The sequence below is a fragment of the Peribacillus alkalitolerans genome (assembly GCF_010882125.1).
Taxonomy (GTDB): domain Bacteria; phylum Bacillota; class Bacilli; order Bacillales; family DSM-1321; genus Bacillus_BN; species Bacillus_BN alkalitolerans.
In genome coordinates this window covers 115,201-172,871 of sequence record NZ_JAAGVZ010000006.1, presented here as the reverse complement: position 1 = coordinate 172,871, position 57,671 = coordinate 115,201, and the positions used below count along the sequence as shown (strand labels likewise).

Below are 57,671 nucleotides of genomic sequence, written 5' to 3'. Positions count from 1 at the left end.
CGCCTGTCAACCCGATGACTCTACCCATTTTTAAACCTCTAGTTTAATGATATTCTTTTTCACCATTTCCATAAACCAATTGCGAATAACAAAATGCCCGGTAAAAATGACAATTTTGTAAGCCAGACTTTGGATGATAGTAGTTTTCCGCATTTCAAACCAGTGACAATAAATAATAAACTCATGACAGCAATAGAAGTTGCAAGTATGAAAGGGGAAAAATCTAACATGGCTGCTCCTATTCCTGCACCAAATGCATCTAATGAAAGTGCAAAGCCTAAAACCAATGCTTCAATTCCGTTGATGGTTCCAGATCGGTCAAAGTCCGCAGTTAACGGCTTACGTAAGATATTAATAGCGACGCCAAGGGACTTTATCTCGAATGTGAATATGATTTTTTCATCTGGCATTTCTTCTTCTAGTTTTTCTGGCCTGAAAAATTGAAACAGGATCCAAAATCCAAGAACCATCAAAATCGATCCACCAACTCGTTCGGCTATGTGTGGAGACAATACACTCCCTAGAAATTGTCCTATGAACATTGCAAGAAGCAAGCTTATGGCAGAACAACACGAAATAATTAGAATGGACTTAAAAGGAATTTGTACTTTACGTAATCCATATGTGAATCCAACACTAAAGCTATCTAAGCTGACAGCAAAGGTTAGTGCCATTAGAGATAGAATATTTACCATGAACAAGCTCCTTCCTAACGATGACTACGATAGTATATGGAAGGAGCCCATCCAATGTTAATGAAACCTAAAATTAGTAAAATAAATAGAATCTAGCTAGATTAATCCACTTGGCTCGGAAGCGGTTGGCAGATAGGACAAATATGAGTGCCCCTCCCACCGACCTTCAATTTCTCTAAAGGACTGCCACAGTTCGTACAATTCTCGCCTTTTCTACCATATACGAGTAATTGCTGTTGGAACATCCCGATTTGCCCTTGTGAATTTATGTAGGATCGAATCGTGCTTCCACCTTTTTTTACAGCTTCACCCAAAGTCTCTTTTATCTCATGGACCAATTTTTCATATTCAAGATGTGACAATGATGAGGCTAATCGCTCAGGATGAATCCTTGCCCGAAACAATGCTTCATCCACATAAATATTACCAATTCCCACTACTTTTGTTTGATCTAACAATGTAGTTTTAATCGATCTTTTTGTATTTTGTAAGGCTTCTTTTAAATACTGTGTTGTAAATTCCTCTGTTAAAGGCTCAGGACCTAAATGCAAAAGAGGTAGTCTATTATATTCCTCTCCTTTTAGGAAAAGGTGCATCGTTCCGAATTTCCTAACGTCCTTATATCTTAGCTCTGTACCGTCATCAAATGAGAAAATAACATGCGTATGTTTTTCCACTGGCTCTTCTTTTGGAAAAACACCGTATTTCCCTTCCATTCTTAAATGGGAAATCAATGCGAATTTAGTTGTATAGATGATGAGGAATTTCCCTCTACGTCCAATGTCAATTAGCTTCTCGCCGACCAGGGCATCTTGGAATTGTTCAACATCTATTGGCTCTTTGATCAGCTTTGGCCAATAAACATCTACTTTTGCTATCGTTTTTCCGACAACCAGCTCTTCCAACGTTTTTCGAACTGTTTCTACCTCAGGAAGCTCAGGCATAGCTTTTACCCTCCATTCCTATTTGATTTATTTTGCATCGTACCAAGATGATCCGTAAGCATAGTCCACCTTCAAAGGCACTTTTAGTTCAAGTGCGCTTTCCATTTCTTCTGGAACGATTTTCTTTAACATTTCAATTTCTTCTTCTGGTGCTTCAAAAATCAATTCATCATGCACGGTTAATAGTAATCTTGCTTTTAATCCTTCATTCTTTAACCGATCATTCATTCCAATCATGGCTTGTTTGATGATATCAGCCGCACTACCTTGGATAGGGGTGTTCATTGCTGTGCGTTCGGCAAAACTTCTTATATTGAAATTTCTACTTGTTATTTCTGGTAAGTATCTTCTTCTATGCAATAATGTAGAGACATATCCTTTTTGCTTTGCATCTTGGATAATGTCTGTCATATACTCTTTAACTCCAGGGAAGCTCTCTAAATATCTCTCAATGAATGTGCCCGCTTCTTTACGTGTTATCCCTAAACTTTGGGAAAGTCCATAGTCACTGATTCCATACACAATCCCGAAATTAACTGCCTTTGCTTGCCTTCTCATGTTGGATGTCACTTCATCCTTTTCAACATGGAATACGTCCATGGCAGTTTTTGTATGGATATCCATATCGGTTTGGAAGGCTTCAATTAAACCCTTGTCTTCCGCTATATGTGCCAAGACCCGTAACTCAATCTGCGAATAATCCGCAGCAAAAATGAGCCATCCTTCTTCTGAAGGTACAAAAGCTTGACGAATTTTTCGACCTTCTTCTAATCGAATCGGGATGTTTTGCAGATTCGGATCGATAGAGCTCAGACGACCCGTTTGAGTTAATGCTTGATTGAACCTAGTATGAACCTTGCCTGTTTCACGGTCAATTACCTTTAGTAATCCTTCAATATAGGTGGATTGTAATTTCCCGATTTGTCGATAATCCAGAATTTGACGGACTATTTCATGCTTATCCTCTAATTGTTCCAATACATCTGCTGAAGTGGAATAACCCGTTTTTGTTTTCTTTACGACCGGAAGCTTCAACTTATCAAATAAAATGACCCCAAGCTGCTTAGGGGAATTAATATTGAAATTCTCTCCTGCTAAGTCATGGATTCTTTCTTCCATTTCCTTTAGACGTTTAGTCATCATTTTCCCCATATCCTGAAGATAATGGACATCTACTTTTACCCCTTGATGTTCCATTTCCGCAAGAATAAGGGATAGCGGCATTTCTAGATCTTTTAATAAGCCATACTGATTGTTTTCTAATAGTGAAGCACTCATTACTTCTTCAAGTCTGTATAAGGCATCTGCTTTTCTACCAAGGAATTCACCCAGTTGATTTTCTTCAGGTACTGATTGTTTCGCACCTTTGCCGTAAAAGCTTTCATCTGAAGGAATTTGGAGATTTAGTTGATGTTTCGCAACTGCAGCAACATCATCACCTGATTCAGAAGGATTCAATATATAAGAAGCTATATAGGTATCAAAATCGATTCCTTGAAGGTCCATTCCATGCCTCTTTAATGCAACCCATGACTTCTTCGCATCGTAAACCGCTTTTTTCCTTGAAGGATCTTCAATCCATTTCTTAAACAATTCGGATTCTAAGGCCACTTCTGTCGGAATATAATAAATTCCATTTTCATTGGCAATCGAAAAGCCTATTATGTCTTCACGATGATAACTTTCACCTAACATTTCAATGTAGAATGCATTTTCATTCGCGAAGAATCCTTCTTCAACTGATGTAACGAATTGAACTTTGATATCCTCCATTTGTTCGGATAAGTCACTATCATCGGTGTAATCCAATTTATCAAGCAACGAGTTGAATCCTAGTTCTTTATAGAGTGGAGCAACCTTGGCTGGTTCAAATCCACTATAAGAGATTGCATCCAAACTGATATCAACCGGTGCTTCACGAGTAATGGTCGCTAATTGCTTACTCAATACCGCCATTTCTTTATTTTCCTCAAGCTTCTCCTTCAACTTATTGCCTGAGACTTCAGGAATGTTCTCTAATAGAGCCTCTAAAGTCCCAAATTGGTGAAGAAGCTTTAGAGCCGTTTTCTCCCCGACTCCTGGGACTCCTGGAATATTATCAGATGAATCCCCCATTAACCCTTTCATATCTATGATTTGTTCAGGGCTGATCCCGTATTTTTCTTGAATGTGCTCTGGAGTATATACTTCTATATCTGTGATCCCTTTACGCGTAATACATACGGTCGTTTTTGGGGAAGAAAGCTGCGTCAAGTCTTTGTCACCAGAAATGACCTTTACTTCAAATCCTTCTTTTTCAGCTTCCAAAGATAAAGTACCGATAATGTCATCCGCTTCATAGTTTTCCAATTCATATCTCGAGATTCCATATGCGTCCAATAGCTCTCTGATGAAAGGGAATTGTTCTGAAAGCTCTGGTGGTGTTTTCTGTCTTCCACCTTTATACTCTTTAAAAGTGGCATGGCGAAAAGTAGTTTTACCTGCATCGAACGCCACTAAAACGTGACTCGGTTTTTCATCTTCTAAGATTTTCGTCAGCATCATGGTAAATCCGTAAATCGCATTCGTATGTATTCCTTTATCATTGTTCAAAAGTGGCAAAGCAAAAAAAGCACGGTATGCGATACTATTCCCATCTATTAAAACGACTTTTTTTGTCAATCTGAACCCTCCTTAAAAACTTGCTGTATAGGGCAAGCCTCCTTCTAGTTATATCTATTTTATCATGTCTATTAGAAGAAAGAAAAATTGATGGGCTTTACACACCATTCTTACTTAAATAAGGCTCTTTTCGCATATAGTGTTGTTTTTAGCGATAGGCACTTGCTTTCCGAGCCTCCTCGGTGTTACCGCCTGTTGGGTCTCTCACTTCCATCTTTTCACCCAGGACATTGAATAAGCTTCCATTCGAGGAGTCAAGTGCCCTCCGCTACAATCAACTCAGATAGTTAAAGTTACATTCCACCAATACAGTAATAAACTTTTTGAAAACAGCCTTAAATAAAAAAGGTACTCAAGCTGATCATTATGGCATGACCTTCTTGAGCACCTTTGTAAGTTAGAACTTATTGACCACCCATTAGTAATTTCGCATAAGGTGAATCGGATGGTAAAACTAATACAGTTTCCCCATTGATTGTTTTTTTGTAGGATTCTAGTGTTCGATATAGGTTATAGAAGTCTGCGTCTTTTGAAAAGGATTGGTTGTAGACACGGGCAGCCTCTCCTTCCCCTTGGGCACGAATCACTTGTGCGTCTGCCTGGGCCTTTGAGATAATTTCCTTTACTTGACGATCCGTCTCGGCAACAATACGATTTTTCTCTGCATCCCCCATAGACAGATATTCTTGGGCTTTTGATTCTCGTTCAGAAATCATTCGCTTAAATACAGATTGTTCGTTTTCAGCTGGAAGGTCAGTGCGTTTCATTCGTACATCTGTTACGACAATTCCATAATTATCTTTAGAAAGCATTTCATTGACAAGCTCCGTCACACGGTCGTTGACACTGCCTCGTGATGATTTTTCATCATTGATGATTTCATCATAATTTAATTGGCCAAGTTCGGAACGTACAACAGAATAAATGAACTCTTCCATCTTAGATTCCGCTTTTTCAACCGTTCTAGCATTTGATATCATCTTTTTGGGATCTTCGATGCGCCAAACCGAGTAATTATCAATCAGCATTCGTTTTTTATCTTTGGTGTTAATTTCCGCTTCGGAAACATCATAAGTCATTTGGTACTTCGGCAGTGTGGTTACGCTTTGGATAAATGGAATTTTTGATTTCAAACCTGGGGTGCTATCAATCCTGACTACCTCGCCGAATTGGCGTACTACTTTATATTCGCCTTCTTTTACGATATATATATTTCGAATAATGAATAGTAAGACAAGGATTAAAACAAGGAAGAATACCCCTAACCTCATATATCCTTTCCACTGAAAGCCATTTGATTTAGCGTTCTTGATATCAATAACAGTTTCTTTGTTACCAGTTTCGTTATTCATTGGAGTTCTTCCCCTCCTCTTGAACTTTTGGCTGTTCCTTCTCCAATGGTCGGATAGGGAAATATTTCATGGTATTGCCATCATCATTCATAATATAAATTTCAGTTTTCGGTAGAACTTGTTCTAAAGTTTCAATGACTAAACGGTCTTTTGTGACCTCAGGACTCTTTTTGTACTCCTCATATAACTTATTGAATACTGCGACATCCCCACGTGCCTGTTCAATACGGGCAGCTTTGTCACCGTTCGCTTTGGAAATGATCGCGTCCTTTTCCCCTTGCGCTTCGTTCATTTGTTTATTTTCATACTTCCTTGCTTCGTTGATTTTTGTATTCATCGTCTCCCGGGCATCCGTCACATCTGTGAATGCCTTACGTACATCCTTATTAGGCAATTCTACATCTTGTAATTTGACTGCAAGAACGGAAATCCCAACATCGTACTTAGCGATTAATTCTGAAAGCATTTCACGAACATCGGCCTCGATTTCTGCTTTTCCTGAAGTCAAAGCGTCATCGATTTTTGCACTTCCAATCGTACTGCGTAGGGCAGATGATGTTGCGTTGTATAAGATTTTTTCAGGGGCATCAGAATTATATAAAAATTTAGGAGGATCTGTTATTTTCCATTGGACCACTAAATCAGCCAATACGATATTCTCGTCACCCGTTATCATTTTGGTATCCCTTGGAAACTCCTTGATTTCTCCATCTTTTTCTTGTTGATACCCAAATTGTAGAGAGAACGTCTCTTTCGAAAGCTTTTCTACAGATTGTATGGGCCAAGGTAGTTTGAAATGTAATCCTGGGTCAGTGATTGTATCCTGCACATCCCCAAACGTCATTACAACAGCTTGGTCAGATTCATCAACTGTATACCAAGTTGTAATGGCCACATTGATAATAAGTAAAGATAATAAAACAAGTCCTGTAATAATATAAATTCTTTTTAGACTTACCATCCTGTTTCTCCCTTCCAGATCGAAGTTTGGATAAGCATACTTTTGCGACAGTACCGCAAACCTACCCATATTCTATTTTTCGCATCCCTTTCATTATCATTCAGTGGATGCACTTAATGATTCCTTTAATGTTTACGTAGAATTCCATAAAAAGTTTCGATATTTTTTACTATTATGAAAAGTAAAGCATGCGTCGCTTAGAAGAATTGTAGGGAATTAATCCAGTTTTCAATGAGAAATGAGGGGAAGGGAATGACGATAAAAAACTAACTATGTATCATACAAGAGAAAAGCGAAAAGGCAAGGACGGGGTCGTGTCCTTGCCTTTTCTAGGCTCCTTGGATGAAGGGGTCTTCACTACACATTGTATTTGATGGTTATTAAGCAAAGATGAAAAATGTGTAAATAATTTGTTAAGATTACCCTTAGTTTCCTTGGATTGATTTTTGCAACTTAACAATGAAAGTAGTGCCTCCCCCAGGGGTACTATTCACTGATATATCACCTTTATGGGCTTCAAGTAAATGCTTTACAATGGCAAGCCCTAGACCAGTCCCTCCAGAGTTTCTACTTCTGGCTTTATCCACTCTGTAAAATCTCTCAAAAATCCTTGGAAGTTCTTCTTCCTGAATGCCCATTCCTGTATCCTTCACTTCAACATTTACTGTTTCAGCCTCTTCATAGACAAGAACTTCCACTTCTCCGCCTGAAGGAGTATACGCAATGGCATTACTGATTAAGTTAATAAATATTTGTTTCAGTCGCAAAGTATCTCCTTCGATAATCACAGGTGAAGGATGAGGAATAATAGAAAACTTTATGCCTTTCTCCTCTGCTTTTCGTTCAAAAATCAAACTCGTTTCCTCAAGAAGGTTGATTAGATCAAGTTTTGTGAAATCAATCAAGAATCCTTGCTGCTCAATTTTAGAGAGGTCTAATAGGTCTTGAATAAGAGATTGTAAACGGTCGCTTTCCTTTAGAATAATTGTAAGGAAATGTTTGAGTGTTTCTTTATCCTCCATGGCACCGTCAAGCAGGGTTTCAGAAAATCCCTTAATAGAAGTAATAGGGGTTTTTAGTTCATGAGAAACATTTGCTACAAAATCCTTTCTCATTTGCTCAAGCTTTTTTATTTCGGTAATGTCATGGAATACAAGAACAACTCCTTTCCATTCATCATTATTCCCGATGATAGGAGCGCCGTAGACTTCAAAATGTCTTCTTTCTAGCTTCACTGGCAGTATAAATTGTTTTTTGACGGTTTTTTCAGTCATGAAAATATCTTCAATCAAACGAATCACTTCCTTAAAAGGAATGACTTCATAATATAGTCGATAAAGAAATTCATGACTTTCTATTTTAAAGATTTGCTTGTATGATTTATTGAATAAAGTAATATACCCCTGACTATCAATTAAAAGGACGCCAGAACCAATATTTTCAATCAACGTAGCTAATCTGTCTTGTTGCATTTCCCTTGCAGTTTCCATCTCTTGTAGATTCCTAGCAAGTACATTTATTGAGGTACTTAACATGGCAGTCACACTACTATGTTCCTCATATGTTCGTGCGCGAAAATTCCCCTTTGCCAATTCAATTGCAGTGTTGGTAGCAGCCTCAATTGGTTTCGTATACTTTGTCGCAATTCTGCTTCCAATTATCAAAATAATTATCAGAGCGGCACTTAAACTAACAAAGAGAATCCACCACATATGCATGTTAATCTGCTTCATCCCAGCCAATTGACTACTGACCACCGCGTATCCTTCTATTTCTCCAGCCATCTTAATCGGCATCCAAAAATAGTGATAATCATAATTGCCTTTAATCACTTGATAGCCATCTTGATCGGTGGTATTGACAATTTCCTTTATAATTGCCTTATGTTTTGATAATGACAAATCTTCATAATGGTATGTATGATACAAAATTTGATTATCAGGTGAAAGGATTGCAAGACTAGTATCAAAGGATGAGAATATTTCCTTAGCCTTTTTATCTTCAAGGAATGCTTCGACCCCACCATTATCCTGAACATAGTTTACTAGTACATCCAGTTCATGCTTTATCCCATTATTGATAGCATTAAAATAATACGATTTAAAAAGCTGGCCAAGCAAAATGCCCAGTCCCAGCATAACAAATAAAATAAGCAAAACTAGCGTGGCAAAAATCTTAGAACGGAATTTCATTATTCCTCTTTTGGCTCCTCAAATTTATACCCAAGTCCACGGATTGTCTTGATATATTTAGGTTTCTTTGTATCGACTTCTATTTTTTCGCGCAAATGGCTAATGTGCACGTCCACTATTCTAGTATCACCAGCGAAATCATAATTCCAAACAGAACTTAACAATTGATCTCGGGTCAATACTCTACCTTTATAACGGGTTAGATATAATAACAGTTCAAACTCCTTTGGAGTCAATTCAAGCTTTTGTTCTGCAAAGTAAGCTTCATATCGATCAGGATACACAAGTAGCTGACCTATTTTGATTTGCTCATCATCATCTTCGCCCTTTTCGCCTGATGTTTGTTCTGGCGAAATAGATGACCGACGTAATATGGCTTTGACACGGGCCACTACTTCTCTTGGACTAAATGGTTTTGTCATATAATCGTCTGCACCTAGCTCCAAACCTAGTACCTTATCGAATTCATCATCCTTAGCAGTCAGCATGAGAATTGGAACCATGACTTTCTGTTGGCGAATCTGTTTACAAACTTCAATTCCATCTAATTTTGGAAGCATTAAATCTAAAACGATAATATCAGGTTTTTCTTCCAAAGCTCGATTTCTGCCTTCTTCACCGTCACAAGCTGTGATGACATCGTAGCCTGCCTGTTTTAAATTATATTCTAACAAAGTTACGATTGACTGCTCATCATCCACCACTAATACTTTCTTAAGCATAAGTTCCTCCCCAAAAACTGTATTAACCCCCGAAGACCACATCCACTTTCATTATAATAATAATTTTCTCAAACTACAAAGAAAAGCAGAATATCTAATGACATTCTGCTCAAATTAATAGTTATTAAAAATTCTCTAAAGCGTGACCGTCCGTTCCGTCGACTGATTTTGGAGGACAAACCACCATAAAACCATCAAGCACCGTTTGCTCCTCTTCATTTTTTCCGTCAATTTTGATTGTAACAGTATGTTTCGTTACATCCACTTCTGTTACTTCAAAAAGAAATTTAACAGTCCCATAATGGTAAACAGGTTTAACAAAATTGATATCCTGCTTTAAGATATGGCTTCCTGGTCCAGGTAAATATTTAGAAACCGCGGAAGTAATAATACCTAACAACATGATATTCGGTACAATCGGCTTCTTGAAGGATGTCATGGAAGCATAATCATGCTGTATGTATAAAGGATTTGCATCGTTCGTTAACCCTAAATATAATAATAAATCCTTGTCTTCTATCTTTTCTGTGAGGCTAAGCTTCTCACCAGGTTTAATTTCCTCAATGATTCTTCCGAGTTTTCGTTTTTTGCCTAAAAGCATTTTCAACACCTCCGAAAGTATTACAGAACTGGCGGTAAAAAAGTAGCCTGTTGAAATTCGTTCCAGCCACTCGCTTTCCGCGGACGGTTTGGGAGCCACCTTGGCGCATACTAGCGCCTGTGGGATCTTCCTTGACCCGCTTTTTCCGCAGGAGTCTCGCGACTTCCGCTCCAATCAACTCGCCTAAATAAGGCCATTTTTAAAAAAATTCGGGGAAAAGCATCCCCGAATTTATATTTTTTCATATTAAAGGTTATGCGAGTACACTCATAACATTACGAACAGATTCAGCTGATTTTGCAAGTTCTGCTTTTTCAGTTTCTGTAAGTTCGAGTTCAATAACCTTTTCGATTCCGTTTGCACCAAGGATGGTTGGAACGCCAAGGTAAATACCTTCCATTCCATATTCTCCTTCAAGGTAAGCAATAGCTGGCAGTACACGGCGTTGATCTTTAAGAATCGCTTCTGCCATTTCAACTAAAGATGCAGCTGGGGCATAATATGCACTACCATTTCCAAGTAGATTTACGATTTCAGCTCCACCTTTACGAGTACGCTCAACAATCGCATCTAAACGATCTTTTGGAATTAATGTTTCCAATGGGATTCCACCAGCATAAGAATAGCGAACTAAAGGGACCATGTCATCGCCATGACCCCCAAGTACGAAGCCAGTAATGTCTTTTACAGACATTTTTAATTCTTGTGCAACGAATGTACGGAAACGAGCTGAATCCAATACACCTGATTGTCCGATTACACGGTTTTTAGGGAAGCCACTTTCTTTGAAGATTGTGTATGTCATTGCATCAACTGGATTAGTCAAAACGATAATAAAACTGTTTGGAGAATGTTTAGCCACTTCTTGAGCAACTGATTTCATGATTTTCTGGTTAGTTTGAACCAAATCATCGCGGCTCATTCCAGGCTTACGTGCGATACCAGCTGTGATGATTACGATGTCAGAATCCTTGGTGTCTTCATAGCTAGAAGTACCAGTGATATTAGCATCAAATCCTTGAACCGGTCCAGCCTCAAGCATATCTAACGCTTTTCCTTTTGTAGGGTTTTCCATTTGAGGGATATCAACTAGCACTACATCTCCAAGTTCTTTTTGAGCTAATAAAAATGCAGTCGTTGCTCCAGTAAATCCTCCACCGATAACGGAAATTTTTTTGCGTGTTAATGCTGCCATTGTTTTATTCCTCCCTTGTCATCTTCCCAATCATATGTAAGTAGACTGATAAATAGCGATTGCCAATTATCAGTCTACGAAAATCGTATAGGAATTATGCTAAGTTTTTGATTAACTCATCAGCAAATTCAGAGCACTTCACTTCTGTAGCTCCATCCATTAGACGAGCAAAGTCATAAGTTACAACTTTAGAAGAGATTGTCTTTTCAACTGAGTTAATGATCATTTTAGCTGCTTCGTTCCATCCAAGGTGTTCAAGCATCAATACACCTGAAAGTAGAACTGAAGATGGGTTAACTTTATCTAAGCCAGCATACTTCGGTGCAGTACCATGTGTAGCTTCAAAGATTGCGTGTCCTGTTTCATAGTTGATGTTTGCTCCTGGAGCGATACCAATTCCACCAACTTGTGCAGCAAGAGCATCAGAGATGTAATCACCGTTTAAGTTCATTGTAGCTACAACATCAAACTCTTTTGGACGAGTAAGGATTTGTTGTAAGAAGATATCCGCGATGGAATCCTTCACGATAATTTTGCCTTCTGCTTCAGCTGCAGCTTGAGCATTGTTAGCTGCTTCTGAACCTTGATCAGCCTTAATGCGATCATACTGAGCCCAAGTGAATACTTTATCGCCGAATTCTTTTTCAGCTAACTCATAACCCCAAGTTTTGAAAGCACCTTCAGTGAATTTCATGATATTACCTTTATGTACTAAAGTAAGGGATTTGCGACCTTCTTTAATTGCATAATTTATAGCTGCACGTACAAGACGCTCAGTACCTTCTTGGGAAACAGGCTTAATCCCGATTCCAGACGTTTCTGGGAAACGGATTTTTGAAACTCCCATTTCGTTTTGAAGGAAGTCGATTAATTTCTTTACTTCGTCAGAGCCCTTAGCATACTCAATACCAGCATAGATATCTTCAGTATTCTCACGGAAGATTACCATATCAGTATCTTCTGGACGCTTAACAGGAGAAGGAACACCATCAAAGTATCTTACAGGACGTAAGCAAACGAATAAATCCAATTCTTGACGAAGTGCAACGTTCAATGAACGGATTCCTCCACCAACCGGAGTCGTAAGAGGACCTTTGATAGCAATCAAGTACTCATTAATTAAGTCTAAAGTTTCCTGTGGTAGCCATTCACCAGTTTGGTTGAATGCTTTTTCACCAGCCAAAACTTCTTTCCATACAATGCTCTTTTCACCATTATAAGCTTTGTCTACTGCTGCTTCGATAACACGAGAAGCTGCAGCCCAAATATCAGGACCAATTCCATCACCTTCAATAAAAGGGATTACCGGATTATTTGGCACATTCAATACACCATTAGAAACTGTAATTTTTTCACCTTGACTCATACTAAACCCTCCAATTCCAATATCAAAGGTTAGAAGGCACTAATCATTCAAAGCGCCTCTAACCTTTTTTTATCTACATGTATTAATTTACTATATAATTATGTGTTTGGAAAATCCGTAGCCTTATCTTTCATTCACAGGCACATATTTTTGCATGCCAGGACCTGTATATTCTGCACGTGGACGGATCAGACGATTGTTGTCATATTGCTCAAGAATATGTGCCAACCAACCAGAAGTACGGCTAACCGCAAAAATTGGCGTGAATAAGTCATGATCGATTCCTAGGCTATGATAAACCGAAGCAGAATAAAAATCTACGTTTGGAGGAAGTGGTTTCTGGGAAGTCACAAGCTCCTCGATTTTCACTGACATTTCATAATACTGGGATTGCCCAGTCAGTTTTGTCAATTTCTCTGACATTGCTTTTAAGTGTTTAGCGCGTGGGTCCCCGTTACGGTATACGCGGTGACCAAAGCCCATGATTTTTTCTTTATTTTCAAGTTTGCTTTTAACGTAGGACTCTACATTTTCAACAGACCCAATCTCAGTTAACATGTTCATTACCGCTTCATTTGCACCACCATGAAGTGGGCCTTTTAATGCACCGATTGCAGCTGTAATTCCAGAATAAACATCTGATAGTGTAGCCACGCAAACGCGTGCAGTAAACGTAGAAGCGTTTAATTCGTGATCAGCATGAAGCACTAACGCTTTGTTGAATGCTTCCTCTTCAATCGCTGATGGATCTTTCCCACTAAGCATGTAAAGGAAATTAGCAGCAAAGCTCAGATCTTTCTTAGGGGAAACAGGCTCCAAACCTTTACGGATTCGAGCGAACGCAGTAACAATTGTTGAGATTTGAGCTTGCAAGCGAATCGCTTTTTTATAGTTTGCATCTTTATCCATCACATCTGCTTCTGCATCATATAAACCAAGGTTTGAGATTGCAGAACGCAATGCAGCCATTGGATGAACGTTTTGAATTGGGAAAGTCTTAAAATGATCTAATACTTCCTTTGGAACATCCATATTTTCAGCTAGCTGTGCTGCTAGTTCCTTTAATTCTTCCTTGTTAGGAAGACGACGGTGCCATAATAAGTAAATTACCTCTTCAAAACTTGCGTTCACTGCTAAATCATCGATATCATACCCTACATAAGTTAGAGTATCATCAATGATTGAACTGATTGATGAAGTTGTTGCAACAATTCCTTCGAGACCTTTTGTCACTGTCATAGCAGAATCTCTCCTTTTCTAAAAAATCCCCTTACCCACTTCATTTTATTTATATATTTGTTTTGTAATGTGACAGGCAGTGGATAATAGGCCTGACCATTATATATATTGGCGAACAGTTGTCCGCTAATTGAAAGCGTTAACAATATATGAATACTAATCCACATGAATTAGTTTACTGAATAACTCTTTCATTTTTACCCATAAGAACAAAGCCTTAAACACTTTAGCCGAGCGATTGCTCATTCATTTCTCAAGGCTTTCAAGACGCTATTAATTGTATATTATACCTATTTCTAAATCTTGTAAAAGTTTACCGCTTACATGTCCTATTATAAACAATTATCTGATTTTTGTGAATGAAAAGAACTTAAAATGTGAAAAAATTATTATTTTACCAGAAAAACATCTTAGTGGGTGATAGAAATGATGAAAAAAAGCGTAAACATTCATCCCACTGAATAATTCTTACTATATGATTATGCTTTATAAGGATTTCTATTAGTTTAAGATGCAAATTAATGTAAATGTATATATGAAAATAACAGAATCAAAAGTTAAAATGCCTATTCCAGCAAAGCTTTAACACTATGTTCGTGTTAGAAATACGACTTAAATAATTCAAAGACCTTCATGGCTATATAGGCAATACCTGCTCCGATTAAAGGACCGACAGCCACCCCATTAAATAACGCAACGGCAAGTATGGTCCCGAAAACCAATGCAGTCGTTATATGAGGATCATCCACTAATAAAGTGAGCCCGCTTTTTGCAATAAGAGCTACTGCAATCCCCGCACCTAAAGCTATCCATGCATATGGTGATTTGATCGCATCTATTAGTTGTTTGAAACCAATGCTTCCATTTGCAATAGGGACCAGAACGGCAACAGTTATGACCGTTACTCCAAGATTAATTCCCTTTTCTTGAAGAAAAGGGAAAATTTTATCACCGACACCGATCATTTTTACCAATAGCAAAAATCCAGAGGCCACCATTAAAGAAGGATTCTTGGCTATCCATCCCACTCCTAATAAAAGAAACAAAAATAATAAAGGTCCATTCATGATAGCTCATCCCTTCTCTACAGAAAATTCAGAATTTATTTTAAAAAGAAACTTTTTTTCATTGTACACGTAGTAGAATAAATAAAAGGAATCCAAAAGGAGGCAATGTTTTGAACCCTACATATATTTATCGGTTCGTCCGATTATTTTTAGTCATTGGTATAGTTGCTCTAAGTGCAATAACCATACTGTACACTTCTAAGGTTACCTATCCATTTATTATTGGTTTAATAATCGCATTTATGATCAATCCCATTGTGGACTTTTTTGAGAAAAAAACAAAAATGCCTAGATCACTTTCTGTTTTTGCAGCCCTTATTCTGATCATTGCAATCTTTACCGGATTAATCATCCTGTTAGTCTCTGAAATTGTTTCAGGTGCCAACTACCTGGCTAGGGTAATACCCCAGCATATTCAAACCCTAATAGATTATACAGAGCAATTCATAGGTTCACAACTGATTCCCATGTACCATAAATTCACTACACTCTTCAATAACCTTGAAGCCGGTCAACAAGATACTATTATGGAAAATGTCCAAAACGCAGGTAAGAAAATAGGAACGACAGCTGGTGACTTTATACAAGACTTTTTCTCTAACATCCCGATAATCATTGGGTGGTTTCCTAGTGCAGCGACTGTTTTGATATTTTCCTTGTTAGCAACCTTTTTCATTAGCAAAGACTGGTATCGGTTACGTAGTTTGGCGGGGCGATTTGCTCCAAACAAAATGAAGCAAAGTGGCTCTAAAATCTTTGAAGATTTGAGAAAAGCTTTATTTGGCTTTATTAAGGCTCAATTAACCCTAATTTCCATTACAACAATCATCGTTTTAATAGGGTTGCTTGTTTTAAGAGTAGAATACGCCATTACTATCGCATTAGTTGCAGGATTTGTTGATATACTTCCTTACTTAGGGACAGGGGCTGTATTTGTCCCATGGATTATTTACGAGGTTGTAGCAGGAGAAATGAATTTGGCAATTGGACTTGGTGTTCTATATCTAGTCGTTCTCGTACAAAGACAGGTCATGGAGCCAAAGATCCTTTCATCCAGTATAGGTTTAGACCCATTGGCTACCTTGGTGTCATTATTCGTTGGCTTTAAATTAATAGGATTCCTTGGCCTGATCATCGGTCCAGTAACACTAGTCATTATAAACACCCTTCATAGGAGTAACGTTTTTATTGATATTTGGAGCTTTATTTTAGGAAAGAACAAAGAATATTGATAAATTATTTTTTTATCCAAAAAGGCTGACCTGGGGTCAGCCTTTTATACACTCTTTTTATCGTATGATTTTTATATTGCCTTTATCAATCATTTTCCGGAATATACGTACGATAACGGGCCTTATCATAGCCCTGGTAGGTGGCAGCAACAAAATGAACCCCATTGAATCAGATATGAACCCTGGTGTAAGAAGTAGGACTCCCCCTACCAAGATACAAATTCCATCAATAATTGTGTTGCCTGGCATTTGCCCATATTGCATTTGCCGCTGGGCCTGTCTTATTACCTCAAGACCTTGTTGTTTTGCAAGGTAAGATCCTGCAATACCCGTTGCAATGATTAATAGAATCGTAGGGAGGACGCCAATTGTATTTCCTGCTGTTAATAGGATTGCGATTTCCGCGGCAGGTACGATAATTAAAAACAATAACAAGTATTTCATTTATTCTTCCTCCCAGTATGAATTCCTTTTCATTATACATGTACGAGTCCGGAGAATAAAAGATACATAAATCTTTTCAAAAACCATCACTGTAAAAAAATGCCTGAATCGTAAACCGATTCAAGCATTTCTTCTTTTTTTATATCTTACAGAACACTCGCCTTGCCTTCATTGATGAATCCGCGTGCAGCATCAACTGTAACTTCTTGGCCTTCTTTCAGTAGTGTCATCGCTTGACTAGCGCCAACAATAACTGGAATACCAAGGCTTAACCCTACTACTGCTGCATGGCTAGTCAAACCACCTTCAACGGTTACCAAAGCAGCACACTTTTCAATGGCAGGCATCATTTCTTTATCTGAACCAAGTGTAACTAGTATACTCTCAGGAGTGACTTTTTGAATAGCTTCTTCAGCGTTTTTCGCAAGTACCACTTTTCCTGTTGCTGATTTCCGACCAATTCCTTGTGCTTTAAGGATGGTATTTCCTAGCACATGGATTTTCATCAAGTTAGTTGTACCTGTTTCTCCTACTGGTACTCCCGCAGTTATTACCACAAGATCACCATGGGAAACGAGCCCAGAATTTAAGCTTTCTTGAATAGCAATATCCAACATGTCATCTGTAGATTTTGCTCTTGGACCAATTTGAGGATATACTCCCCATACTAGAGCCAATCGGCGTGAAACACGCTCGTTTGAAGTAACAGCCACAATCGGTGCTTTGGGACGATACTTAGATATCATACGAGCTGTATGACCACTTTCTGTTGGAGTGATGATTGCTCCTGCCTCTAAATTCAATGTTGTATGAGCAACCGATTGCCCAATTGCATCAGTGATATTACATTCATTATCTTTACGACGCATTGATAAAATTTCTTTATGATTCAAGGCTTGTTCTGCACGTGATGCAATATTATTCATAGTTTGGACAGCTTCGACTGGATAACTACCTGCAGCCGTTTCGCCAGATAGCATGATCGCATCTGTTCCATCAAAAATCGCATTCGCTACGTCAGAAGCTTCTGCACGAGTAGGTCTTGGATTTCTTTGCATAGAATCGAGCATTTGTGTAGCGGTAATAACCGGCTTTCCTAAGGCATTACATTTTTTGATTAAATCTTTTTGTACTAAAGGAACCTCTTCAGCAGGAATTTCCACCCCTAAATCTCCACGTGCTACCATTAGACCATCTGAAACTTCAAGAATTTCATCAATTTTGTCTACGCCTTCTTGGTTCTCAATTTTCGGGATAATTTGGATATGCGTTGCATTATGCTTTTCCAGAAGCTCTCGAATTTCCAAAACATCTGATGCACGACGAACGAAAGATGCAGCAATGAAATCAATATCCTGGCTGATTCCAAAGATGATGTCCTGTGCATCTTTATCTGTAATACCTGGAAGGTTAACCGCTACCCCTGGTACATTTACGCCTTTTTTATTCTTTAGTGTCCCGCTATTCAATACATTTGTATGGATTTCTCTTGCATCGCGATCGATTTTTGTCACTTCTAGGCCAATTAAACCATCATCAAGCAAGATTCTTGTACCTACATGGATATCCTCAATCAATCCATCATATGTAATCGAGAATTTCTCAGCTGTACCTAAAACTTCTTTCATTGAGATGATGACATTTGAACCAGTTTTCAATTCAATTGCGTCATTTTCCATATTATGTGTTCTTATTTCAGGACCTTTTGTATCCAGTAGAATAGCAACCTTTTTCCCAGTCTTTTCGGATGCCTTTCTAATGTTTTCGATCCTTGCTGCATGCTCTTCATGACTTCCATGAGAAAAATTCAATCTTGATACATTCATTCCGGCTTCAATCAAATTGCATAGTTTTTCAACTGTTTCACTGGCAGGTCCAATTGTACAAACAATTTTCGTTTTGCGCATGAATATAATTCCTCCGTAACTTGTTAGATTAGATGGACAATTCTTGAGATAATTTATACATTTCCATATCAATCAAATGCTTTTTCGATAATGCTTCAATAATGTCATAGTCAACCAACTGATTTTTTTCTATACCAACAGCACGTCCACCTTGTCCTTCAATCAGGAGCTCCACAGCTCTTGCTCCTAATCGACTTGCTAAAACTCTATCGACTGCTGTAGGGGAGCCTCCACGCTGTACATGTCCTAATACGGAAATACGTGATTCAATATTCAATAATTCATCTATTTGTTTACCGATTTCGATACCACTTCCGACACCCTCGGCCACAACGATAATGCTATGTTTTTTTCCTCGATCGTGTCCTCGTTTTAACTTAGAAACAATGTCATCAATATTGAAGTTTTCCTCTGGGATGATAATCGTTTCTGCTCCTCCTGCTAACCCAGCCCAAAGAGCTAAGTCTCCAGCACGGCGGCCCATCACCTCAATGATAAAAGTTCTTTCATGAGATGTTGCAGTATCCCTGATTTTATCGATAGCATCAATGACTGTATTCAATGCTGTATCAAAGCCTATAGTAAATTCAGTTCCAGGGATGTCATTATCAATAGTCCCAGGCACACCAACACAAGGAAATCCGTGCTCAGTCAAAGCTTTTGCTCCCATATAAGAGCCATCCCCACCTATTACGACTATCCCTTCAATTCCATGTTTCTTCAATTGCTCAATCCCTTTAAGTTGACCTTCCTTCGACTTGAATTCTAGACAACGGGCAGAGTGGAGCACTGTGCCACCACGTTGAATGATGTCACCAACAGATCCAAGCTCCAATTTTCTAATATCTCCATTGATCAACCCTTGGTAGCCATGGTAAATACCAAATACCTCTAGATTGTGATAAATTGCTTTACGTACGACTGCCCTTACAGCCGCATTCATTCCTGGCGAATCTCCTCCACTAGTTAAAACACCAATACGTTTCATAAATTTCTTCACCTCTAGTTTCCATTCCTACTCCTTAGATGGAATCCGATTTATGTATGTATACCCAAAAACAAGCCTATTATATCCTTTGCAAAAACTAGAGTTTTTATTTTGTTCATTTTCCCTAAACAAGTCTAAGTTTACCTCTAGTTTTCACAATATTCTAGTTAGTCATTCCAATTCTCGCGTTTCTCATTCTAAGGTACTTGAACCGATTCGTAAAGCAAATTTGTTCATCTTTTAACAAAATTTAAATTGTCTTTAAATTGAAAGCGTTTCACTTACAAAAAAGTGTTTAAATGTTAAAACGTGTTGCCGAAAAAGGCAACACGTAAAAAAAATCATTATGGTATTATTTCACTTCTGAAAATTCTTTAGGCTCTGAAAATTTACCGATTTGTTTAAACTTTTGATAACGGTCTCGGATTAATTTCTTTTCATCTTTTTTCATAAGCTCTTTCAATGAAGTCTGTAATACTTCACCCATTAAAATGGATTGAAGCTTAGGGTCTTTATGGGCTCCACCTTTGACTTCAGGAATAATTTCGTCAACTACTCCAAGTTCTTTTAAATCTGGTGCAGTAATCTTCATGCTTTCTGCCGCTTTTTTTGCCAAAGTGGCATCTTTCCATAGGATTGTCGCTGCACCCTCCGGAGATATAACAGAGTAAGTAGAGTTTTCCAACATGTGAATTTGATTTGCTACGCCTAGAGCAAGAGCTCCACCACTTCCGCCTTCCCCGATAACAATCGAGATGACTGGAACTTTTAAGCCTGCCATTTCAAAAAGGTTTTTAGCAATCGCTTCACTTTGTCCTCTTTGTTCTGCAGCTTTTCCTGGATAAGCTCCTTTTGTATCGATAAAACATATAATTGGGCGATTAAACTTTTCAGCCTGTTTCATTAGTCTTAAAGCTTTTCGATATCCTTCAGGATGGGGCATGCCAAAGTTGCGACGAATATTTTCTTTCGTATCCTTACCACGCTGATGACCAATGATTGTAACCGGAAGACCTTTGAACTTGGCAATTCCACCAACAATCGCAGCATCGTCCGCAAAACCTCTGTCTCCATGGCATTCAAAAAAGTCAGTGAATAAATAGGAAATATAATCCAAAGTAGTTGGCCTTGAGGGATGCCTAGCTACTTGTACACGATCCCATGGCTTCATATTGTCATAAATTTCGTTTTCTAGTTTTTCGAGTCTACCTTCAAGCTTTTCAATTTCAGAAGATAAATCCACTTCAGCTTCTTCCGTCAAGCTTTTCAATTCATCGATTTTTTTTCGAAGCTCTATGATTGGACGCTCAAATTCCAATTCTCCTACCATTGAATGTCACCACCCGGGGTATGGATTTCTAAAATCGTAACTAGCTTATCTTTAAGTTCAGTCCTTGGTATTACCGCATCTAATTGACCGTGCTTTAATAGGAACTCTGAAGTCTGGAAATCCTCAGGGAGCTCTTCACGAATCGTTTGCTCAATAACACTTCTACCTGCAAAACCAATAAGAGCACCTGGCTCAGCAAGATTATAATCACCAAGTGAAGCGAAGCTCGCAGACACACCACCAGTGGTTGGATGGGTCATGACTGAAATAATTAATCCCCCATCTTCACTGAACAGTTTAAGAGCGGCACTAGTTTTTGCCATTTGCATTAAGCTTAGTATTCCTTCTTGCATCCTTGCTCCACCAGAAGCAGTGAAAATGATGAAAGGCACCATTAATTCATGTGCTTTTTCGATCGCACGAGTGATTTTCTCACCGACAACTGAACCCATACTTCCCATTCGGAAATTCGCATCCATAATTGCCACAACCACATTCATGCCCTCAATGCTCCCAGTCCCCGTCAAGACAGCTTCATTTAAGTTTGCTTTCACTTTGTCCTTTTCTAGTTTCTCCAAATAATCAGGAAAACCAAGCGGATTCTCAGAAACCATTTCCGAATCTAATTCGACAAAGGTGTCAATATCAAATAAGCTATCCACTCTCTCAAAAGCATTCATTCGATGGTGGTAACCACAATGAGAACATACCTTCAGGTTTTTTAAAAGTTCTTTCGTATACATGATTTTTTTACAGCTCGGACATTTTGTCATGATTCCTTCTGGCACATCCTGCTTATCACGCTCTGAAGGAATTGTTGCATACTTTTTCTTTTTAGACTTTGAAAATAGCTCTTTCAGCAAGAGGAATCCTCCCTTTGTCGTTAAATCTCCAGTTCATGCCTGTCCTAATACTTTACACGACAGAAAATAAAAAGATTGTAAAAACCTGTCATAACGGTTTCGACAATTTTCTGATTCTATATAAATAGGTCTCTACCATTCTTATTTCATCTTTTAACTGTATTGAATCTAAAAGTTCTAAGTAGTCATCCACTTCTGCAGTTATTACATTCCTTTTTGTAGAACGTTCATATGAGTGAATCACTCGCCAAATTCTTTCTAACAACTTGTTTGGATTTGTAATGGCAATGGTTTCAAAAAAGGAAGAATCATCAAAAGAATGATTCTTTGCCCAATTTAACAGTTGGTCAATCTTTTCCTTCTGACCCCGTTGAATCAAAAGTTTTAGGCAATCTAGTTCAATTAAATGTTTCGTTTCGGAGAGATCATCGATTGTTTTTTGATCTTGTAAAAAAAAGGCTCCAAGCAAATCAACTAAGCGATGTTCTTGAAAGTCCTTGATGAATGTTCCTTCACCACGTCTAGTTTCTATTAGCCCTAATAATTCTAAAGCACGCAATGCTTCGCGCACGGAAGACCTACCCACACTAAGCCGGTCCGACAACTCCCGTTCAGAAGGGATTTTATCGCCTAGTACCAGCCCGTCCGCATCGATCATTGCTCGAAGTTTTTCGACAATTTCTAAATAAATCTTAGATGAAACATTAGAATTGGTTGTCAAAATCCCATTCACTCTTTTCCGATAATGGCAAGCTTGCGAGTTTTTTCCTTAATATCTTCTGGTTCTACTTTTAATCGCGCCACGCCTGTTTCCATCGCTGCCTTTGCAACTGCTGCTGCAACTTCTGGTGCGACCCTTGGATCAAATGGTGCTGGAATAACATAATCTGCATTTAATTCAGATTCTTCAATAAGACCTGCGATTGCTTCTACAGCTGCCACTTTCATTTTTTCGTTAATATGTGTTGCACGAACATCTAGCGCTCCGCGGAATATACCAGGGAATGCCAAAACATTATTAACTTGGTTAGGAAAGTCCGAACGGCCTGTCCCCACTACTTTGGCTCCTGCTTCCTTCGCTTCACTGGGCATGATTTCTGGAACCGGGTTAGCCATTGCAAAGATAATAGGATCTACATTCATGGAACGAATCATATCCTGTGTTAGTGCACCAGCAACTGAAACTCCAATGAATACATCAGCCCCTTGGATAACTTCTTCCAAGCTCCCTGACAATTTGTCATGATTTGTGATTTTTGCTACTTGATCCTTGATTTCATTCATACCAAACGGGCGACCGTCATAAATTGCTCCCTTAGAGTCGCACATGATGATATCTCGTACGCCATAGCTATATAAAAGCTTGATAATTGCTATGCCCGCTGCTCCCGCTCCATTAGCGACAACTTTTATTTCTGACATACTTTTCCCAATAAGTTTCAGAGCATTCACTAAACCAGCAACAGTTACAATGGCTGTTCCATGCTGATCATCGTGAAAAATTGGAATATTCGTCTCTTTTTTTAATCTTTCTTCTATAACAAAGCAGTTTGGCGCTGCAATATCTTCAAGGTTAACCCCACCAAAATTAGGTTCCAATAACTTTACAGTTTCAATGATCTTTTCAATATCTGTCGTTTTTAAGCAGATTGGAAAAGCGTCAACTCCAGCGAAGCTTTTAAATAATACCGCTTTTCCTTCCATAACCGGAAGTGCAGCTTCAGGACCTATATTTCCAAGTCCTAAAACAGCTGTACCATCTGATACAACTGCTACCATGTTGCCCTTCATTGTATAGTCATAAACCGTTTCAGGCTTATCATATATATCCTTGCAAGGCTCTGCCACACCTGGAGAATAAGCTAAACTTAAGTCGTTTGCGTTTCGAACTGGCACCTTAGATACCGTTTCTAACTTTCCCTTATTGATGCGATGCATGTGCAAAGCTTCTTCTCTTAATGTCAACGTAATTCACTCCTTAGATTATCAACAATCTAACCAATAATCCCAAGTGGTCAGACCACGTCATCTTCTAATACACTATATCACAAGATTTTAGGATGTAAAGATTAAACGTCTTTCAATAATACATTTTTTTCACCTACAAGTGTTTGTATTTGTTGTAATAATTGACTTGTAGGATTGATCCATTCGGTCATGGGAAGCTTAACATAACGAGTTTCCCTCTCATAATACAGCAAAACGCTCGTAAATCCAGGATAATGACGAATAGTTTGTTTTAATTTTGGTAGAATACTTTTAGATTGAACATTTTTATCAATCCGAATAAATAATCTTTTCAAATTTTCTTCTTGAATCCTTTTTAGTTCTTCTATTGAATAGATCTTTTGGACGATAAGCTGTTTTTTTCCATTTCGATTCTCCAAAGTTCCATTAATAAGGAGGACCTTCCCTTTTTTCAATAATGGCATTTGTTCCTTATAAATGTTCGGAAAAACAACTGCCTCCATTTCACCACTATCATCGCTAACGATTAAAAAAGCCATTACCTCTCCTTTTTTTGTACGGATGGATTTAGCTTCAGTAATATAAATTCCTAAAGTTGACTTTGGCTCTTCATCCTGTTGAAGTACCTGGTTAATTGAAGCGGTACCAAAATGGGAAAACAATTCTGTAAAAGGTGTCACTGGATGATCGGATAAATAAAACCCTAAAACTGCTTTTTCATAATTTAATTTATCTTCAATGCCGATAGGGTCCATTTTCATATACTTTGGCTTTAAGGTGAACTCACTATCCTCAAATAAATCAAATTGATCTTCATTAGGATTGACTAGATTGACATGTTCAATAGCCACATCCAGGCTAGCCAATAAAGTGGCTCGATCTTCTCCGAATTCATCGAACGCACCTGAATGAACCAATACCTCTAAAACCTTCCTATTGACTACTTTTGTGTTGACTCGCAAGCAAAAATCGAACAAATCAGAGAATGGCTTTTGCTTTCTGGCTTTAAATATCTCTTTTAATACATTTCCTCCTATTCCTTTGATGGCAGCCAAACTAAATCGTATAGCTTGACCTTCTATGCGGAAGGAATAGTTGCTTCTATTTATGGAAGGTGGCAAGAAAGCGATATCCATCTTTTTTAATTGAATGGTATACTGTGCAATCTTATCCTCATTACCTATCACACTTGTAAGTAATGCTGTCATAAAGTGAAGCGGAAAATGAGCCTTTAAGTATGCCAGTTGATACGCTATCAGACTATACGCAGCAGCATGGCTTAAGTTAAATCCGTAATTGGCAAACCGGACAATTAAATCGTAAATGGTATGCGCGATATTCTTTTCATATCCTTGATTTATAGCACCACGAACGAAATCTTCTCGACCAGCATCAAGCACTTCTTTTTTCTTTTTCGATACAGCTCGCCTTAATAAATCTGCTTGTCCTAGTGAAAATCCGGCAAAACGAGACGCAATCTGCATAATTTGTTCTTGATAGACAATGACTCCATATGTGTTTTCTAAGATTGGTGCCAAATCAGGATGAGGATACTGAATTTTTTCTTCACCATGACGACGCCTGATAAAGACTGGTATATTTTCCATCGGACCAGGTCGATATAATGCATTAACAGCAACAAGGTCTGAAAACCTTTCCGGTTTGAGTTGCATCAAGACTTTCCGCATGCCGTCTGATTCGAATTGAAAAATACCGGTGGTATCTCCGTTTCCTAAAAGCTGCAGAGTTTTCACGTCTTCCATTGGCAGTCGATCTAGCAATACGGTACGGCCAGTTTGTTTTTTTATGGCTTCTAAAATCGAATCCAATAGAGTAAGATTCCTCAAACCTAGGAAGTCCATCTTCAATAATCCTATTTCCTCTAATACTTCCATTGGAAATTGTGTTAGGTGGACTCCATTGTGACCTTCTTGAATGGCAATATGTTCCGTTAGTGCAATATCGCAAATAACAACTCCAGCCGCATGAGTGGAAGTATGCCTTGGTAGTCCTTCAAGCTTACGGGCAGTATCAATTAACTTTCGATTGAAATCATTCTCTTGATAAAATCCCTGTAACTGTTTAGATTCATGGATGGCTTGATCAATCGTAATTCCAAGTCTTTGAGGTATTAACTTGGACAATGAATCAAGTTCTTTAGAATTTAAACCAAATACTCTCCCTGAATCGCGCAAAGCTGCTTTGGCAGCAAATGTTCCAAATGTGATGATTTGGGCCACATGCAGCTCTCCATATCTTGATGCGACATACGCTATGACTTCGTCTCTTCTATTGTCAGGGAAGTCAATATCAATATCAGGCATAGAAACACGCTCAGGATTCAAAAACCTTTCAAACAGGAGATTATATCTCATAGGATCGATATCTGTAATTTGTAATACATAGGCAACCATGGATCCTGCGGCGGAACCACGTCCTGGTCCGGTAAGGATTCCTTGTTCTCTCGCATATTTCATAAAATCCCATACAATCAAAAAGTAATCACTAAAGTTCATTTGACCAATGACGTCTAGCTCATAATCTAAGCGTTTCTTATATGATTCATCCGCATTTCCATAGCGATTATGGAAACCTTTAAGACAGATTTGTTTCAACAGTTCTTGAGAACTTATCTTTTTTTCATGTGGATATTTAGGAAGTAATGTCTGATGCAGTGGAATTTCCACTTCACATTGACTAGATATGAAAAGTGCATTCTCTAAAACTTCTGGATCGTCTTGAAACAATTCATGCATTTCTTTAGGTGATTTAAGATAAAATTCGTTTGAAGGCAGTTTTTTTCGGTCTTGATCGGATAGTTTTTGTCCAGTTTGAATGGCAAGCATTGCTTCGTGTACAATATGATCTTCCTTCATTAAATAATGCACAGGAAGAGTGGCTACAATTGAACACTCATTTTCACAAGCAAAGACTTTTACTCTTTCAAATAAACTTTGTTCATCTCTCCCCCCATTTTTCTGAACAGATATGTAAAAATCCTTTCCAAAAATCTCTTTATAAACCGCCACAGTTTCAACAGCCTTTTGCGGTTCACCATTCAAGAGTGCCGTTTCTAGGCTTCCCTCTTGACCAGGGGTTATGGCTATCAATCCTTTTGAATAACCTTTAAGCCAACGGAACGGAAGTCCGTCAGGGGACTTCGTTTTAATCGCACTACTAATTTTAAGAAGGTTTTTATACCCATCGAGATTTTTGGCTAGTAATACTATTGGATAACTTCCGTCAGCATGCTGGATATCTGCTGTAAGACCTATAATCGGTTTTATCCCTTGTTTCTTACACTCCTTGAAGAAGGGGATACTTGCAAACATGACATTTCGGTCTGTGAGGGCAACTGACTTCATTCCTAATTTCTTTGTTTGATGTACCAATTCCTCCACTTTGACCGTACTTTGGAGGAGGCTATAAGCGCTATATGTATGCAAATGAACAAAAGACATGATTTCCCCACCTTTTTCGTACGATAATCTTGTTAATATTATAGAACTTCGCATACAAAAAAGAAAATATGTTCTCTTTTTCATTTTGGCTCTTTTCGTATAGATTGTTGTTATTAGACTATAATTTGTCCGTTGATTTCCGCTCCTAGCACTTGCTTTCCGCGGGGAGGGTGGGAGCTTCCTCGATTAAACACCGCACGAAGGAAATGCGAATGCATTTTCGAGGAGCAAGTGCCCTCCACTACAATCAACTCAGTTAGTTAAAGTTAAATGAACTAAAAGCAACAAACTTTACGAAAACAGCTTTCATTTTTGATACTTCTTCTATTTAAATGAGTTTGTCCATATACATAAGGTAAAGTTAAAAAAAATAAGGATGATATGATGAAAGAAGCCTTCTTCCCTACTTTCTTGAATAGTTATTTCATCGCATTAGGGGTACTTATTGGTGGCTCCTTAATTGGTGGGATTTCAGCATTTTTCACGAACCAACCTCCTATGACTGTTGTATTCCGGTTATCCGATAGTTTACGGATATGGGCGATCGTCGCAGCAATGGGTGGAACTTTTGATACGGTCTATAGTTTCGAAAGAGGTATTTTCCATGGTCAGACTCGTGATATTATCAAACAGATTTTATGGATTTTATCTGCACTTGGCGGTGCACAAACAGGAGCACTGATTATTAGATGGCTCACTCAGGAGTATATCTCCTCATGAGAATCCCACCTTTATACCACCAACCCCTTTGGCAGCGATTTTTTGCTGGTTTTGCAATAGGTGGGTTCATTAGTTGGTTTCTCTTTTTTTATATGTATGGCGGAATGCAAGAAAAGCAAATTCAAATGATTTCTAACCAAGAGGAAACCATCAAAGATTTAGAAAAAAAACTTGGAGTGTTGGAAGAGGACTATAAGGCATTAAACAAGCAAAATGAAGAAAAGTTACTTGTGCAAGATATATCCGTTGCGATTGAGAATTATAAATTGTACCAGCTTGACCGATTAAGCGTAATGGAAGCGCAAGAGTCTATAAAGGATGACTTGGATTTCCTCATTACAAAAGATATTGAATCTGTCTATGCCGGGAAAGTTTTATTAAAAAAATCGATTGAAAATAAAATAATAGAAATCAATAAAAAAAGATATAAAATCGAAGTAACAGAAATGATGTTTTACACAAAGGTATCCATTCAAGTAAAGATTAGGCGGATATAAAACCATGGGACGGCTTATATGAGTCAAACCCACTTAAGGTGGGACGGCTGAGACCTATTTTGAGCCGTCCTTTTTATTTTTGGCTATATTCGTTAACTTTGTTGCTATTTAATAAGTGAGTGGTTGATTTCCGCTCCAGGATGCTCGCTTTCCGCGGGGCGGGCGGTGAGCCTCCTCGGCGCTTTACGCCTACGGGGTCTCACCTGTCCCGCTGCTCCCGCAGGAGTCTCGCACCTTCCGCTCCAATCAACCTGTTTATTAACTGTTTGTTTTTATAAAACAAAATAACATCAATCTTTTAGAAAAGAGCCTTATTTTTAAATAGAACAAGCCTCTTCCATATCCCTTAAAACTGAATCAACTTCATCCCATGAATAAATGGATGCTCCCGCTGCCAATGGATGCCCTCCACCGCTGTAGTTTCTTGCAACCGTATTAATGACAGGCCCTTTTGAACGCAAACGAACACGGATCACTTCCTCTTCTTCAATAAAGAAAGCCCATGCCTTCAACCCTTTCACTCCACCAAGTGAACTCACAAGCAAGGAAGCTTCTGATGGCTTAACATCGAATTTCTTTAATGTTTCAGCAGTAATAATCATGTGTCCTACTCCATTTTCCGAAACCTTAAAGTTTTGGAAGACATAGCCATTCAAACGGACGACATTCTCATTTACGTCATACATACCATTAAATAAATCTGACCGGTTGAATCCATAATGAATCAATTCACCTGCATATAGAAAAGTTTTTTCAGTGGTACTTGGATAAAGGAATCTCCCAGTATCCCCAACAATTCCTGCGAATAATAATCTAGCAGCTTCTTGATTTAGAATGAGCCCTTCATCCTTCCCAGCTAGATAAAAGTCATAAATCATCTCACTTGTAGAGCTTGCCGATGTATCTACCCAGAGCATGTCACCGTAAGGATCTTCATTAGGATGATGGTCGATCTTTATCAATTTATCGCCTAGTTTGTATCGAGGATCACAGATTCTTTCTTCATTGGCTGTATCGCACACAATTACAAGGGCACCTTCATATTCTTTTTTGGTAATTGTATCCAATCGCCTCATAAAGTGTAGGGACTCATCTTCCTCTCCAACCATATATACCTTTTTATTAGGAAATGATACCTTAAGCATCTCACCTAAACCGCATTGTGAACCATATGCATCTGGATCAGGTCTTACATGTCGGTGAATAATAATAGTGTCATATTTTTTTATTTCTGATAGAATGGATGTTTTCATAAAATGGTTCTCCTATCTTTCTTCAGATAGCAAACGGTTCGACCCATGCAATCCAAGAGATTTTTAATCTGGCAATCCATTGTGAAAAACGTTATAGTATGAATTGGACAAAATGTCACGTTGGGAGGTCTTCAGATGCCAGTTTTCGTAATATTTATTATTCTAGCATTCGCCTTTTATGTATATTATAAAATTAAAATTTTCCGTACAAATCTGCCGATGGAAAAGAAGTGGATATCAGCTAAATCTTCCATAGCGCTTGGTGTGTTCGTTTCCATGTTTGGATTGAATCAACTTTTTCTTTATTCAGGGACAGTCACATACATTGTCGCTGCTGTCTTTATCATCATCGGTGCTTTAAGCATCTATGGAGGCATTAAGGCTTATAGATTCTTCCTGCCACATGCAATCGCCGAGGCAGATCAAGCCTATAAAAAATAATTCAATGGAAAGGGATGCCCCAATTAATGGAGGCATCCTTTTTTTATGCCAATCTTTGTTAAGGGAAATCACGTTCGATCCAGTAATTGACACATCATCATCGCTTTCCCAACCAATTTACCTTCATTGAAAACTTCGATGTCAACCTTCCCAAATTTCCGCCCAACTTCTAATACCTTAGGGAATATCTCTAGCTTACTGTCGATTTGAACAGGCTTGATGAAATAAATGGTCATGTTTTCTACCACTAAGTCGCCTCTTTTGAAGGTTTTCAATGCCCGGTTTGCCGCTTCCGTAACAATAGTTGTAAACACCCCGTATGATATCGTACCTAAATAGTTTGTCATTTGCGGAGTTACTTCAATATGATAAACTTCGTCACCTTTTCCTCTTTCCCCTAAGTCGACTAATTGACTGGCAATAACATCATCGATGGTCTCTCCGACTTGTGGCTGTCTTTGGATCATTTGCAGAGCTTTTAATACATCTTGCCTGCTGATGATTCCAAGTAAACTTTGGGAGTCGTCCACAACTGGTAATACCTCAATGCCTTCCCAAACCATCATGTGAGCGGAAGATGCGACACTTGTTTTCCCATTAACAGTCATTGGATTTTTTGTCATGACTTTCTCAATAGGTGTATCCAATTCTTCCCCCATTATATCCTTTGATGTAACCATTCCTTGTACCTTGAAATTCTCATCTACGACAGGGAATCTACTATGAAGGGTTTTTCTATTGTGACCCATCCATTGGTCTACCGTATCTCCCATTTGAAGATAGACCGTTTCACTGAATGGTGTAAGTATATCTTCCACTAATAATATTTCTTTCTTGATTAGCTGGTCGTAAATTGCCCGGTTAATCATGGTCGCAACCGTAAATGTATCGTAGCTGCTAGAAATAATCGGAAGTTCGAGTTCATCGGCAATTTTCTTGACCGATTCATCTGTATCAAAACCACCCGTAATAAGAACGGCTGCCCCCGCCTTCAATGCCAATTCATGAGCATTAGTACGATTACCTACAATCAATAGGCTCCCCGCATCCGTATATCTCATCATAGCTTCAAGCTTCATCGCACCTATGACGAATTTATTCAAGGTCTTATGCAATCCTGCACGGCCTCCTAGAACTTGTCCGTCCACAATATTAACAACTTCGGCAAACGTGAGTTTTTCGATATTTTCTTTTTTCTTCCGTTCAATCCGGATCGTCCCAACACGTTCAATAGTGCTAACATACCCTTTAATTTCCGCATCTTTAATTGCACGATAAGCAGTCCCTTCACTGACTGCTAAATCTTTAGCAATCTGACGGACAGATATCTTCTCACCGACTGGAAGCGTGTCGATATACTGGATAATTTGTTCATGCTTTGTAGCCAAAGCTTTTCACCCTCTACATATGGTATCTCTTTCCTATATTATAAGGGCAAAAGCTTAGGCTTACAATGTAACCATCAAGATTGATACATTCTTCTTTTTTTCGTCATGTTTTCTTCCTGTTGAACAGCTTTTCGTTTTTGAGGAGAATAGAGCAAGCTTGATAGATTTCCAGCAACTACAAAGAAGGCGAGAAGAAGCCACATACTAGAAAAAATCCCAAAAGAACCTTGAGCCATGATATCAATCCTGGGAATCGCAAAATAAAGCATCATACCGCATAAGAGTAAACATAGTAAAGCGCGTTGTTTCATATAAAACCACTCCTTCATTAAAATAGGCTCATTTTGTATAGATTGTTGTTTTTATACTATTTAGTTTGCCCGTTGATTTCCGCTACAGGCACTTGCTTTCCGCGGGGAAGGTGGGAGCCTCCTCGGCGATACCGCCTGTGGGGTCTCCCACTTCCCTCTATTTCCCGCAGGAGTCAAGTACCCTCCGCTACAATCAACTCAAACTTTTAAAATTATTAAACTAAAAAAGCAACAAAGTTTACGAAAACGAGCCCTAAAATAAGAATGCCTGTACCTTACTACACCTTATGCAAGCCTATGATAATATTGACAACTTGTTCGATAAATCTTTAGAAACTTAAGGATTTTACCGGCTAGACATGGTAATTTACCGAATGGACTTGGCATTTTACCAAATGTAAGAATTTTTTACCGAAATTTCACTTTTATTACCAAAACGTAATCTATCCAATAATAGTGTAGCTTTACTCTTTTCAGCAAAAAAGAGACTGCTCTAAACAAAGAGTCAATCTCTTGAACATTCAAAATATGGTTTATCCTTTCAGACTTCCAGTTTATAATTCTAAAACATCACCAGGATTCATCACTTTGCCAATTCCCGTTTTTAACATGTCCACAAATTGCTGTGGGTCCTGTTTGATTGGAGGAAAAGTATTATAGTGAATCGGGACAGCTGTTTTCGGATTAAGGAATTCAACTGCTAAGGCAGCATCCTCTGGTCCCATTGTATAATTATCCCCGATTGGCACAAAAGCAACGTCAACTGGATGACGATCTCCAATTAATTTCATATCAGAAAACACTCCCGTATCCCCTGCATGATAGATAGTCTTATTGTTTATAGTTAATAAAACACCAGCTGGGTTTCCGCAATACACCATTTGTCCATCTTTAGTTTGGTATCCTGATCCATGAAGAGCTGGTGTTAGCTTCACCTTTCCCCATTCGAAGGTATGCGCACCACCAATATGCATAGTGTGAACGTTTTCTACTCCTTCATTTAGTAGGAATTCACCTAATTCATAATTAGCAATTACAAGTGAACCATGTTTTTTGGCTAACTCAACTGTATCCCCTACGTGGTCATCATGACCATGAGTTAGTATAATCACATCCGGTTTTACCTCATCTAACTTTAAGTCTGTCAAACCATTACCAGTAATAAATGGATCGAACAAAATCGTTTTCTTCTCTGTTTCCACTTGGATGATGGCATGTCCATGAAATGAAACCTTCATATGGTTCAGCTCCTTTAAATTTCAATATTAATAAGAAATTGTGCAAATGGTGATGTTTCTCTGTTTTTACCATTATAAAGAATGACAACAAATAATTGCAAAGAAAGACCTTCACTGTTACTCTCGTGTTATAGAATATAATTGGAGGTAGCGAAATGATGGATAAAAAATTAAAGCTACAAAATTGGTTGAAAGAAAAAGAAATTGATGTTGCGTTTGTGACATCTACAGATAATGTATTTTATTTAAGCGGCTTCCACAGCAATCCACATGAAAGACTCCTTGGATTAATGACTTTCCAGGAAGGTGAATCGATTCTCATTTGCCCGAAAATGGAGATTGAAGAAGCAAGACATGCAGGATGGCAAGAGGAAATCATCGGATATACGGATATTGAAGATCCATGGGAATTCATACAAGCCGCAGTCAAAAAGCGTGCGTTGACAATACGTCAAGCCGCCATTGAAAAAGAGCATATGAATGTGGAACGGTATGAAAAATTACAAGCTACTTTCTCAGCTCCTAATTTATTCCCTGTAGAAGAAGTGTTACGAGAGCTTCGAATGGTAAAGAGTGAAGATGAAATGAAGCTGATTCGTGAGGCTTGTAAGCTTGCAGACTTCGCTATTGAAGTAGGGGTGTCTGAAATCAAAGAAGGCAAGACCGAAATGGATATTTTGGCTGCCATTGAATTCGAATTAAAGAAAAAAGGCGTCAATCAAATGGCGTTTTCCACTATGGTATTAACTGGCGCCAATGCAGCATCTCCACACGGTACTCCAGGTCAAACAAAAATCCAAAAAGGAGATTTAGTGCTGTTTGATTTAGGTGTGGTATACAACGGGTATTGCTCTGATATTACAAGGACGGTAGCATTCCATGATATTAGCGAGAAGCAGCACGAAATTTACAATACCGTTCTTAAAGCTGAATTAGCTGCAGTAGCTGCGACTAAGCCTGGAAAAACTGCTGCAGAGATTGATTTGACTGCTAGAAACATCATTCGTGAAGCAGGATACGGAGAGTATTTCCCTCACCGTTTAGGGCATGGATTGGGAATCAGCGTGCACGAGTATCCTTCCATGACTGAAACGAATGGCCTTGTATTGAAAGAAGGCATGGTCTTTACCATTGAACCAGGAATTTATGTCCCATCTGTAGCGGGAGTAAGAATTGAAGATGATGTCCTAGTTACTAAAGATGGTTGTGAAATTCTTACACACTATCCAAAAGAATTACAAATCATCAGATAATAGGTTGGATACAGGTGGTGAATCAGCCTTGTAATTCCACTATCTGCAATCATTGTGACCGATTTTCTTTGGAAGAAAAAAAGATCCTTCTCTAATGGAGGATCTTTTTGGATTGTCGAGAGGAATATTTAATTATATAAAGCAGGTGCACAGCTTAAGTTTAATCTGTACCTAGTAATACCAAGCGGAAAATCACCTGGTTTTATCTGTATTCTTCTGACTGGAAAATTTTATTTAAATTCGGTAACGACAAGAGCGACTTCTCTCTGTGATTTAAACTAATTTAATAACATTTCCGATAGTGGCACTGGGATGTTGTTCAAATGATTCTTCATATTCGACAAGCCCGATCCTGCATCCTTCTCCAATGACTATTTTCTTTCCTCTAACAATATCTGCTATTGTATTTTCAAGGTGGATGGTATCACCTTCAATGGTTTCAGCAGTGAAATCCCTTGTACTTTTGAAAAATGGGATTAGCTTGAACGCCTTTTTAATCGTGATCATCTCGCCACCAATCTCTTTTGCGGTACCTGAAGCATGATTTATTTGAATATCTATGATATCTGCATTCAAAAGACCATCTACTTTAAGAATTCCCTTCACTGTACACTTCTCCGCCTCGAGGTTATTCTTGATTGAGAGACTCCCTTTCACATCGACTATTTCACAATGTACGTTTTGATAAAATTCAGCTGAACCCCAAACATTCAGCCTTTTGGCTTCGGCTCTGTCCTTTCCTACAAGAGTCCCAAAGACTTTAATATCGTCCGAAGAGATTTTACCTTCGATTTCAGACTCTCCGAGTACATTAATATTATTACTATGAAGTACTCCTACCACTTTTCCAGTTCCAAAGATATTAAACTCTGAGCATTCAACATCCGAAGAGATTGTTCCTTCCCCAGCAATGCGAATTTTTTTATAACTCCCACCTGAATAGACACCAGATCCATTAATCGTTAAATTTCGCTGTCCACTCATCCTGTTCTCTCCCCCTTATTTCCCCTATACCTGAATACATTCTTTAACTTTAGCATTTTCATGTAATCGTACTGTTTGTCTGTATTCAACACGGTCGATTTCACAATCCTGACCAATGACCACATCATTTCCTCGAACCATTTTTGCCTTTGTAAAATCTAAATCGATTGTGTCACCCTCAACTAATTCCGTTTCAAAAACATTTGTTAGGAAGGTATTTACAAACAATCCAAACCCTGATGCCCCCTTACGCACCGTTATGGTTTGGCCACCAACCTCTCTTGCTTGGCAATGACCTAGTAGTGAAATATCCACAGTATCGGCTGAAAGCAGTCCATCAATATAAAAATTTCCTTCAGATAAGTAAGTCTCGCTTTCACAATCCCCATCAACATTAATCTTTCCTTGAATCTTTATTTCTTCTACTTTTACGCTTGAACCTATATTGGCTTTTCCTGAAACAACGAAATTCTCACAATTCACCTTTCCAGAAATCGTAGCAATACCATCTACCCTAAGTTCTTTACCCCCAATATTTCCGTTGATCTTTGCAAATCCACTAACAATTGTCTTCTCTGAAATCAAGTTTCCGTGTAAGGTAGCTTTACCATTACTTTCAAAAATTTGACTTTCCACATTTCCATTAATTGTCCCTTTTCCATTTATGGTTACACGGTGAACAGTCCCCCCATTAGAAGAACCAAATCCATTTATTAAAATTTCTCCCTTATTTTCCAAAAGTTCCTCCCCCTATCCTTCTAAACAAATCATCTTTAACTGCTCGATGCGATCCATTATTTTAGATTCCCAAACCAGTTTTGTGTCAATGTCCATCAAATAACTCTCCTGCTTGATAAGAAGAAAGCATGAAGAAACCCCCATTTTCCTTGTTACCACTATTGTTGAAGCCTCTGTCAGTAGTTCTTCACCATATTGCTTCAAGACTTGTAAAACCATTTCCGCGTCATTTATATGTAAATCTCCTGATTGTAGACCTTTATCAACTATAAAAACGTGTAATAGTTGTAGGAAGTTCCATTCTGTACTCTTAAATAGGTTACTAAATAGATTTGCAGCTACATTCGAAACAATGTTACGTTCCAAAGCATCATCCTGATGATAAGTAAGACTGTCTAGATTCGATGAAAACATATCCGCCAATTGATCGAGTGAGACATTCTCCTTCATTTGTTGGATTTTCTCAATTCTTTCTAAAATTTTATCTTTAGGAAAAAAGGTTTCTTGCCCAGTAAAGGCGGATTTTCTGATAAACCAATCCTCTGGGATTAAATTCTTTCGTTTCCATCTATATAACTGGCCGTAGGAAATACCTGTCAATTCAAGTAATTCTTTTTTTGAAATTTCCTCTTCACTCATTTTGATTCCCTCCTCCCACTTATAATGTAACAGAACATTGTTACGTTGTAAATACATAGCTTTAATTTTTAGTTTGGTTAAACTACCCTTTATTCAAAATTAAATGCTTACTGTTTGATGCTCTCACTATTCTTTATTAGGTTCGTATTTGGATAATCGTAAATAAATACTTTTATAAAATAAAAAAGTAAACCTCCGATAAGAAGTTTACTTTTCCTTTTCCCATTGTTAGCCTTCGAATATATTGGATTGACTTGATTGACTAACTTGACTTTCTTGATTCCCTAAACCCTCTTGACTTACTTGATTTTCCTGGTTAGTTGCATTTTGCTCTGCTACTTCACCACTTGTATAAGATTCAGAAATTTGTTGGATGGTTTCACCTTGTGCTGAATCATCATAAATAAATTGAGCAGGTTGCTTCTTTTCCATATGTATCCCTCCTTCCTATTACTTCAGTATTGTTCGTAATTTGGAAACAATTATACAGAGTAGGATACTGTATAATAATGTTAAAAGGAGGAGAGAAGTTATGGAACTAAATTATCAAAACATTCTTGTAGCAGTGGATGGATCAAAAGAAGCGGAGTGGGCATTTAAAAAAGCAGTACAAATTTCTAAGCGGAATGATGCAGCTCTCGTAATCGCCCATGTCATTGATACCCGTAATTTCGTAACATTCGAGTCATATGATCAAGAAGTTGCCCTTCGTTCTGAAGCCTATGCAAAGGATATACTTGAAAGGTATCAAACGGAAGCCAAAGCTGCTGGATTAAATAATGTCACCATAGTGATCGATTACGGCTCTCCAAAAATTAAAATTCCAAAAGACATAGCAAAAAAATATGAAATTGATTTAATCATTTGTGGAGCCACAGGCTTAAATGCGGTGGAACGATTCTTCATCGGTAGCGTTTCAGAGCACATCAGCCGTTATGCTTCTTGTGACATACTCATTGTTCGAACTGATGAAAAATAAGTAGGAAGAAGGGGCAATTTCATTTGAAATCGCCCCTTTCTTCCTATTTTTATCTTATTTTATTAATTTTTTCGCCTTTTCAATTGCAATCCGGACTTGTGAAAAGCCTGTTCCGCCAGCACTGTTCCGACGTTCAACAGCCTTATATGGCTGAAGTGCCTCAAAAATATTTTCCTCAAACAATTCCGAAGCAATCTTATATTCTACCAGGCTCAAATCAGCTAAAAAGCAACCTTGTTGAATGCATGTCAATACTAGTTTTCCTACCACTTCATGTGCTTCCCTAAATGGTAATCCCTTATTAGCTAGATAATCTGCAAGTTCAGTAGCATTAGAGAAATCGGATTTTGTAGCCTTTTCCATGACTGCTGTATTCACTTTCATGGTAGAAATCATACCTGTGAAAATCTTCAATGAACCAATGACCGTCTTTACAGTATCAAACATGCCTTCCTTGTCCTCTTGCATGTCTTTGTTATAGGCAAGAGGCAAGCCTTTTAAGACCGTAAGCAATCCAAACAGATTACCATATACACGTCCTGTTTTACCTCGTATCAATTCTGCCATGTCAGGATTTTTCTTTTGAGGCATGATACTGGATCCTGTCGAGAAGGCGTCATCCAATTCAATGAACTGGAATTCCTGGCTCGACCATAGAATGATTTCTTCGCTTAATCGTGAAAGGTGCATGAATAGAATGGAAGAATGACTTAGGAATTCAACAATAAAATCACGATCACTTACAGCGTCTAAGCTATTTTCATAGATTCCTTCGAATCCTAGTAATTCTGCTGAATATACACGATCGATCGGAAAAGTAGTACCAGCCAATGCACCGGCTCCTAGAGGAGAAACATTGATCCGTTTCAAACATTCTGTAAAACGCTGTTTATCCCGCTCTAACATCCAAAAGTAAGCCATGAGATGATGGGCAAAAGAAATAGGTTGAGCGCGTTGTAAATGAGTATATCCTGGAACAATCGTCTCAATATGTTGCTCAGCTTGTTCGATAAGTGACTGTTGTAATTCCTCAATTAACTCAATTACATCATGTGTCTGATTTCTTAAATATAGATGCATATCAGTAGCCACTTGATCATTACGGCTTCTTCCTGTATGAAGTTTTCCTCCGACAGGTCCTATCTCATCTATCAGGAAGCTTTCTAAATTCAAATGGATATCTTCCATTTTGGTCGAAAACTGGAGTTCACCAGCCTCTGCTTTTTCCTGTAAGGTTTGTAAGCCTTTTGTAATTAGCTCGGCATCCCCTTGTGGTAAGATTCCACATTTTCCAAGCATGTTTACGTGGGCGAGACTGCCTTGAATATCCTCCATCACAAGCTCCTGATCAAAGGAGATGGAAGCTCCGAATTCATCTACCCATTGCTCAGCGGATTTCGTAAATCTTCCACCCCATAACTTTTTCACACGCCCACCTTCTTCTTACTGTTAACAATGCTGTTCACCTTTGTTGGAAGACCCCATAAGGAAATGAAGCCTACAGCTGCTGTATGATCAAATTCATCATCAGATGTGTATGTCGCTAACTTCTCATCATATAAAGAATTCTCGGATTTACGTCCTTCAATGATTGCATGACCCTTGAATAATTTAACTCGGACAGTACCATTAACCGTTTTTTGAGTTTCTTTCAAAAAGCCCATCAGTGCATCCTTTAACGGCGAGAACCAAAGCCCCTCGTAGATCAACTCTGTCAGTTTTTTCTCGATATTTGGCTTAAAATGTGCAACTTCTTTTACTAGAGTAATATCTTCTAATTCTTTATGAGCCTTAATTAATGTAATGGCACCTGGACACTCATATACTTCACGGGATTTGATGCCGACCAAACGATTCTCAACATGGTCAATACGTCCAACACCGTGTTTCCCAGCAATTTTATTCAACTCCAGAATCAAATTTGCTAGAGAATAGGAAACACCATTTAGGGATACCGGAACACCCTCTACAAAATCAATTTCCACCATATCCGGTGTATCAGGTGCCTCTTCCAAGCTAACTGTCAGTTCGTATGCCTCTTCTGGTGGGGCAGCCCAAGGATCCTCTAAAATACCACACTCATTGCTTCTACCCCAAAGGTTTTGATCGATGGAAAATGGACTATCTAAATTAATTGGAATTGGAATCTCTTTTTCCAATGCATATTGAATTTCCTCTTCACGTGACCAGCTCCACTCACGGACAGGAGCGATCACCTTCAAATTAGGATTTAGTGCTTGAATGGAAACCTCAAAACGTACTTGATCATTCCCTTTACCTGTACATCCGTGTGCTACTGCTACAGCACCTTCTAACTCTGCAATTTCAACTAGTTTTTTTGCAATCAATGGACGTGATAATGCAGATACTAAAGGATATTTCCCTTCATATAAGGTATGAGCCTGCATGGCAACAAGGGCGAAGTCCTGAGCATATTCCTCTTTTGCATCAATCACATAGGACTTACTCGCACCAACTAACAATGCTTTATTTTTTATGAACTCCAAATCTTTTCCTTCCCCGACATCCAAACAACATGCAATAACCTCATATCCTTGTTCCTGCAACCATTTTATCGCTACGGAGGTATCTAATCCTCCTGAATAAGCTAATACAATCTTTCCTTGTTCCATCGTAATTTCCTCCCTATATAAGAATAAAAATTCATATTTTTTTATATTTATTCATCCATGAGTTAAATTTAACAGCTTTATTTCATAAAATCAAGAAGATTTGTGTAGGAAATTAAGAGTTTAAATATTCAGTAAATGATTCAGTTTATCAAAAATATAGTACAATTATGGATAATCGGTACGCTAGGAGGTAATATCCATGAATGAATTTTTTATCTATGATGAGCGACTCGGCATCACCATTCCTGATTTACAGCGTAACTGGGATGACATACATGTGGATGAACAACAGCATTTGCTTTTGCATTGGGAAAAAATCAGAGGAAGTATTCCAGATCGCATAAAAGAAATTGAAAAAATAATTGATGAAAAACAGACCCAACTTTCTGTTGAAAAAGACTTTGAAGTTTCATGTAGGTTAAATACAGAAATTGCTGAAAATGCCTCTATCATTAATGATTTATGGTTGTGGTATCGGGCGAATCAAGGAGTTTCTGAAAAGTCACACTTATAGTTGTCACAAAAAAATTATCCATCAATAAGCACTTTTCTTCACTTTGCAATTGGATTCCAACTTACTATTTGAATTAAAAAAACTCGTCAATTTGACGAGTTTTTGAATCTTAAGTTGATATGATTGAAACGAAGTAATATGTAGTCTTAAATCATTCAAGGTCCTTTTTAATTTCCCTGACCACATGCCCAATCTCAGGTAAGATCAGTCGATTCATCGCTAACTTAACTGCGCCAGTTGATCCTGGAGTGGAAAAAATTGCTTTATCATGGACAATGCCTGCAATTGCACGTGACAAAATCGCAGCTGATCCAATGTCTTCTGTATAGCTAAGCATTCGAAAAATTTCTCCAAAGCCGACCATTTCCTTGCTCATAATGGATTGGACGGTTTCGATGGTTACATCCCGTTTCGAGATCCCAGTCCCACCATTTGTAAGGATGACTTCCACTTGTGGATGTTCACAGCCTGCTATAATCGCATCCTTTATTGACTGTTGATCATCCTTCACGATTTGATAAAGAATGATTTTATGACCTTCTACCTCCAAGAGATCCCACATCAATTTTCCACTTTTATCAGTTGCATCCGTACGGGTATCACTAACCGTTATAATCATACATCCTACAGATTCCGGAGCATCCTTTTTATGATCTATAAAACTCATAGATTCTTTTTCCCTTCCAGAAATCTATACTGATAAAAAATATGAGCAAACTCACTTACCCTTCTTGTCATCTGATAATTGCTTCCCGCTCCAATCGCCATACTTATGAGAGGTAACCCTTGGAATTTCTTTTTCTTTAGGGCAGTGATAGCCATGATTTTTAGTATTTGCTTCATCGGCTGCTCAAGCCAAGATATGTTTGTCATTTCTTCATTACCTTGATAAAAATATTGGTCTTCTTTGGTCTTTATATCTTCCATCAATTCTTCCCAAGTGTACTTTTGCAATCGTTTAGGTAAAGTACCAGCATGGAAAACCTTTAGGGAAAGCATCATCTCATATGGAGTATTTACTTCAAATCCGTAACTCATAGCAATCAATTGGACCATTCGAAGGTTAATGACTGTCATCGCGGGCAGGTCGGTCCCTAACAGTACCGTTCCCCCCATTCCACTTAATCCTCCTTGTGTAAAGGAATATAATCTGTGCTTAGCAATTTGTTGTTCCGCAATAAAAGTTAATTTATCAATGGAAAGATAACGAAGATCGAATATTGATTCCACATCTTCATGGAATACTCTTGCAGATGAAAGAATTCTATCCCGAGCATCCTGTTGAAATTGAGAGTTTTGAACAAGTGCATGCAAATGGAATAACCATGAATCCATCTTAGAAAAAAACTGACTTTGTATATCTTCAGAAAGGAGGGAAAAACTAGCTTCCAATCCTTTATCGTACAAAAGCTGAAACTCGGAAGGTTCATATTGATGCAGTTGTTCTTCCCATTTTTGTATTTTTAGCCAGGCTTCTTCTTCACGCTTATTCCACATATCTACATCCCCCTTCGTTATCCATACATTTCCTTTTATATTTTACCAATAGTATAACATAGCTTGAAATGTATAGAAAAAGGGCTAACCCAAGAAATAAACTCAGGTTAACCCTTATATTTTTGCAATAAATTATTTAGTTAATCTTTGAACGTCACGTGCAATCATGACTTCTTCATTTGTAGGGATGACCATTACTTTGACTGGAGAATGTGGATAACTAATGAATGCTTCCTCACCCCTTGTTTTATTAAGGGCAGGATCCCAGTATACGCCCATGAATTCTAGGCCTCTTAATACTTTTGCTCGGATAATATCACTATTTTCACCAATACCAGCTGTGAAAATGATAGCATCTACCCCACTCATACGGGCAGCATAAGAACCAATATATTTATGGATTCTATTCGCAAAAACTTCTAATGCTAGCTCAGCGCGTTCATTTTTTTGTTCTGCCTTAATTTCAATGTCTCGAAGATCGCTTGAGAATCCAGATACCCCTAACATACCGCTCTTTTTATTCAATACGTCTAATACTTCGTCTGCATTCTTGCCTGTCTTCTCCATGATATATGGAATTAAAGCCGGGTCAATATTCCCAGACCTTGTCCCCATTGTCACACCTGCTAAAGGAGTGAATCCCATTGAGGTGTCAATTGATTTTCCTGCCTCAATAGCAGCAATGCTTGCCCCATTTCCTAAATGACAGGAAATTAAGCGAAGTTGCTCTACTGGTCTGCCTAACATTTCTGAGGCTCTTTCTGAAACATACTTATGAGAAGTACCATGGAAACCGTATTTACGAATGCCAAACTCTTTATAATAATCATATGGCAAGCTGTATAAGTATGAACTCTCAGGCATCGTTTGATGGAACGCTGTATCAAAAACTGCAACAGAAGGAACGTCCTTTAAAATCTGTTGAAAGGCTTTAATCCCTGTAATGTTAGCAGGATTGTGTAACGGAGCAAGATCAGAAAGTTCTTCAATTTGCTTCAACACTTCTTCTGTAATCATAACAGAGTCATTAAACACCTCTCCACCATGAACGACACGGTGGCCAACCCCTTCAATTTCATCGAATGACTGGATAATATCGTGCTTGATTAGTTTATCAAGCAACATTTTTACAGCCACATCATGGTTAGGGATATCTGTGATTTCTTTTACTTTTTCATCTTTAACTGTGATGGTGAAAACAGAATCATTCAATCCGATTCTTTCAACTAAACCTTTTGTAATTACTTTCTCGCTCGGCATCTCAAATAACTGGAACTTCAATGAAGAGCTTCCCGCATTGATAGCAATAATCTTTGACATCGTTTACGCTCCTTTATATATCACTTACAGAAAAGTCGAAATAAATGTATAGTAGTAGTTCTATTATCATTACTTACATTTCCCCATTTAATCATTGTGTAACATGCTTTTCAAGAAGGAAGTAAATTTGGTATCGTTTACATTCAAAAGTAAATTTATTCAGATTTTTGGCAATTAGAAAAACCCAGATATCCTTAGAAAATTAGTCGGTATTTGTGAAGACTTTTATCTTGTTACGTTACGAAAAAAATGGTTTCATTGTACACAATTCACAGACTATTTAATTTTCTAAAGAAAAAAGTATGCACTTTTTTTAAAAGATTGTGGTTTTTAATTGGTTTTGTTAAAGCAAACAGTTAATATACAGCTTGATTGGAGCGCAAGGTGCGAGATCCTCGAAAATGCATTCGCATTTCCTTCGTGCGGTGTTTATTCGAGGATGCTTATTCAATGTCCTGCGGGAACAGCGGGACAGGTGAGACCCCACAGGCGTATAGCGCCGAGGAGGCTCACCGCCCGCCCCGCGGAAAGCGAGCATCCTCTCGCTGCAATCAAGCACTCCATTGTAAAATAGCAACATAGTTTACGAACATAGCAAAAAATAAGGACCCGAAATTTCGAGTCCTCATTGACAAAATTATTTTTCCTCCACAAACCATTGATCGATCTTTGCCAAGATTCCTGTCATTGCTTCTTGGTTTGATAATTTAGGTAATTGCACTAACAATGCATTTTTTGGTGAGGATACTTCAATTGATTTCTTTTGTATGATCAAGATACTTTTAGCAGCTGCTTCACTTTTGAACATGGAATTAGGCAGCTGAATGATGCCTTGAATGTAAGCATGATGCTTAATATACTCATGGAGTAATGGAGATTGCGCAGACTCAAAAAGGTTGTTTGGAATTAAGAAAGCTCCATACCCACCAGGCTTTAAATGATTGATGCTTTGTTCAATGAATAAGTGATGGGCATATGTATGACCATCTTCTGCCTTGATCTCATATTCATTTGCCCGAATGTCATTAGGATAGTAACCGATAGGTAAATCTGATACTACAATATCCACAGGATCTACAAATAAAGGCTCTAAGCTATCTTGATTAAAAAATTGAACAGAATGCTCAAGCAAATTGGCTCCGATATATGCCAGCCTTACAAGCACCTCGTCCACATCTGAACCATAGCTTTGAATCTTTTTATCAGGCAATGCATTCATCACAGTGAATAATAGATTTCCTGTTCCGACAGCAGGGTCCAAGAGTGAAAAGGTTGGCTGTCCTTTTGTTAACTTTCCTATGAGGTATCCAATAAACATCCCCATTGAATCAGGGGTCATTTGATGATTTGGTTGAACGTTTTCCTGCATCCCTTTTAAGATCGCAAGCTGATATCCTTTTCGGATGTCTTCCCTACTATATTTTCCTAAATTTATTTCTGCATATTGTTTCGCTAATCTTTTCTTAGTGACTTCACTCAATTCATCTTGGATGACTTCTCCATGGAATAAGTTTTCTCCACTTTCGGCTAAAGCTTCTAGGTATGTACAATCCAATTCTTCTTGTAATGTGATAGATGTTGAATCAAATAATTGAAATAATTGTTCAACTGTTAGGAATTTATCCATTTTCTCCTCCTGGCATTTTCATTCTGTTCTTTATTGTAATACTCAGGAGGTGATTAAAGCAAAAAGAAAACCTGGCATCAGCCAGGTTCTCTAATAATAGTATACGATTACTTTGCTGCTTTTGCAGCTTCAATAGCCGCTTCATAATTCGGATGGTTCGTACCTTCACTTACATATTCCACATAAGTTACTTTGTCGTTAGAATCTACTACAAAAATTGCACGAGCTAATAAACGCAATTCTTTAATATGTACCCCATAAGCTTCTCCGAATGAAAGGTCACGGTGGTCAGAAAGAGTTTGAACGTTTTCAATACCTGCAGCTGCACACCAACGCTTTTGAGCCATCGGTAAATCGACGCTAATAGTCAAGATTTTAACGTTATCTAACTGAGATGCCGCTTCGTTGAATCTACGAGTCTGAGCATCACACACACCTGTGTCAAGAGATGGAACAACACTGATTAAACGTACAGATCCTTTTGAATCCGCTAGAGTCACAGGTGACATATCATTAGCCAATACTGTGAAATCTGGAGCTTGATCTCCTACTTTTACTTCATTTCCTAGTAAAGTAACTGGATTTTGTTTAAATGTAATAGTTGCCATTGATAATTTCCTCCTTAAATAAACTATATGTACAGTGTAATCATAGTCTTACATATGAAAATTTGCAATTATTTAACTAATTCCTTTTATAAAAAGGCTGTTTTCGCAAAGTTGTTGCTTTTTGTGTAATTTAACTTTAACTATCTGAGTTGATTGTAGTGGAGGGCACTTGACTCCTCGTAAATGCATTCGCATTTCCTTCGTGCGGTGTTTATTTGAAAAAGCATATTCAATGTCCTGCGGGAAAAAGAGGAAGTGGGAAGACCCCACAAGCGGTATCGCCGAGTAGGCTCCCTCCCTCACCGCTTAAAAGCAGGTGCCTCTCGCTGCAATCAACGGACAAACTCTATAGTCTAATAACAACAACTATACGAATAGAGCCAATAAAAAAGAGTGAACAAATGAAAACCCATCCGTTCAATATTTTGAACGATGGGTTACACATTTTAAATATCTAATTCTTGTTTAGGTTCTATATTTGGAGTAGAGTAAGCGCCTGATGATGATTGATCTTTTTTGGAAAACATTCCTTGAATTTTCTCCACTGCTGCTGGAGCTGAATCCAAAATCTTCTCGAACAAATGTGTGCTTTGATCCAAATGCATCATTTTCACGCCACTTCCATTCACTACAAGAAATGCAATTGGTGTGATTGAGACTCCGCCCCCACTACCGCCACCAAATGGATGTTTGTAATGATTTTGATTGTCACCGTTTTCTGAATCTAATTGAAACTCACTTCCCCCTGCGGCAAATCCGAATCCTACTTTAGATACTGTTAATATTACACTACCATCAGGAGTTTCAACCGGGTCTCCAATTATGGTGTTGACATCTATCATTTGCTTCAAGTTTTCCATTGCAGAGCTCATCAAACCTTGTATCGGATGATTGTCAGACATACTTTCTCCTCCTATCATACTGTCGGATTCTTGCTTTCCTTTGATATGTACGATAATGGTTTTGTCTTAAAAGACGGTTTACCACCTCGCCAAAAACGGATTAACTTTAATCCTGCCATGATAGCATTTCCAACTCTAAACCGAATTATGCAATTAACTTTCGTTAGAGAAATGGCATGTTGGAAGCTTGGTGTAATAGTATAGTCAGGACTTACTTGAAATCTCAAATACCGAGTTAAGATTCCAACAATGACACCTTTTAATCCCCAAGCACCGCCAACCAAAGTACCTGTTATAGCCGCATCCCCAGTCCCAATCATGCTGTGCCAATGAAAGCTGTGAACAGTAACTGTCCGAAGGAACTTTTTAATAATTTTGTGAAGGCCGATTATATGGGTAAGCATTTCTCTTGTATCATGAAGTCCATCCATGAAATCATGAGGGGTGAATTGCTGGACCTTCTTTTTGGCCTTAGAGTCATCCTCACCTGTTTGAACCTTTTCCTTTACCACTAATGATGGAGAATTATCATCAACCTTAATAAGTGGAACATCTATTTTTTTCTTCACCAAATTAAAGAGCGCTCGAATTCTTACCGTAAGCTGATCATTATCTTGGCCATGGTAATAAAAAACCTCTATAGTCACTTTTGTAAAAAGAATGATAATTAGTATAATAATGAATAACGAAATGATTGCAATAAACCAATACATACCATTTTCACAGCCTTTCAGCCTATCATTATTAGCTAAAAGAAAAAAAATAAACCTGCCTATTTCAGCAGGTTTACTTTTACATATTGTTCAAAGCCGTTATGGACTATCGATTTCTTTCCAATACAACCGTAGTATCTGAAAAAATATCATGGAGACCTTGTTTTTTTGGTAATAGCCCTACAATAATGTAACCCACTACTGTAGTTTTTGAAATAAAGCGACCTATAAATTCTCTGAAAATAATAGTTCCCCATGTAGGGTTTCCTTCTCTAAGAGATACAACCTTAAGCCCAAGTACCATTTTACCAAGCGTCTGTCCAAACCCTTTTGTCATGAATACAAAATATAGATAAAAGGTAATTGCAGTTGCGATGGTCAAAGGCGTAAACACTGGCAATGCATATGGGGAGACATCCAAGGCTTTTAAAATAGGTTTGACTAAAATGCGATCAATGCTACCAACTACAATCAAATCGATACAATAAGCCCAAAAGCGCATCCAAAAACCAGCATATAAAAGTTGTTTATCAATATGTTGATTTTCCATATGATTTTGTCCATCATATTTCATGCTATTGACTTGCTCTAGGGTCCCCTCATTAGATGGGGGATTTATTTCTGTTTCATGATTCATGTTCTCTTCCCCCTATTCAGCATAAAGATACATTAATCGTGGAGAGTTTGGCTGAGACAGAATCTTTGCTAAGCCTGCCATCTCCAAATCCGATCCGAACACCTTTTGTGCACTCATAGAGAACAAAGAACCAAATCCCATCATATCGGTATACCTAACCACCATAGCATTGTCTATCTTCAAGTCTTTTTTCATCGCTGTAGTGACATCATCTAAATGTCCAAATTCATCAATTAACCCGATTTCTTTAGCCTGACGACCATCATAAATTCGTCCGTCTGCTATTTTTTTCACTTGGCTTGTTGAAAGTCCTCTTCCATCTGCAATAATTTTGACGAATTGTTCATATGAATTGTTAATCATAGATTGAAGGATCTTTCTTTCGTCTGCAGTCATTTCCCTAGTTGGACTCATGATATCTTTATGAGGTCCACTTTTGATAGTAACAAATTCTACACCATATTTTTCTGCAAGCTTTTGATAATTATATCCTTGCATGATTACCCCTAGAGAACCTGTCAGGGTTTCAGGGCTAGCATAAATCTTATCTGCTGGTGCAGAAATGTAATATCCACCAGATGCAGCCATGGAACCCATTGAAATGTAAATGGGCTTCTTCGTATCTTTTTTTATTTCATTGATTTTATCGTAAATTTCAGCACTCTCTACAACGCCTCCGCCTGGAGAATTTACTCGGATTACGATACCCGCAATATCATCATCTTCTTTAACCATATCAAGCTTTTGCATAAATGCCTTATGGTTATATCCAGCAGTGCCTAGTATCGAAGTCCCTGTATCACCTGTATCCTGTATAACCCCTTCTACATCTAGCACAGCAATCTTATTGAATCCATCGCCTTCTTCAATTACTTCCTCAGTGAATGTTTCTTCACTCATTGCCAGTAACTCACTAAATGAGCTTTCAGTATCTTTTAAGAAAAATGACGAAGCTAAGCTGATAAAAATTGAAACGACAAATAATCCAACAGCTATTCCAAGAGCTGCCCAACGCTTTCCATTCATTAAGTATTCCTCCTTTTATACCTATCATTTACGTCTCAGGAGCAAATAATGTTTCATTAAATAATCATTATTTTTGTCACCTAGGAATTTTACATCTGCTTATTAATTTTATAAAATAAGACATACCTTTCATATTTTAACAAATAATTTGTAAATATGTTGTCAATTCCACAAATTATGAACCATCTAAGGAGGCTATACAATGTCTGAACGTCGTCGTAATGTATACTTTTTCCATAATAAATCCTCTGACATGCTTGAAAAAGTCCATCCTTTATATGAATTGGCCGAAAGATATGGGTTTGTTAAAGTAAACGATCACCATCAAGCAAACATCATAGTCAGTGTTGGTGGAGACGGTTCGTTTCTACAAGCAGTACGAAAAACAGGATTCCGGGAAGATTGTCTATATGCTGGCATATCTACTACTGGGAATTTAAATATGTATTGTGATTTTTCCATCAATGATACGTCAAAACTGATCGAAGCCATGACGCACGAACAGATCGAAGTACGAAAATATCCTACTATTGAGGTTTCGCTTGACCGTCAGCCTTCATTCTATTGCTTAAACGAACTGTCCCTACGTTCAAGCATCATTAAAACATTCGTCATCGATGTTTTTATCGACCAGCTTCACTTTGAGACATTTAGAGGGGACGGAATGATTGTATCCACTCCAACTGGAAGTACAGCCTATAGCAAGTCAGTGAGTGGAGCTGTAGTGGACCCAATGCTTCCTTGTTTTCAAGTTAGTGAACTGGCTTCATTAAATAATAATACATATCGGACACTAGGCTCTCCTTTTATCCTCAGTGGCAATAGAAAGCTTACCTTAAAAATCGTTCAAGATGGTAACGACTACCCGACGATTGGAATGGATAATGAGGCATTAAGCGTCCGTCACATTAAAGAAATCCATATCAAGCTAAGTGAAAAGAAAATCAAAACGGTCAAATTGAGAGATAATTCATTCTGGGAAAAGGTCAAACGGACTTTTCTATGAGCAAAGAGCATCGTAGCTAGACACTATTATATATTCAATAAAGCTAGATTTTCTTCAAGTAATAAAGCACACAGAGAAAATCCACTCTTTGCGTGCTTTTTTCACTTGGTTAGTAAACCGTATGCTAAATACAGAGCAGTCATCACCATTAGAATGGCTGATGCTTTATTTATGGCAACAATAAACCTCCCCGAATTATCCAATTTCCCTACTTTATTTCCAATCAAGGCTAGACTAAAAAACCATAACCAGGATACGGCAATACAAGACATCGTAAAGGCTACCTTTTCAGTATTTGTATAGGTTAAGGAGCTTGTTCCAATTACTCCAATCGTATCCATAATGGCATGTGGATTTAATAACGAAACAGAACATGCAAATACAATTTGCTTCTTTGTAGAAAAGGCTTCCCCATCAGGTTGTGGGTTTGATGCGGTACTTTTCCATGAAAGGTAGCCCATATAGAGTAAAAATAATGTTCCAACGATCATAAGGCTAGTCTCAATAATAGGCACTCCCAAAACGATTACCGAAACTCCCAAAACAGCAAGGGAAATTAATAGAGTGTCGCATAGGGCGGCAGTAACTACCACAGGTAAAGCTTGAATAAATCTCAAGTGAGATACTCCCTGATTAAAAACGAACACATTCTGTACCCCAAGAGGGAGAATGAGCCCGAAAGCTAAAATAATTCCATGTAAGATTGCAGGTAACATATTTCTTCCTCTCATCCATTTAATATATGAAAAAACACACGCTTGGATGGGAAACCTTGCGTGTGTTTCTTAGAGTGGGTTTTTACGCACCAATATTATGTTTTCTTTTCCATTTCTGATCAGTGGGTATTCTGAATTTCGTTTTGGATAAAGAATAAATAATTAAACCGGCCCAAATAAATATGAATGAAACAAGATGAGTTTTAGTAAACTCTTCATGGTAAATGAATACACCTATCAGTAAAGTCAACGTAGGAGCAATATATTGTAGGAATCCTAACATGGAAAGAGATACCTTTTGAGCTCCTTTTGCAAAAAATAATAAAGGTAAGGCTGTTGCTACCCCTCCTCCTATTAATAAAAGGGCGGTGTCCATTGAACTAGCAAACATCGACTTTCCTTGGAATGTAATAAAAAGAAAGTATCCTATTGCAATGGGTGTCACCATCAACGTTTCCATCGTCAATCCAATAGAAGCATCTGCATTAATCATCTTCTTTGCAAGTCCATATAAACCAAATGTAATCGCAAGGAAAAATGATACAATTGGAAATTTCCCAAAATGGATAGTCAAAATAATAACACCGATAGCTGCAAGAATGACCGATATCACTTGAGGTCTTGAAAGCTTTTCTTTTAAAATAATGACTCCCAATAGTACACTAATTAATGGATTAATATAGTAACCGAGACTAGTATCTAAAATGCGATCGGCATTAATTGCCCAGATGAATATGCCCCAATTCATACTGACAAGGACCGATGCAACGGTTAACGCAAACAGTTTTTTCTGGTTTTTTAAAATTTCTTTGAAGTATATTACGAAATGGCTCCACTTTTTTGTACATAACAAAATTATCACCATAAAGACAAAGGACCATATTACACGATGGGCTAGAATCTCTTCTGCACCAACGTGATCGAGCCATTTCCAATAAAGCGGTACAATTCCCCATATGAAATAGGAAAGCGCAGCGAAAATAATCCCTTCACGCTCTTGAGATTGATTCATCTTTTGTCCTCTTTTCTATTTATTTCTGTTATCGAAATAAATCTATTATAAGGTGAGTAGAAAAATAAATCCATTTAAATTTCTCAAGAACTTTTGAAAAACGTTATGCCTGATAGTAGACACTTTTTTCACCAATGACTGTCATTTTAACTTTCGCACTAAGTAATTCTTCATCCTTTAATGTGAATAAGTCTTCGTGGAATACAGTAAAATCGGCATCATATCCAGCTTTAATATAGCCAAATCGATTCTCATTGCATGCAGCATAGGCGTTTTTACACGTAAATAATTGAACTGCCTCGAACATTGTCAAACATTCATCAGGAAGAAATGCTTCACTAGCGGCTTCAAAAGGTTTTCGATAGATAGCTGCATGAATTCCGTAAAGAGGATTTAGCCTTTCAATAGGAGCATCAGAACCTCCAGCGCATATCAACTCCGCTTTAATCAGAGTCTTCCAAGCATATGGTAAGTAAACTGGGTCATTCCCTAATCGCTCCATTGCCCACCTTCCATCCGAAGCGACGAATACAGGTTGTATATCTAATACAAGTGGCAAGCCTTTACACTTTTCAATCAAGTCTTTTCTAAGTACAGAGGCATGGATGAGCCTATCTCTTGTCCCACAAGGGGGTGGGCATTCTATGATTGCTTCTAAAGCATAGGAGAAAGCTTCATCCCCAATGGCATGTATCGCTACTGGAAGATTCTTTTTTCTAGCTTTTTTTACGAGTTCTAGCAGCTCCTCCTGTGTAAATATCGCTATGCCCCTATTCGCTGGATCGTCTGCGTATGGCCTACTTAATAAAGCAGTACGTCCCCCTAGTGATCCATCAGCAAAAATTTTCATAGGACCAAATTCTACATGTGCGCTCCCACTTTTAAAACAATGACCACTTGAATCCATGTCATCAATGACTTCATGATGAACAAGTAAATGTGCACGAATAGGAAGTTCTTCCTCAATGACTTCTTTTATCGCATTGTAAGTAGGATGAAAGCCATTATAATAAAATAAATCCTCAGTATGTACCCCAGTAATTCCATACTTATAACAATCATTGATTGCAATTCGTAACGCTCTTTTTAAATACTCTTCATTAATTCCTGGTAAATGGTCTAAAATTTTTGATTGAGCTAGGTCAAGAAAGAGTCCGTTAAGCCTGCCATTTTCGAATCGGCCAAAGTCACCTCCTGATGGAGGAATCGAGTCGCTTGATACCCCACCTACATTCATTGCAGTTGTATTAGCCAATAATGCATGACGGCAAACCCTTTTCAGTACAATAGGATGTTTCTGTGAGATTGCATCTAGTTCATCAACCGTTATAATGGTTTGATTTAGCCAATTATTCTCATTCCAACCTTCTGCCACGACCCACTCTCCTGCGGGAGTCTCACTACACTTTTTCATGATAGCTTCTAGAACTTGCTCCCTGCTCTTCATATTTGAAAGGTCTAATCTAAGCAAGCTCTCTCCATGGCCTATTAAGTGTAAGTGACCATCCACCAAGCCTGGGAGCATCATCGAGCCATTCAAAAATACTTCTTCACTTTCATTACCATATTTATGTTTCAGTTCCAAATAATTTCCTGTTTCTACAATTTTACCGTCTTTCGTATATACTGCTTCTACTTTTTCATTTTCTTGGGCCATTGTATAAATGGTCCCACCATGCCAAAGCTTCCCCATATATGCCACTTCCTGTCGTTTTATTCTATTTTATAATAGAGAATTATTTCCATCTACTTTATTTAAGTTTTAGGCTGTTTTCTTATACTTTGTTGCATTTTTTACAAAACCAATAAAAAATCAACAATCTTTTAGAAAATAGCTAAGCTTTACAACACTTAAAAACCCAAAGGTCAATTGGCATTTGCCTTTTAACCTTTGGGTTTTCTACTATTTATTTAGATCCTAATGCTTGTTCCTGTTGTCTAAGTTCGATTCTGCGAATTTTGCCTGAAGTTGTCTTTGGCAATTCTTCAATAAAATCAATTTTTCTTGGATATTTATATGGCGCAGTCAAATCTTTTACATGTTGTTGCAGTTTAGCGATTAATTCTGGATCATTCGAATCAACGCCTTCTCTTAAGACGATGAATGCTTTTACAACATGCCCACGAACCTCGTCTGGACTTGCGACAACCGCACACTCTTTAACTGCAGGATGTTTGACAAGTGCATCCTCTACTTCAAATGGCCCGATTGTATAACCTGAGCTGATAATAATATCGTCACCACGGCCCTCGAACCAGAAGTAACCTTCCTCGTCCATTTTCGCTTTATCACCTGTAATATAATACTCACCACGGAATTGCATGGCAGTACGTTCTGGATCTTTATAGTAATTCTTAAAAAGTGCTGGAGTTTCAACATGGACTGCAATGTCCCCAACTTCACCTACTCCGCAAGGCTCGCCTTGTTCATTCACGATTTCTACACGGTTCCCAGGAGTAGGTTTTCCCATTGAACCAGCTCTTAGGTCCATTTCTTTTGTCGTTCCTACTAATAATGTATTCTCTGTTTGACCATATCCATCGCGTACAGTTACATTGAAATATTTTTGGAAAGTTTCAATGACTTCACGGTTTAAAGGTTCACCAGCCGAAACAGCACTATGAAGTTTTTCTAACTTATAATCAGCCAAGTTGTCCACCTTTGCCATCAAACGGTATTCAGTCGGTGTACAGCAAAGAACATTTACTTCATGTTGGTCTAGTAATTCTAGGTACTTATTAGGCTCAAATTTTCCATTGTACACTAATCCTGTCGCTCCCGATCCTAGAACGGAAAGGAATGGGCTCCAAATCCATTTTTGCCAACCAGGGCCTGCAGTTGCCCAAACAGTATCACTTTCTTCAATACATAACCATTTTGCTGCTGCAGTTTTTAAATGTGCATATGCCCATCCATGAGTATGTACAACACCTTTTGGATTGCCTGTTGTCCCAGAAGTGTAAGAAAGGAAAGCCATGTCCTCGGCTTTTGTCGCTGCTGCTTCAAATACATCAGAAACGGACTCCATTTCCTCATCTAACAGTAACCAACCATCCTTTGCCTGACCAACTGAAAGTTTTACTAACTGCTCGTATTCAGAAACAGCTGTAAACTCACTAGTATATGGGTGATAACTAATGACTCCTTTTACATCTCCATGAGTGATTCGATATTGAAGGTCCTTTGTCTTTAACATTTCCGAACTAGGAATGACCACTAATCCTGCTTTCAATGCCGCTATGTATACTTGGTAAGCCTCTACCAAACGTGGAATGATGACAAGCACCGTATCCCCTTGTTTTAATCCATGTTTTGTAAACACATTACTTATTTTGTTTGCAGCTTTAAATAAATCTTGATATGTAATTTCTTTCTTGTTACCGCTTTCATCTTCCCATAATAAAGCTTTCTTTTCTGGATTTGTTGCAAACTGTTCCATTTCACTGGTTAAATTGTACATTTCTGGAGCAAGTAAATCTTCACGTTTCATAAATATTCCTCCCCCTTAATAATTACAACATTAGACAACTTTCCTCCATTATACAAAATAGTAAGATTTTTTTAAATTATTTTTATAATAAAAATTTTTTAATATAATATTAGTAGATTTGGTCTGTGTTGTGATACGTGAATATTCAGCAGAAAATACTAGAAAAACTAAACTAATATCTAATTTAAAAGCTTTTGGAAATTTTTCTTTGTCTTATTTTTGGTGTAATTTTGTTCAACTTTTGTTCTATTTCAATATCGTTTATCGTTAATGTTAAAGTAAACGAATAAAGCAACAAACTTTACGAATACACCCAAAAAAAAGAGCCGACTAATGTCGACTCTTTTTGCAGCCATATTATTTAATTATCGTTGGAAACCACCTAATTGTTGTTCAGCCATTTGAACTAGACGCTTAGTGATTTCGCCTCCAACTGACCCGTTTGCACGAGAAGTTGAGTCTGCTCCAAGTTGTACACCAAATTCTGTAGCGATTTCATACTTCATTGCGTCAAGAGCGCTTTGTACGCCTGGTACGATTAATGAGTTGTTTGCCATGTGTTTTTCACCTCCTTGTAACAATAGATTGTGTAAAAACACATGGCTATATGCGAAATCTTCTTTGGTAATTGTTCACAAAAAGTCCAAATTTATTAAAACATTGCTCCTACAGAATTTTTAAAATAAATCCGCCTCTTTAAGTGTCTTCTTATTATCCGATTTTGCAGAAAAATAGAGGGTCTCTGTCAAATGGACCGCTTCTGTTATTAATTCCTCAAAATCAACAAAGCTTTCATAATGGTTGACTTTATCACGTTTAGGTTTCGTTTTTGGATTAGCGGGTGTGAATACAGTGCAGCAATCCTCAAATGGCCTGTTCGAAATATCAAGAGTTCCTAACTCGTTTGCCGTTGCAATGATATCGTTTTTATCCATTGTAATCAGTGGACGTAAGATAGGAGTATTGGTTACCTCATTGATAGTATACATACTATCAAGAGTTTGGCTTGCAACCTGTCCCAGACTTTCACCTGTTACGATAGCTAAAGCCTCATTTTTTTCCCTAAGCTTATCGGCAATTTTCAACATAAGTCTTCTTGTAGTGGTCATTGTATAGTTTTCAGGTACTTGTTTTTGAATTAGAGTTTGAATTGCGGTAAACGGAACAACATGCAAAGTCATATGGCCTGAAAATCCAGAAAGCACTTCTGCTAAATCAATCACTTTTTGTTTCGAGCGTTCACTTGTATAAGGAGGACTGTAAAAATGGATACATTCAATTTCTAATCCCCTTTTCATCGATAGGTACCCTGCAACTGGGCTATCAATTCCGCCGGAGAGCATGAGCATCGCTTTTCCGCTTGTTCCATATGGCAATCCCCCTGCGCCAGGAATCACTCTTCCTGTAAGGAATACTGCCTCTTTACGTACTTCCACAAGTAGATTTAATTCTGGTTTTCTAACATCCACCTTCAAGTTTTCATGATTTTTCAAAATATATCCGCCAACATTATGATTAATTTCATCTGTGTCGTATGGAAATTCCTTGTCGGCACGTTTAGTTGTCACTTTAAAAGTTTGAATATCTTCTTTTATATCCTTCACATAAAAAAGAGCAGCTTTTTTAATTTCTTCTAAATCTTTTTCAACCTTAATGGCTGGGCTAAAAGATTGAATTCCAAATATCCCCTTCAATTTATCAAGGATTGGTTCAACCATCTCGTCATTTAAAAGAATATACATTCGATCTCTTGTTGCTTCTATTTTAATAGATGGAAAAGGTTGTAATGCTTTTTTGATGCTTCGTCTTAGTCGATCTACAAATCCTTTTCTATTTCTACCTTTCGTAGACAATTCACCGTAACGGATAATAATATGATCATATTTCATTTCAGGACCTCATCACTTGTTTTAATTGCTTAATGGTATGTATAAACGTTTCAATAAACGCCTTAGCTTCTTCTAAATTATTCTGGTAGCTTAAACTGATCCGGACAGTGCTCCCAGCTAACGTTTCATCATTAGTCATTGCCAATACCGTTTGGCTAATTGTCTTCTTTTTAGAAGAACATGCACTAGTAGTCGACACATATATACCCTTTTCTTCCAAATCGTGAATGACCACTTCTGATTTCATTCCAGGTAGTGAAAAATTTAATATATGTGGGGCAGAAAACTGAATAGAAGTATTAATTACAACTCCCTCAATTGTTTCAAGATTTGAACGTAAGTATTGTTTAATTTCATCTATATGTGTCTTGCCCGTTTCCATCTCTTGTTTAATCATTCTCAATGCCCTGGCGGTAGAGACAGCCCCTGCTACATTTTCTGTACCACTACG

General features: G+C 38.0%; 55 protein-coding genes (2 of these 55 only partly in view). 8 read left to right on the top strand and 47 right to left on the bottom strand.

The window, feature by feature from the left end; genetic code table 11:
- From coaE to G3O09_RS09570, 13 genes are all read right to left on the bottom strand, one after another.
- Positions 1-28, bottom strand: the start of a protein-coding gene (gene coaE, locus G3O09_RS09630; protein ID WP_163101264.1) for a dephospho-CoA kinase. Its footprint begins 575 nt before the window's first position; 28 of the gene's 603 nt are visible here — the first part of the coding sequence; the start codon lies at positions 26-28; its stop codon lies beyond the left edge, outside the window.
- Between the two features lie 31 nt (positions 29-59).
- Positions 60-695 (bottom strand): sporulation membrane protein YtaF, encoded by a 636-nt coding sequence (gene ytaF / locus G3O09_RS09625; RefSeq protein WP_163101263.1) that lies wholly within the window; start codon positions 693-695, stop codon positions 60-62.
- 101 nt (positions 696-796) lie between these two features.
- On the bottom strand, positions 797-1,639 hold the full coding sequence (gene mutM / locus G3O09_RS09620) for a DNA-formamidopyrimidine glycosylase (RefSeq protein WP_163101262.1): 843 nt from the start codon (positions 1,637-1,639) through the stop codon (positions 797-799).
- Positions 1,640-1,666: 27 nt separating this feature from the next.
- Positions 1,667-4,300: a DNA polymerase I gene (gene polA / locus G3O09_RS09615; RefSeq protein ID WP_163101261.1), complete on the bottom strand. Its 2,634-nt coding sequence runs from the start codon at positions 4,298-4,300 to the stop codon at positions 1,667-1,669.
- 404 nt (positions 4,301-4,704) lie between these two features.
- Complete coding sequence (gene hflC / locus G3O09_RS09610) at positions 4,705-5,652, bottom strand: protease modulator HflC (protein ID WP_163101260.1); 948 nt, start codon at positions 5,650-5,652, stop codon at positions 4,705-4,707.
- Entirely contained in the window at positions 5,645-6,613 is a 969-nt protein-coding gene (hflK, locus tag G3O09_RS09605) for an FtsH protease activity modulator HflK (RefSeq protein WP_163101259.1), read from the bottom strand. Before hflK ends, hflC begins: the two co-directional genes overlap by 8 nt.
- Positions 6,614-7,038: 425 nt before the next feature.
- Positions 7,039-8,808: a two-component system histidine kinase PnpS gene (pnpS, locus tag G3O09_RS09600; protein ID WP_163101349.1), complete on the bottom strand. Its 1,770-nt coding sequence runs from the start codon at positions 8,806-8,808 to the stop codon at positions 7,039-7,041.
- Positions 8,805-9,527 (bottom strand): response regulator transcription factor, encoded by a 723-nt coding sequence (locus tag G3O09_RS09595; RefSeq protein ID WP_163101258.1) that lies wholly within the window; start codon positions 9,525-9,527, stop codon positions 8,805-8,807. Before G3O09_RS09595 ends, pnpS begins: the two co-directional genes overlap by 4 nt.
- Before the next feature lie 124 nt (positions 9,528-9,651).
- The gene (locus G3O09_RS09590) at positions 9,652-10,128 is read right to left on the bottom strand and encodes a MaoC/PaaZ C-terminal domain-containing protein (RefSeq protein WP_163101257.1); all 477 of its coding nucleotides are present in this window, start codon (positions 10,126-10,128) and stop codon (positions 9,652-9,654) included.
- 253 nt (positions 10,129-10,381) lie between these two features.
- The gene (gene mdh / locus G3O09_RS09585; protein WP_163101256.1) at positions 10,382-11,323 is read right to left on the bottom strand and encodes a malate dehydrogenase; all 942 of its coding nucleotides are present in this window, start codon (positions 11,321-11,323) and stop codon (positions 10,382-10,384) included.
- Positions 11,324-11,417: 94 nt separating this feature from the next.
- Positions 11,418-12,689 (bottom strand): NADP-dependent isocitrate dehydrogenase, encoded by a 1,272-nt coding sequence (gene icd / locus G3O09_RS09580; RefSeq protein ID WP_163101255.1) that lies wholly within the window; start codon positions 12,687-12,689, stop codon positions 11,418-11,420.
- 123 nt (positions 12,690-12,812) lie between these two features.
- The gene (gene citZ / locus G3O09_RS09575; protein WP_163101254.1) at positions 12,813-13,928 is read right to left on the bottom strand and encodes a citrate synthase; all 1,116 of its coding nucleotides are present in this window, start codon (positions 13,926-13,928) and stop codon (positions 12,813-12,815) included.
- Positions 13,929-14,527: 599 nt separating this feature from the next.
- Positions 14,528-14,995, bottom strand: a complete 468-nt coding sequence (locus G3O09_RS09570) for a DUF441 domain-containing protein (protein WP_205439640.1) — start codon at positions 14,993-14,995, stop codon at positions 14,528-14,530.
- A 110-nt stretch (positions 14,996-15,105) separates the two neighbouring features.
- Between G3O09_RS09570 and ytvI the strand changes: the two genes are divergently transcribed.
- Entirely contained in the window at positions 15,106-16,227 is a 1,122-nt protein-coding gene (ytvI, locus tag G3O09_RS09565) for a sporulation integral membrane protein YtvI (RefSeq protein WP_163101253.1), read from the top strand.
- Between the two features lie 57 nt (positions 16,228-16,284).
- Here ytvI and G3O09_RS09560 read toward each other — a convergent pair whose 3' ends face one another.
- From G3O09_RS09560 to dnaE, 8 genes are all read right to left on the bottom strand, one after another.
- A complete protein-coding gene (locus tag G3O09_RS09560) occupies positions 16,285-16,671 on the bottom strand; it encodes an FxsA family protein (protein WP_163101252.1) in 387 nt (128 codons plus the stop codon).
- 146 nt (positions 16,672-16,817) lie between these two features.
- Positions 16,818-18,578, bottom strand: coding sequence for a pyruvate kinase (pyk, locus tag G3O09_RS09555; RefSeq protein ID WP_163101251.1), 1,761 nt, complete (start codon positions 18,576-18,578; stop codon positions 16,818-16,820).
- Between the two features lie 28 nt (positions 18,579-18,606).
- A complete protein-coding gene (gene pfkA, locus G3O09_RS09550) occupies positions 18,607-19,566 on the bottom strand; it encodes a 6-phosphofructokinase (RefSeq protein ID WP_163101250.1) in 960 nt (319 codons plus the stop codon).
- A gap of 352 nt (positions 19,567-19,918) precedes the next feature.
- Positions 19,919-20,896, bottom strand: a complete 978-nt coding sequence (gene accA, locus G3O09_RS09545) for an acetyl-CoA carboxylase carboxyl transferase subunit alpha (protein WP_163101249.1) — start codon at positions 20,894-20,896, stop codon at positions 19,919-19,921.
- Positions 20,890-21,759, bottom strand: coding sequence for an acetyl-CoA carboxylase, carboxyltransferase subunit beta (gene accD, locus G3O09_RS09540; protein ID WP_163101248.1), 870 nt, complete (start codon positions 21,757-21,759; stop codon positions 20,890-20,892). The genes accA and accD overlap by 7 nt, the downstream gene beginning before the upstream one ends.
- 88 nt (positions 21,760-21,847) lie before the next feature.
- Positions 21,848-22,480, bottom strand: a complete 633-nt coding sequence (locus tag G3O09_RS09535) for a FadR/GntR family transcriptional regulator (protein WP_240338394.1) — start codon at positions 22,478-22,480, stop codon at positions 21,848-21,850.
- An 8-nt stretch (positions 22,481-22,488) separates the two neighbouring features.
- Positions 22,489-23,724, bottom strand: coding sequence for an NADP-dependent malic enzyme (gene ystJ / locus G3O09_RS09530; protein WP_163101247.1), 1,236 nt, complete (start codon positions 23,722-23,724; stop codon positions 22,489-22,491).
- 104 nt (positions 23,725-23,828) lie between these two features.
- Positions 23,829-27,188 (bottom strand): DNA polymerase III subunit alpha, encoded by a 3,360-nt coding sequence (gene dnaE / locus G3O09_RS09525; RefSeq protein ID WP_163101246.1) that lies wholly within the window; start codon positions 27,186-27,188, stop codon positions 23,829-23,831.
- A gap of 381 nt (positions 27,189-27,569) precedes the next feature.
- On the opposite strand from dnaE, the gene ytrH reads away from it, so the two are divergent.
- Together ytrH and ytrI are read left to right on the top strand one after the other, a co-directional pair.
- Entirely contained in the window at positions 27,570-27,908 is a 339-nt protein-coding gene (gene ytrH, locus G3O09_RS09520; protein WP_163101245.1) for a sporulation membrane protein YtrH, read from the top strand.
- Positions 27,905-28,405 carry a sporulation membrane protein YtrI gene (ytrI, locus tag G3O09_RS09515; RefSeq protein WP_163101244.1) on the top strand — a complete coding sequence of 167 codons (501 nt, stop codon included), beginning with the start codon at positions 27,905-27,907 and terminating at the stop codon, positions 28,403-28,405. The genes ytrH and ytrI overlap by 4 nt, the downstream gene beginning before the upstream one ends.
- A 317-nt stretch (positions 28,406-28,722) precedes the next feature.
- Here the strand turns inward: ytrI and G3O09_RS09510 are convergent, their stop codons facing one another.
- On the bottom strand, positions 28,723-29,658 hold the full coding sequence (locus G3O09_RS09510; protein WP_163101243.1) for a DHH family phosphoesterase: 936 nt from the start codon (positions 29,656-29,658) through the stop codon (positions 28,723-28,725).
- Between the two features lie 135 nt (positions 29,659-29,793).
- On the opposite strand from G3O09_RS09510, the gene G3O09_RS09505 reads away from it, so the two are divergent.
- Positions 29,794-30,099, top strand: coding sequence for a YtpI family protein (locus G3O09_RS09505; RefSeq protein WP_163101242.1), 306 nt, complete (start codon positions 29,794-29,796; stop codon positions 30,097-30,099).
- A gap of 68 nt (positions 30,100-30,167) precedes the next feature.
- Here the strand turns inward: G3O09_RS09505 and G3O09_RS09500 are convergent, their stop codons facing one another.
- The 3 genes from G3O09_RS09500 to G3O09_RS09490 all read right to left on the bottom strand — a co-directional run bounded on the left by G3O09_RS09500 (position 30,168) and on the right by G3O09_RS09490 (position 33,036).
- A complete protein-coding gene (locus G3O09_RS09500) occupies positions 30,168-31,487 on the bottom strand; it encodes a CBS domain-containing protein (protein WP_163101241.1) in 1,320 nt (439 codons plus the stop codon).
- Between the two features lie 74 nt (positions 31,488-31,561).
- Complete coding sequence (locus G3O09_RS09495) at positions 31,562-31,798, bottom strand: hypothetical protein (protein ID WP_163101240.1); 237 nt, start codon at positions 31,796-31,798, stop codon at positions 31,562-31,564.
- A 554-nt stretch (positions 31,799-32,352) separates the two neighbouring features.
- Positions 32,353-33,036, bottom strand: coding sequence for a metal-dependent hydrolase (locus G3O09_RS09490; RefSeq protein WP_163101239.1), 684 nt, complete (start codon positions 33,034-33,036; stop codon positions 32,353-32,355).
- 158 nt (positions 33,037-33,194) lie between these two features.
- On the opposite strand from G3O09_RS09490, the gene G3O09_RS09485 reads away from it, so the two are divergent.
- Positions 33,195-34,289, top strand: a complete 1,095-nt coding sequence (locus G3O09_RS09485; RefSeq protein WP_163101346.1) for a M24 family metallopeptidase — start codon at positions 33,195-33,197, stop codon at positions 34,287-34,289.
- 273 nt (positions 34,290-34,562) lie between these two features.
- Here the strand turns inward: G3O09_RS09485 and G3O09_RS09480 are convergent, their stop codons facing one another.
- The 4 genes from G3O09_RS09480 to G3O09_RS09465 all read right to left on the bottom strand — a co-directional run bounded on the left by G3O09_RS09480 (position 34,563) and on the right by G3O09_RS09465 (position 37,082).
- The gene (locus tag G3O09_RS09480; RefSeq protein ID WP_163101238.1) at positions 34,563-35,273 is read right to left on the bottom strand and encodes a cytoplasmic protein; all 711 of its coding nucleotides are present in this window, start codon (positions 35,271-35,273) and stop codon (positions 34,563-34,565) included.
- A 24-nt stretch (positions 35,274-35,297) separates the two neighbouring features.
- Complete coding sequence (locus G3O09_RS09475) at positions 35,298-36,011, bottom strand: cytoplasmic protein (protein ID WP_163101237.1); 714 nt, start codon at positions 36,009-36,011, stop codon at positions 35,298-35,300.
- A 12-nt stretch (positions 36,012-36,023) separates the two neighbouring features.
- Entirely contained in the window at positions 36,024-36,650 is a 627-nt protein-coding gene (locus tag G3O09_RS09470; protein WP_163101236.1) for a YhbD family protein, read from the bottom strand.
- 228 nt (positions 36,651-36,878) lie between these two features.
- Positions 36,879-37,082 (bottom strand): hypothetical protein, encoded by a 204-nt coding sequence (locus tag G3O09_RS09465; RefSeq protein ID WP_163101235.1) that lies wholly within the window; start codon positions 37,080-37,082, stop codon positions 36,879-36,881.
- 100 nt (positions 37,083-37,182) lie between these two features.
- Between G3O09_RS09465 and G3O09_RS09460 the strand changes: the two genes are divergently transcribed.
- On the top strand, positions 37,183-37,629 hold the full coding sequence (locus tag G3O09_RS09460; protein WP_163101234.1) for a universal stress protein: 447 nt from the start codon (positions 37,183-37,185) through the stop codon (positions 37,627-37,629).
- A gap of 54 nt (positions 37,630-37,683) precedes the next feature.
- On the opposite strand, the gene argH is transcribed toward G3O09_RS09460, so the two are convergent.
- The gene (gene argH / locus G3O09_RS09455; protein WP_163101233.1) at positions 37,684-39,057 is read right to left on the bottom strand and encodes an argininosuccinate lyase; all 1,374 of its coding nucleotides are present in this window, start codon (positions 39,055-39,057) and stop codon (positions 37,684-37,686) included.
- Positions 39,054-40,262, bottom strand: coding sequence for an argininosuccinate synthase (locus G3O09_RS09450; RefSeq protein WP_163101232.1), 1,209 nt, complete (start codon positions 40,260-40,262; stop codon positions 39,054-39,056). The genes argH and G3O09_RS09450 overlap by 4 nt, the downstream gene beginning before the upstream one ends.
- 199 nt (positions 40,263-40,461) lie before the next feature.
- Between G3O09_RS09450 and G3O09_RS09445 the strand changes: the two genes are divergently transcribed.
- A complete protein-coding gene (locus G3O09_RS09445; protein WP_163101231.1) occupies positions 40,462-40,776 on the top strand; it encodes a hypothetical protein in 315 nt (104 codons plus the stop codon).
- Positions 40,777-40,927: 151 nt separating this feature from the next.
- Here the strand turns inward: G3O09_RS09445 and G3O09_RS09440 are convergent, their stop codons facing one another.
- The 9 genes from G3O09_RS09440 to sppA form a co-directional block, all read right to left on the bottom strand.
- Positions 40,928-41,443 carry a MogA/MoaB family molybdenum cofactor biosynthesis protein gene (locus G3O09_RS09440; protein ID WP_163101230.1) on the bottom strand — a complete coding sequence of 172 codons (516 nt, stop codon included), beginning with the start codon at positions 41,441-41,443 and terminating at the stop codon, positions 40,928-40,930.
- Positions 41,440-42,273: an EcsC family protein gene (locus tag G3O09_RS09435; protein ID WP_163101229.1), complete on the bottom strand. Its 834-nt coding sequence runs from the start codon at positions 42,271-42,273 to the stop codon at positions 41,440-41,442. The genes G3O09_RS09440 and G3O09_RS09435 overlap by 4 nt, the downstream gene beginning before the upstream one ends.
- Positions 42,274-42,405: 132 nt before the next feature.
- The gene (locus G3O09_RS09430; protein ID WP_163101228.1) at positions 42,406-43,593 is read right to left on the bottom strand and encodes an acetate kinase; all 1,188 of its coding nucleotides are present in this window, start codon (positions 43,591-43,593) and stop codon (positions 42,406-42,408) included.
- A gap of 637 nt (positions 43,594-44,230) precedes the next feature.
- The gene (locus G3O09_RS09425) at positions 44,231-45,220 is read right to left on the bottom strand and encodes a class I SAM-dependent methyltransferase (RefSeq protein WP_163101227.1); all 990 of its coding nucleotides are present in this window, start codon (positions 45,218-45,220) and stop codon (positions 44,231-44,233) included.
- Positions 45,221-45,327: 107 nt separating this feature from the next.
- Positions 45,328-45,828 carry a thiol peroxidase gene (gene tpx, locus G3O09_RS09420; protein ID WP_163101226.1) on the bottom strand — a complete coding sequence of 167 codons (501 nt, stop codon included), beginning with the start codon at positions 45,826-45,828 and terminating at the stop codon, positions 45,328-45,330.
- Positions 45,829-46,274: 446 nt separating this feature from the next.
- Entirely contained in the window at positions 46,275-46,730 is a 456-nt protein-coding gene (gene ytfJ / locus G3O09_RS09415; protein WP_163101225.1) for a GerW family sporulation protein, read from the bottom strand.
- 14 nt (positions 46,731-46,744) lie between these two features.
- Positions 46,745-47,443 (bottom strand): DUF2953 domain-containing protein, encoded by a 699-nt coding sequence (locus G3O09_RS09410; protein ID WP_163101224.1) that lies wholly within the window; start codon positions 47,441-47,443, stop codon positions 46,745-46,747.
- A 106-nt stretch (positions 47,444-47,549) separates the two neighbouring features.
- Positions 47,550-48,080 (bottom strand): RDD family protein, encoded by a 531-nt coding sequence (locus G3O09_RS09405; RefSeq protein ID WP_163101223.1) that lies wholly within the window; start codon positions 48,078-48,080, stop codon positions 47,550-47,552.
- A gap of 12 nt (positions 48,081-48,092) precedes the next feature.
- On the bottom strand, positions 48,093-49,106 hold the full coding sequence (sppA, locus tag G3O09_RS09400) for a signal peptide peptidase SppA (RefSeq protein ID WP_163101222.1): 1,014 nt from the start codon (positions 49,104-49,106) through the stop codon (positions 48,093-48,095).
- Between the two features lie 202 nt (positions 49,107-49,308).
- Between sppA and G3O09_RS09395 the strand changes: the two genes are divergently transcribed.
- A complete protein-coding gene (locus G3O09_RS09395) occupies positions 49,309-50,112 on the top strand; it encodes an NAD kinase (RefSeq protein ID WP_163101221.1) in 804 nt (267 codons plus the stop codon).
- A 101-nt stretch (positions 50,113-50,213) separates the two neighbouring features.
- On the opposite strand, the gene G3O09_RS09390 is transcribed toward G3O09_RS09395, so the two are convergent.
- From G3O09_RS09390 to G3O09_RS09360, 7 genes are all read right to left on the bottom strand, one after another.
- The gene (locus tag G3O09_RS09390; RefSeq protein ID WP_163101220.1) at positions 50,214-50,828 is read right to left on the bottom strand and encodes a LysE/ArgO family amino acid transporter; all 615 of its coding nucleotides are present in this window, start codon (positions 50,826-50,828) and stop codon (positions 50,214-50,216) included.
- An 82-nt stretch (positions 50,829-50,910) separates the two neighbouring features.
- Entirely contained in the window at positions 50,911-51,840 is a 930-nt protein-coding gene (gene rarD, locus G3O09_RS09385) for an EamA family transporter RarD (RefSeq protein WP_163101219.1), read from the bottom strand.
- Positions 51,841-51,943: 103 nt separating this feature from the next.
- Positions 51,944-53,533, bottom strand: a complete 1,590-nt coding sequence (locus G3O09_RS09380) for an amidohydrolase (RefSeq protein WP_163101218.1) — start codon at positions 53,531-53,533, stop codon at positions 51,944-51,946.
- 214 nt (positions 53,534-53,747) lie between these two features.
- Complete coding sequence (gene mbcS, locus G3O09_RS09375; RefSeq protein WP_163101217.1) at positions 53,748-55,331, bottom strand: acyl-CoA synthetase MbcS; 1,584 nt, start codon at positions 55,329-55,331, stop codon at positions 53,748-53,750.
- Positions 55,332-55,696: 365 nt separating this feature from the next.
- Positions 55,697-55,888 (bottom strand): alpha/beta-type small acid-soluble spore protein, encoded by a 192-nt coding sequence (locus G3O09_RS09370; RefSeq protein WP_163101216.1) that lies wholly within the window; start codon positions 55,886-55,888, stop codon positions 55,697-55,699.
- A gap of 120 nt (positions 55,889-56,008) precedes the next feature.
- Positions 56,009-57,220, bottom strand: a complete 1,212-nt coding sequence (thiI, locus tag G3O09_RS09365) for a tRNA uracil 4-sulfurtransferase ThiI (protein WP_163101215.1) — start codon at positions 57,218-57,220, stop codon at positions 56,009-56,011.
- A 1-nt stretch (position 57,221) separates the two neighbouring features.
- On the bottom strand, positions 57,222-57,671 hold the end of the coding sequence (locus G3O09_RS09360; protein WP_163101214.1) for a cysteine desulfurase family protein. 696 nt of this gene lie beyond the right edge of the window; the window shows 450 of its 1,146 coding nt (coding positions 697-1,146); its start codon lies beyond the right edge, outside the window; it ends in the stop codon at positions 57,222-57,224.

Bases quoted from the DNA above. Each gene is read 5' to 3' on its own strand.
- ytaF (WP_163101263.1), bottom strand. From the start codon at position 695: ATGGTAAATATTCTATCTCTAATGGCACTAACCTTTGCTGTCAGCTTA.
- mutM (WP_163101262.1), bottom strand. From the start codon at position 1,639: ATGCCTGAGCTTCCTGAGGTAGAAACAGTTCGAAAAACGTTGGAAGAG.
- hflC (WP_163101260.1), bottom strand. From the start codon at position 5,652: ATGAATAACGAAACTGGTAACAAAGAAACTGTTATTGATATCAAGAAC.
- hflK (WP_163101259.1), bottom strand. From the start codon at position 6,613: ATGGTAAGTCTAAAAAGAATTTATATTATTACAGGACTTGTTTTATTA.
- G3O09_RS09595 (WP_163101258.1), bottom strand. From the start codon at position 9,527: ATGCTTAAGAAAGTATTAGTGGTGGATGATGAGCAGTCAATCGTAACT.
- G3O09_RS09590 (WP_163101257.1), bottom strand. From the start codon at position 10,128: ATGCTTTTAGGCAAAAAACGAAAACTCGGAAGAATCATTGAGGAAATT.
- mdh (WP_163101256.1), bottom strand. From the start codon at position 11,323: ATGGCAGCATTAACACGCAAAAAAATTTCCGTTATCGGTGGAGGATTT.
- icd (WP_163101255.1), bottom strand. From the start codon at position 12,689: ATGAGTCAAGGTGAAAAAATTACAGTTTCTAATGGTGTATTGAATGTG.
- citZ (WP_163101254.1), bottom strand. From the start codon at position 13,928: ATGACAGTGACAAAAGGTCTCGAAGGAATTGTTGCAACAACTTCATCA.
- G3O09_RS09570 (WP_205439640.1), bottom strand. From the start codon at position 14,995: ATGAATGGACCTTTATTATTTTTGTTTCTTTTATTAGGAGTGGGATGG.
- G3O09_RS09560 (WP_163101252.1), bottom strand. From the start codon at position 16,671: ATGAAATACTTGTTATTGTTTTTAATTATCGTACCTGCCGCGGAAATC.
- pyk (WP_163101251.1), bottom strand. From the start codon at position 18,578: ATGCGCAAAACGAAAATTGTTTGTACAATTGGACCTGCCAGTGAAACA.
- pfkA (WP_163101250.1), bottom strand. From the start codon at position 19,566: ATGAAACGTATTGGTGTTTTAACTAGTGGAGGAGATTCGCCAGGAATG.
- accA (WP_163101249.1), bottom strand. From the start codon at position 20,896: ATGGTAGGAGAATTGGAATTTGAGCGTCCAATCATAGAGCTTCGAAAA.
- dnaE (WP_163101246.1), bottom strand. From the start codon at position 27,188: ATGTCTTTTGTTCATTTGCATACATATAGCGCTTATAGCCTCCTCCAA.
- ytrH (WP_163101245.1), top strand. From the start codon at position 27,570: ATGATGAAAGAAGCCTTCTTCCCTACTTTCTTGAATAGTTATTTCATC.
- ytrI (WP_163101244.1), top strand. From the start codon at position 27,905: ATGAGAATCCCACCTTTATACCACCAACCCCTTTGGCAGCGATTTTTT.
- G3O09_RS09510 (WP_163101243.1), bottom strand. From the start codon at position 29,658: ATGAAAACATCCATTCTATCAGAAATAAAAAAATATGACACTATTATT.
- G3O09_RS09505 (WP_163101242.1), top strand. From the start codon at position 29,794: ATGCCAGTTTTCGTAATATTTATTATTCTAGCATTCGCCTTTTATGTA.
- G3O09_RS09495 (WP_163101240.1), bottom strand. From the start codon at position 31,798: ATGAAACAACGCGCTTTACTATGTTTACTCTTATGCGGTATGATGCTT.
- G3O09_RS09490 (WP_163101239.1), bottom strand. From the start codon at position 33,036: ATGAAGGTTTCATTTCATGGACATGCCATCATCCAAGTGGAAACAGAG.
- G3O09_RS09485 (WP_163101346.1), top strand. From the start codon at position 33,195: ATGGATAAAAAATTAAAGCTACAAAATTGGTTGAAAGAAAAAGAAATT.
- G3O09_RS09480 (WP_163101238.1), bottom strand. From the start codon at position 35,273: ATGAGTGGACAGCGAAATTTAACGATTAATGGATCTGGTGTCTATTCA.
- G3O09_RS09470 (WP_163101236.1), bottom strand. From the start codon at position 36,650: ATGAGTGAAGAGGAAATTTCAAAAAAAGAATTACTTGAATTGACAGGT.
- G3O09_RS09465 (WP_163101235.1), bottom strand. From the start codon at position 37,082: ATGGAAAAGAAGCAACCTGCTCAATTTATTTATGATGATTCAGCACAA.
- G3O09_RS09460 (WP_163101234.1), top strand. From the start codon at position 37,183: ATGGAACTAAATTATCAAAACATTCTTGTAGCAGTGGATGGATCAAAA.
- G3O09_RS09450 (WP_163101232.1), bottom strand. From the start codon at position 40,262: ATGGAACAAGGAAAGATTGTATTAGCTTATTCAGGAGGATTAGATACC.
- G3O09_RS09445 (WP_163101231.1), top strand. From the start codon at position 40,462: ATGAATGAATTTTTTATCTATGATGAGCGACTCGGCATCACCATTCCT.
- G3O09_RS09440 (WP_163101230.1), bottom strand. From the start codon at position 41,443: ATGAGTTTTATAGATCATAAAAAGGATGCTCCGGAATCTGTAGGATGT.
- G3O09_RS09435 (WP_163101229.1), bottom strand. From the start codon at position 42,273: ATGTGGAATAAGCGTGAAGAAGAAGCCTGGCTAAAAATACAAAAATGG.
- G3O09_RS09430 (WP_163101228.1), bottom strand. From the start codon at position 43,593: ATGTCAAAGATTATTGCTATCAATGCGGGAAGCTCTTCATTGAAGTTC.
- G3O09_RS09425 (WP_163101227.1), bottom strand. From the start codon at position 45,220: ATGGATAAATTCCTAACAGTTGAACAATTATTTCAATTATTTGATTCA.
- tpx (WP_163101226.1), bottom strand. From the start codon at position 45,828: ATGGCAACTATTACATTTAAACAAAATCCAGTTACTTTACTAGGAAAT.
- ytfJ (WP_163101225.1), bottom strand. From the start codon at position 46,730: ATGTCTGACAATCATCCGATACAAGGTTTGATGAGCTCTGCAATGGAA.
- G3O09_RS09410 (WP_163101224.1), bottom strand. From the start codon at position 47,443: ATGTATTGGTTTATTGCAATCATTTCGTTATTCATTATTATACTAATT.
- G3O09_RS09405 (WP_163101223.1), bottom strand. From the start codon at position 48,080: ATGAATCATGAAACAGAAATAAATCCCCCATCTAATGAGGGGACCCTA.
- sppA (WP_163101222.1), bottom strand. From the start codon at position 49,106: ATGAATGGAAAGCGTTGGGCAGCTCTTGGAATAGCTGTTGGATTATTT.
- G3O09_RS09395 (WP_163101221.1), top strand. From the start codon at position 49,309: ATGTCTGAACGTCGTCGTAATGTATACTTTTTCCATAATAAATCCTCT.
- G3O09_RS09390 (WP_163101220.1), bottom strand. From the start codon at position 50,828: ATGTTACCTGCAATCTTACATGGAATTATTTTAGCTTTCGGGCTCATT.
- rarD (WP_163101219.1), bottom strand. From the start codon at position 51,840: ATGAATCAATCTCAAGAGCGTGAAGGGATTATTTTCGCTGCGCTTTCC.
- G3O09_RS09380 (WP_163101218.1), bottom strand. From the start codon at position 53,533: ATGGGGAAGCTTTGGCATGGTGGGACCATTTATACAATGGCCCAAGAA.
- mbcS (WP_163101217.1), bottom strand. From the start codon at position 55,331: ATGAAACGTGAAGATTTACTTGCTCCAGAAATGTACAATTTAACCAGT.
- G3O09_RS09370 (WP_163101216.1), bottom strand. From the start codon at position 55,888: ATGGCAAACAACTCATTAATCGTACCAGGCGTACAAAGCGCTCTTGAC.
- thiI (WP_163101215.1), bottom strand. From the start codon at position 57,220: ATGAAATATGATCATATTATTATCCGTTACGGTGAATTGTCTACGAAA.